46 protein-coding genes and 3 tRNA genes are annotated in these 57,671 nt (G+C 73.7%); 7 read left to right on the forward strand and 42 right to left on the reverse strand.

Annotated features, from left to right (window positions below):
- The 8 genes from ABTX81_RS33785 to ABTX81_RS33820 all read right to left on the reverse strand — a co-directional run.
- Positions 1–2,615 (reverse strand): ComEC/Rec2 family competence protein (locus ABTX81_RS33785; protein ID WP_350553654.1); only part of this gene is annotated, 2,615 nt, incomplete at its 3' end.
- Between the two features lie 245 nt (positions 2,616–2,860).
- The gene (locus tag ABTX81_RS33790; RefSeq protein ID WP_350553656.1) at positions 2,861–3,769 is read right to left on the reverse strand and encodes a ComEA family DNA-binding protein; all 909 of its coding nucleotides are present in this window, start codon (positions 3,767–3,769) and stop codon (positions 2,861–2,863) included.
- Between the two features lie 176 nt (positions 3,770–3,945).
- Complete coding sequence (locus ABTX81_RS33795; RefSeq protein ID WP_350553658.1) at positions 3,946–4,791, reverse strand: DegV family protein; 846 nt, start codon at positions 4,789–4,791, stop codon at positions 3,946–3,948.
- Between the two features lie 51 nt (positions 4,792–4,842).
- Positions 4,843–5,661, reverse strand: a complete 819-nt coding sequence (locus ABTX81_RS33800; RefSeq protein ID WP_350553660.1) for a hypothetical protein — start codon at positions 5,659–5,661, stop codon at positions 4,843–4,845.
- Positions 5,662–5,956: 295 nt separating this feature from the next.
- On the reverse strand, positions 5,957–8,851 hold the full coding sequence (leuS, locus tag ABTX81_RS33805) for a leucine--tRNA ligase (protein ID WP_350553662.1): 2,895 nt from the start codon (positions 8,849–8,851) through the stop codon (positions 5,957–5,959).
- Positions 8,852–9,097: 246 nt separating this feature from the next.
- Positions 9,098–10,408 carry an NsdA family TPR-like regulatory protein gene (locus ABTX81_RS33810; RefSeq protein ID WP_350553664.1) on the reverse strand — a complete coding sequence of 437 codons (1,311 nt, stop codon included), beginning with the start codon at positions 10,406–10,408 and terminating at the stop codon, positions 9,098–9,100.
- Between the two features lie 104 nt (positions 10,409–10,512).
- Positions 10,513–10,585, reverse strand: a tRNA-Ala gene (locus ABTX81_RS33815).
- A gap of 104 nt (positions 10,586–10,689) precedes the next feature.
- Positions 10,690–12,273, reverse strand: coding sequence for an MFS transporter (locus ABTX81_RS33820; RefSeq protein WP_350553666.1), 1,584 nt, complete (start codon positions 12,271–12,273; stop codon positions 10,690–10,692).
- A 102-nt stretch (positions 12,274–12,375) separates the two neighbouring features.
- Between ABTX81_RS33820 and ABTX81_RS33825 the strand changes: the two genes are divergently transcribed.
- A complete protein-coding gene (locus tag ABTX81_RS33825) occupies positions 12,376–13,329 on the forward strand; it encodes a helix-turn-helix transcriptional regulator (protein ID WP_350553668.1) in 954 nt (317 codons plus the stop codon).
- Positions 13,330–13,440: 111 nt separating this feature from the next.
- On the opposite strand, the gene ABTX81_RS33830 is transcribed toward ABTX81_RS33825, so the two are convergent.
- The 8 genes from ABTX81_RS33830 to ABTX81_RS33865 all read right to left on the reverse strand — a co-directional run bounded on the left by ABTX81_RS33830 (position 13,441) and on the right by ABTX81_RS33865 (position 18,127).
- Positions 13,441–13,513, reverse strand: a tRNA-Ala gene (locus tag ABTX81_RS33830).
- Positions 13,514–13,550: 37 nt separating this feature from the next.
- Positions 13,551–13,623 (reverse strand) — tRNA-Ala (locus ABTX81_RS33835).
- Between the two features lie 132 nt (positions 13,624–13,755).
- The gene (locus ABTX81_RS33840) at positions 13,756–14,403 is read right to left on the reverse strand and encodes a histidine phosphatase family protein (RefSeq protein ID WP_350553750.1); all 648 of its coding nucleotides are present in this window, start codon (positions 14,401–14,403) and stop codon (positions 13,756–13,758) included.
- Entirely contained in the window at positions 14,400–14,870 is a 471-nt protein-coding gene (gene rsfS, locus ABTX81_RS33845) for a ribosome silencing factor (protein ID WP_350553670.1), read from the reverse strand. Before rsfS ends, ABTX81_RS33840 begins: the two co-directional genes overlap by 4 nt.
- A 151-nt stretch (positions 14,871–15,021) precedes the next feature.
- Positions 15,022–16,905, reverse strand: a complete 1,884-nt coding sequence (locus ABTX81_RS33850; protein WP_350553672.1) for a LytR C-terminal domain-containing protein — start codon at positions 16,903–16,905, stop codon at positions 15,022–15,024.
- 22 nt (positions 16,906–16,927) lie between these two features.
- A complete protein-coding gene (gene nadD / locus ABTX81_RS33855) occupies positions 16,928–17,560 on the reverse strand; it encodes a nicotinate-nucleotide adenylyltransferase (RefSeq protein ID WP_350553674.1) in 633 nt (210 codons plus the stop codon).
- Positions 17,561–17,657: 97 nt separating this feature from the next.
- Positions 17,658–17,816 carry a hypothetical protein gene (locus ABTX81_RS33860; protein WP_344342390.1) on the reverse strand — a complete coding sequence of 53 codons (159 nt, stop codon included), beginning with the start codon at positions 17,814–17,816 and terminating at the stop codon, positions 17,658–17,660.
- A 164-nt stretch (positions 17,817–17,980) separates the two neighbouring features.
- Positions 17,981–18,127, reverse strand: coding sequence for a hypothetical protein (locus ABTX81_RS33865; protein WP_350553676.1), 147 nt, complete (start codon positions 18,125–18,127; stop codon positions 17,981–17,983).
- Between the two features lie 265 nt (positions 18,128–18,392).
- On the opposite strand from ABTX81_RS33865, the gene ABTX81_RS33870 reads away from it, so the two are divergent.
- Complete coding sequence (locus ABTX81_RS33870) at positions 18,393–19,484, forward strand: M48 family metallopeptidase (protein ID WP_350553678.1); 1,092 nt, start codon at positions 18,393–18,395, stop codon at positions 19,482–19,484.
- An 85-nt stretch (positions 19,485–19,569) separates the two neighbouring features.
- On the opposite strand, the gene ABTX81_RS33875 is transcribed toward ABTX81_RS33870, so the two are convergent.
- The 13 genes from ABTX81_RS33875 to ABTX81_RS33935 form a co-directional block, all read right to left on the reverse strand.
- Entirely contained in the window at positions 19,570–20,634 is a 1,065-nt protein-coding gene (locus tag ABTX81_RS33875; RefSeq protein ID WP_350553680.1) for an SCO2583 family membrane protein, read from the reverse strand.
- 137 nt (positions 20,635–20,771) lie between these two features.
- Positions 20,772–21,347 (reverse strand): SCO2584 family spore wall biosynthesis protein, encoded by a 576-nt coding sequence (locus ABTX81_RS33880; RefSeq protein ID WP_350553682.1) that lies wholly within the window; start codon positions 21,345–21,347, stop codon positions 20,772–20,774.
- A 100-nt stretch (positions 21,348–21,447) separates the two neighbouring features.
- Positions 21,448–22,770: a glutamate-5-semialdehyde dehydrogenase gene (locus ABTX81_RS33885; protein WP_350553684.1), complete on the reverse strand. Its 1,323-nt coding sequence runs from the start codon at positions 22,768–22,770 to the stop codon at positions 21,448–21,450.
- A 114-nt stretch (positions 22,771–22,884) separates the two neighbouring features.
- Positions 22,885–23,409 (reverse strand): DUF8830 family protein, encoded by a 525-nt coding sequence (locus tag ABTX81_RS33890; protein ID WP_350553686.1) that lies wholly within the window; start codon positions 23,407–23,409, stop codon positions 22,885–22,887.
- Between the two features lie 140 nt (positions 23,410–23,549).
- Positions 23,550–24,686, reverse strand: coding sequence for a glutamate 5-kinase (proB, locus tag ABTX81_RS33895; protein ID WP_350553688.1), 1,137 nt, complete (start codon positions 24,684–24,686; stop codon positions 23,550–23,552).
- 222 nt (positions 24,687–24,908) lie between these two features.
- Positions 24,909–26,387 carry a GTPase ObgE gene (gene obgE, locus ABTX81_RS33900; RefSeq protein ID WP_350553690.1) on the reverse strand — a complete coding sequence of 493 codons (1,479 nt, stop codon included), beginning with the start codon at positions 26,385–26,387 and terminating at the stop codon, positions 24,909–24,911.
- Between the two features lie 101 nt (positions 26,388–26,488).
- Positions 26,489–26,746, reverse strand: a complete 258-nt coding sequence (gene rpmA, locus ABTX81_RS33905; protein ID WP_344342406.1) for a 50S ribosomal protein L27 — start codon at positions 26,744–26,746, stop codon at positions 26,489–26,491.
- A 12-nt stretch (positions 26,747–26,758) separates the two neighbouring features.
- A complete protein-coding gene (gene rplU / locus ABTX81_RS33910; RefSeq protein WP_030309710.1) occupies positions 26,759–27,073 on the reverse strand; it encodes a 50S ribosomal protein L21 in 315 nt (104 codons plus the stop codon).
- Positions 27,074–27,292: 219 nt separating this feature from the next.
- Positions 27,293–30,847, reverse strand: a complete 3,555-nt coding sequence (locus ABTX81_RS33915) for an Rne/Rng family ribonuclease (RefSeq protein ID WP_350553692.1) — start codon at positions 30,845–30,847, stop codon at positions 27,293–27,295.
- Between the two features lie 396 nt (positions 30,848–31,243).
- Positions 31,244–32,044 carry a TIGR03936 family radical SAM-associated protein gene (locus ABTX81_RS33920; RefSeq protein WP_350553694.1) on the reverse strand — a complete coding sequence of 267 codons (801 nt, stop codon included), beginning with the start codon at positions 32,042–32,044 and terminating at the stop codon, positions 31,244–31,246.
- Between the two features lie 173 nt (positions 32,045–32,217).
- Positions 32,218–32,643 (reverse strand): PIN domain nuclease, encoded by a 426-nt coding sequence (locus tag ABTX81_RS33925; RefSeq protein ID WP_350553696.1) that lies wholly within the window; start codon positions 32,641–32,643, stop codon positions 32,218–32,220.
- On the reverse strand, positions 32,644–32,862 hold the full coding sequence (locus ABTX81_RS33930) for a type II toxin-antitoxin system VapB family antitoxin (protein ID WP_350553698.1): 219 nt from the start codon (positions 32,860–32,862) through the stop codon (positions 32,644–32,646).
- Between the two features lie 118 nt (positions 32,863–32,980).
- Positions 32,981–34,909: a TIGR03960 family B12-binding radical SAM protein gene (locus tag ABTX81_RS33935; protein WP_350553700.1), complete on the reverse strand. Its 1,929-nt coding sequence runs from the start codon at positions 34,907–34,909 to the stop codon at positions 32,981–32,983.
- 417 nt (positions 34,910–35,326) lie between these two features.
- Between ABTX81_RS33935 and ABTX81_RS33940 the strand changes: the two genes are divergently transcribed.
- On the forward strand, positions 35,327–36,619 hold the full coding sequence (locus tag ABTX81_RS33940) for a M14 family zinc carboxypeptidase (RefSeq protein WP_350553702.1): 1,293 nt from the start codon (positions 35,327–35,329) through the stop codon (positions 36,617–36,619).
- A 101-nt stretch (positions 36,620–36,720) separates the two neighbouring features.
- Here ABTX81_RS33940 and rodA read toward each other — a convergent pair whose 3' ends face one another.
- From rodA to folC, 8 genes are all read right to left on the reverse strand, one after another.
- A complete protein-coding gene (gene rodA, locus ABTX81_RS33945) occupies positions 36,721–37,920 on the reverse strand; it encodes a rod shape-determining protein RodA (protein WP_350553704.1) in 1,200 nt (399 codons plus the stop codon).
- Positions 37,917–40,187: a penicillin-binding protein 2 gene (gene mrdA, locus ABTX81_RS33950; RefSeq protein WP_350553706.1), complete on the reverse strand. Its 2,271-nt coding sequence runs from the start codon at positions 40,185–40,187 to the stop codon at positions 37,917–37,919. Before mrdA ends, rodA begins: the two co-directional genes overlap by 4 nt.
- 63 nt (positions 40,188–40,250) lie before the next feature.
- Positions 40,251–40,889, reverse strand: coding sequence for a rod shape-determining protein MreD (gene mreD, locus ABTX81_RS33955; protein ID WP_350553708.1), 639 nt, complete (start codon positions 40,887–40,889; stop codon positions 40,251–40,253).
- 3 nt (positions 40,890–40,892) lie between these two features.
- Positions 40,893–41,858 carry a rod shape-determining protein MreC gene (mreC, locus tag ABTX81_RS33960; protein ID WP_350553710.1) on the reverse strand — a complete coding sequence of 322 codons (966 nt, stop codon included), beginning with the start codon at positions 41,856–41,858 and terminating at the stop codon, positions 40,893–40,895.
- A 92-nt stretch (positions 41,859–41,950) separates the two neighbouring features.
- Entirely contained in the window at positions 41,951–42,976 is a 1,026-nt protein-coding gene (locus tag ABTX81_RS33965) for a rod shape-determining protein (protein WP_030309693.1), read from the reverse strand.
- A gap of 319 nt (positions 42,977–43,295) precedes the next feature.
- Complete coding sequence (gene ndk, locus ABTX81_RS33970) at positions 43,296–43,709, reverse strand: nucleoside-diphosphate kinase (protein WP_350553712.1); 414 nt, start codon at positions 43,707–43,709, stop codon at positions 43,296–43,298.
- Positions 43,710–43,842: 133 nt separating this feature from the next.
- Positions 43,843–44,181: a DUF4233 domain-containing protein gene (locus ABTX81_RS33975; RefSeq protein ID WP_350553714.1), complete on the reverse strand. Its 339-nt coding sequence runs from the start codon at positions 44,179–44,181 to the stop codon at positions 43,843–43,845.
- Between the two features lie 2 nt (positions 44,182–44,183).
- A complete protein-coding gene (folC, locus tag ABTX81_RS33980; protein ID WP_350553716.1) occupies positions 44,184–45,575 on the reverse strand; it encodes a bifunctional tetrahydrofolate synthase/dihydrofolate synthase in 1,392 nt (463 codons plus the stop codon).
- 264 nt (positions 45,576–45,839) lie between these two features.
- Between folC and ABTX81_RS33985 the strand changes: the two genes are divergently transcribed.
- The 3 genes from ABTX81_RS33985 to ABTX81_RS33995 all read left to right on the forward strand — a co-directional run bounded on the left by ABTX81_RS33985 (position 45,840) and on the right by ABTX81_RS33995 (position 50,136).
- Positions 45,840–47,183, forward strand: coding sequence for an XrtP-associated glycosyltransferase (locus tag ABTX81_RS33985; RefSeq protein ID WP_502892919.1), 1,344 nt, complete (start codon positions 45,840–45,842; stop codon positions 47,181–47,183).
- Between the two features lie 46 nt (positions 47,184–47,229).
- A complete protein-coding gene (gene wecB / locus ABTX81_RS33990) occupies positions 47,230–48,402 on the forward strand; it encodes a non-hydrolyzing UDP-N-acetylglucosamine 2-epimerase (RefSeq protein WP_350553720.1) in 1,173 nt (390 codons plus the stop codon).
- A 201-nt stretch (positions 48,403–48,603) separates the two neighbouring features.
- Positions 48,604–50,136 (forward strand): chitinase, encoded by a 1,533-nt coding sequence (locus ABTX81_RS33995; protein ID WP_350553722.1) that lies wholly within the window; start codon positions 48,604–48,606, stop codon positions 50,134–50,136.
- Positions 50,137–50,188: 52 nt separating this feature from the next.
- Here the strand turns inward: ABTX81_RS33995 and ABTX81_RS34000 are convergent, their stop codons facing one another.
- Complete coding sequence (locus tag ABTX81_RS34000; RefSeq protein ID WP_350553724.1) at positions 50,189–50,722, reverse strand: hypothetical protein; 534 nt, start codon at positions 50,720–50,722, stop codon at positions 50,189–50,191.
- Positions 50,723–50,977: 255 nt separating this feature from the next.
- Positions 50,978–53,617: a valine--tRNA ligase gene (locus ABTX81_RS34005; protein ID WP_350553725.1), complete on the reverse strand. Its 2,640-nt coding sequence runs from the start codon at positions 53,615–53,617 to the stop codon at positions 50,978–50,980.
- 185 nt (positions 53,618–53,802) lie between these two features.
- Here ABTX81_RS34005 and ABTX81_RS34010 point away from each other — a divergent pair, with 185 nt between their 5' ends.
- Positions 53,803–54,621: a hypothetical protein gene (locus ABTX81_RS34010; RefSeq protein ID WP_350553727.1), complete on the forward strand. Its 819-nt coding sequence runs from the start codon at positions 53,803–53,805 to the stop codon at positions 54,619–54,621.
- 103 nt (positions 54,622–54,724) lie between these two features.
- On the opposite strand, the gene clpX is transcribed toward ABTX81_RS34010, so the two are convergent.
- The 3 genes from clpX to ABTX81_RS34025 all read right to left on the reverse strand — a co-directional run bounded on the left by clpX (position 54,725) and on the right by ABTX81_RS34025 (position 57,632).
- Positions 54,725–56,014 carry an ATP-dependent Clp protease ATP-binding subunit ClpX gene (gene clpX / locus ABTX81_RS34015; protein WP_030309676.1) on the reverse strand — a complete coding sequence of 430 codons (1,290 nt, stop codon included), beginning with the start codon at positions 56,012–56,014 and terminating at the stop codon, positions 54,725–54,727.
- Positions 56,015–56,295: 281 nt separating this feature from the next.
- Positions 56,296–56,958: an ATP-dependent Clp protease proteolytic subunit gene (locus ABTX81_RS34020; protein ID WP_350553730.1), complete on the reverse strand. Its 663-nt coding sequence runs from the start codon at positions 56,956–56,958 to the stop codon at positions 56,296–56,298.
- A 56-nt stretch (positions 56,959–57,014) separates the two neighbouring features.
- Positions 57,015–57,632, reverse strand: coding sequence for an ATP-dependent Clp protease proteolytic subunit (locus tag ABTX81_RS34025; protein ID WP_502892920.1), 618 nt, complete (start codon positions 57,630–57,632; stop codon positions 57,015–57,017).
- Positions 57,633–57,671: the final 39 nt, after the last annotated feature.

The raw sequence follows: 57,671 nt of genomic DNA on the forward strand, positions 1-57,671 counted from the left end.
TTCGGCCCCCCGCCGACTGCCCCGCGGTTTTGGGTTGGGTGGGTGGGGGGCCTCGCGGGGGGGGGGGGGCGGGGGCCGCGGCGGGGCCCCACCGCGAGCCAGGCACTGGGCATCGGCTCCGAGGCCGCGGTGGCGCGCGGGACCTCATGGGTGGCCCGGGGCCTGTGGGGGCCGTGGCCGGGGCGCTCGCCGTGCGGGTGTACGGCAGCGCCTAGGCGGGCCGGGCTGCCGCCCGTCACCGCGATGTCGCCCATCCGGTCCGTGCGCAGCACCGTGGCGCCCAGTGCCCGCAGCCGGTCCACCGTGCGCGGTGACGGGTGGCCGTACGGGTTGTCCGCACCGCAGGAGATCAGCGCCAGCCGGGGGCTCAGCGCCGCCGTCAGCTCCCAGTCCTGGTAGGCCGAACCGTGGTGCGCCACCTTCAACACGTCCACCTTGCTCTCCTTCCCGGCCGTCCTCAGCCGGCTCAACAGGGCCTCCTGCGCCGGCGGCTCCAGATCACCCAGCAGGGCCATCCGCACACCGCCCGCCAGGGTCACCAGCAGCGCGACACTCGCGTTGTTCGCACCCGACACCGCCGTCGGCTCCTCTCCGTCCGGCCACAGCACCTCCCACGAGACGTCGGCCCCGGCCGACCGGCGCTCGCCGGGGCCGGCCCTGGTCAGCGCGACCCCGGCCCGCGCCGCCCATCCCGCGACCCGGGCGGCCTCGCCCGGCGGATCGTTCACCGCCGTCCCCTGCACCGCCGCGACCCGCCGGCCGCGCAGTACGCCCGGCAGCCCCTCGACGTGATCGGCGTGGAAGTGCGTCGCCAGGAAGAGCGGCACCCGGGTGATCCCCAGGTCGCGCAGACAGCGATCGGCCGCCTGCGGATCCGGGCCGGCGTCCACCACCACCGCGCTGTCGGGCGGCCCGCCGCCCTCCGACACCACCGGCATCACCAGCATGTCGCCCTGCCCCACATCGCACATGACCAGCCGCCAGTCCGGCGGCGGCCAGCCGGTCGCGATCCGGGCCAGCACCGGCGGCCGCAGCAGCACCGCGAGCAGGACCAGCAGCAGGACGCCCACCGCCACCAGGCGCAGCCGGCCCAGCGGCCGCCTCGCACCGGCCGGGCCGACGGCGCGCCGGGGCATCAGCGCGGGCACCGTGCAGCAGAGCGCGGCCGTGCCGACGGCGAGGCTCACCGTGCCGAACCACCCGCCCGGCCAGGACAGCCGGCCACCCGGAAGCTCCGCGCCGTGCCGGGCGACCGCGGCCAGCCAGCCGGCCGGTACCCCGGCGGGCTCGGCGAGCAGCCTGGCCAGCGCGGGCGAGAGCGGGTCGAGCGCCAGGACCGCGAAGCCCAGCAGGGTCGCCGGAGCCACCGCCAGTTCGGCCAGCAGGTTGCACGGGATCCCGAGGAGGCTGACGTGCCCGAACAGCACCACCGTCACCGGCGCGCAGAGTGCCTGGGCCGCCGCCGTCGCCCCGACGGCACCCGCCAGGTGGTGCGGCCAGCCCCGCGCCCGCAGGCCGTCCGCCCAGCGCGGGCCGAGGACCAGCAGGCCGACCGTGGCGAGCACCGACAGCAGGAAGCCGAAGGAGCGCGCCAGGTAGGGGTCGAGGAGGACCAGCAGCAGGGCTGTGCCCGCCAGCGCCGGCACCGCCTGGCGCGGACGCCCGGTGGCCAGCGCCAGCAGCCCGATCAGCCCCGTCCCCGCCGCTCGGAGCACGCTCGGCTCCGGGCGGCAGATCGTCACGAAGGCCAGCGTGACGGCGGCGCCGAGCAGCGCCGTGGTGCGCAGCGGGATCCCGAGCAGGGCGGCGAGTCCGCGCCGTTCGGCGGTGCCGGCCCGCCCCGGGGCGCCGAGCAGCACGCCCAGTACGATCGCGAGGTTGGCCCCGCTGACCGCGACCAGATGGGCCAGGTCGGTGTCCCGGAACGCCTCCCAGAGGTCGTCCGGCAGCCGCGAGGTGTCGCCCACGACGAGACCGGGCAGCAGCCCGCGCTCGTCCGCCGGCAGACCGTCGGTGGCCTCCCGCAGTCCGGCCCTGAGCCGCCCGGCGATCCGCTGCGGCAGGCTCGGCGGCGCGAGCTGTCGCGGTTCGCCGTGCGCGATCAGCAGTGCCGCCGACTCGCCCGTGCGCTCGTCCGCCGGGCGGACCGTCACCTCGGCGGCGAGCCGGGTCGAGGGCAGCAGCCGCTCCCACGCGCCGGTGTCCTCGCCGCGGACCAGGACGGTGACCGGTGTGCGGGTGCGGACGGTGCGCGGGCCCGGCTCGCCCGGGAGGATGCCGTCGGGAACGGTGACCCGGTCCACCAGCGCCTCCACGGTGAGCAGGTTCTGGCCGGCCCCGGAGCCTCCCCGGGAGACCCGCACGCGCGGGTCCGCGGTGAGGGTGAGGTCGACGCCGACCTCCGCCGCCGGGGTGGCGGCGCGGGCCAGTTCGGGCAGCGGTCCGCGGTGCAGGTCCGCGGTGTGCAGGAGGGTGGCCGTCGTGGCGGCGGCCGCGGTGAGCAGCACGGCCGCGAGGGTCACCGTGGCGGGCCGGCGGCGGACCGGTCCTGCGGCCGGACCCGCCCGGAAGGCGAGGAGGACCAGCCCGAGGAGCGCGGCCGTGCCCGCCGCCACCGCGAGGACGGCGGCGTGCCCGGGCCCCAGGCCGAGGACGGCGGCCGTGACCGCCCAGGCCGCGACGGCGGGCGGCAGCAGGCGGAGGTCGTTCGGGCCCGGCGCGGCGGGGGCGACGGCGCCGGTGGTGGGAGCGGCGGTGGCGATGGTGGCACCTCCTTTCGGGCAGGGCGCGGGGCGGCCGGTGGGCGATGGGTGGGTGATGGGTGGGTGGGTGGCGGGACGAGGATGGGGGTGGCGGGCCGTCAGAGGGTGAGCAGCGGCCGGAGTTCCGTGTAGGTGCGCTCGCCGATTCCGCTCACCTGCCGGAGTTGGTCGAGCGAGCGGAACGCGCCGCCGTGGGAGGCGCGGAAGGCGATGATGCGCTGGGCGAGGGTCGGCCCGACGCCGGGGAGGGTGTCGAGCTGTTCGAGGGTGGCGTGGTTGAGGCTGACCGGCTGTTTCGACGCCGCGGGCGGCGGCCCGATGCCCGCCCCGGCGGCCGGCTGGGGACCGGGCTCGCCGACGACGATCTGCTCGCCGTCGGCCAGGAAGCGGGCCAGGTTGAGGTTCCTGGTGTCCGTCCCGGGCAGCGGCCCGCCGGCCACCCGCAGGGCGTCCGCGACCCGGGAGCCGCCGGGCAGGGTGTGCACTCCCGGGGAGCCGACCCGGCCGCCGATGTCGACCACCACGACGGCGCCCGGCGCCGCGCCGCCGGTGTCGTTCCCCGTCGTGCCGCCCACCGCGCCCTCGGGCAGGCCCGGGCCCGGGGTGGCGGCCGACGGGACCGAGGCGACGGCGACGGCCGGGACCTCGACCGACTGCGGCCGGGCCAGCCAGAAGTGTTGGACGCCGTAGCCGACGGTGAGCAGGAGGAGGACGAGCAGGCCGACCACCGCCCGCCGGTCGAGCGCCAGCGCGTGGCCCGTCCACGGGTTCGGGACACGGTCGGGCCCGGCGCGGTCGGACACGACGCCATCGGGCCCGGCCCCGCCGGGCGCCCCGGCCCCGGGCGGCGGCACACCGCCACCGGCCGCCGGTGCCTCGTACACCGAGGGTTCGGTGTCCGGCGGTTCACCGGACTCGGGCAGCAGGGCCGCCATCCGCAGGCTCGCGGTCTCGTTGACCCGCTGGATCTCGTGGCGCTTGCGCGCGCCGATGCGCATGCTCGTCATGCGGAGCACGGTAGGAACCGCCCGAGCAGCGCGCGGAAATTACCGAACGCCTGTGGAAAACCCCGGGGTTGTGGATGAGAAAGGTCACCCGCAGGAGGGAGAGGAAGCGTCAGTTGTTGACGGCCCGCCGGCCGGACGGTCCCGTACCGCGCATCCCCGCCACTCCCGTCACCCCGTCACCGGGGCGAGACCACCACCGCGAGCAGCCCCGGCCCGACGTGCGCGCCGATCACCGCCCCCACCTCGCCCACGTAGAGGTCGCGCAGCCCCGGCACCCGCCCCCGCAGCCGTTCGGCGAGCGGCTCGGCCCGGTCCTCCGCCGCCAGGTGGTGGACGGCGATGTCGACCTCCCGCTCCCCCGCCCGCTCGACCGCGATCTCCTCCAGCCGGGCGATCGCCCGGGACGCCGTGCGCACCTTCTCCAGCGGCTCGATCCGCCCCCCGTCCAGGTGCAGCAGCGGCTTGACCGCGAGCGCCGAGCCGAGCAGCGCCCGCGCGGCGCCGATCCGGCCGCCCCGCCGCAGGTACTCCAGGGTGTCGACGTAGAAGAAACCGCTGGTCGCGGCGGTCCGCCGCGCGACGGCCGCCGCCGCCTCGTCGAGGTCCCGGCCGGCCGCGATCGCCTCGGCCGCCGCCAGCACCCCGTACCCGAGGGCCATCCCGACCAGCCGGCTGTCCACCACCCGCACCGGGACGGGAGACTCGGCGGCCGCCAGCCGGGCGGCCTCCGCCGTCCCGGACAGCTCGCCGGAGATGTGCACCGAGACGACGCCCCGCGCCCCGCCCTCGGCGGCCGCCCGGTAGGCGGCGGCGAAGGACTCCGGGCTGGGCCGGGAGGTGGTGACCCGGTGCTTGCCGCGCAGGGCCTCGGCGACGTCCTTCGGGGAGATCTCGACGCCCTCGGCCCGCACCTCGTCGCCGACCGCGACGCTCAGCGGGACCACGGTGATCCCGTGCCGGTCGACGGCTTGCTGGGGCAGGTAGGCCGTGGAATCGGTGACGAGTGCGAGGTCGGCGGGCATGAGGCGGAGGTTACTCCCCGCCCGGGCCGGACGGCAGCATCCGGACCGGGATCAACCGGCCGAGGGGCCGGTGGACGGCTTGCGCAGCCGCTGCGCCAGCTTGGCCACCGGGTCGGCGAGGCCGAGCAGCTCCTCGGCGCTGGGCCGGCCGCCGCGGCCGTCCGTGAGCCCGGGCCGGGCCCCGCCGGCCCCACCCGCCTCGCGCGCCGCACCCGACGCGCCCGCCGCCCGGGAAGCACCGGAAACACCGGAAACACCCGAAACACCGGAAGCACCAGCAGCCCCCGAAGCACCGGAACCACCCGCGCCCCCCGAAGCGACGTCCCAGTGCCGCAGCGCCCCCGCCTCGTCCTCGCACTCCCGGCTCAGCCGGCTCAGCTCCTCCTCCGCGAACCGGTGCATCCGGTCCTGCGCCGCCCAGCGCATGGCCTCCGCCGAGTGGGTGATCCGCTCGGCCCGCTCGCGCAGCTCCGGCAGCTTCGCCGCGACGCGCCCGGCGTCCGGCTCGCGCTCCAGCATCCGCAGCTCGCTGTCCAGCTCCGCCGCGTGCGCGTCCAGCCGGGCCAGCAGCGCGAGCGACTCGCCGAGCTGGCCGTCCTGGGCGACGCCGCCCTGCAGGACCTGCCGGGTCCCGTCGAGCGCGGTCCGCAGGCGCAGGCGGACGGCGGAGATCTGCCCCTGCGGGCCGGTCTGGGTGTAGGTCTTGGCCTTGAGCGTGACGTTCTCGACCGCCCGACGGGCCTTGGCCTCCTGGCGTTCCATCTTCTCGCCGACCGCCCGGGCGGCCTTGACCAGGCCGACGACGACGAGCACCGCCACGCCGAGCCCGAACAGCAGGGCGAGTACGAGCAACACCCCGAGGATCTCCATCACACGCCGCCTTCCGCCGCCGAACCGGCCCCACCGGGCCCAACGCGGGCCGGCCCACCGAGGGTTCCACGGTATCCCCGGTACCCGCCCGGCGGACCGCCGATCGGGGGCGCCGGGCCGGACTTCAGGGGCGGCTCAGGGACGACTCGGGGTGAACCCCGAGCCCGCCGAACCGTATCCCCCGGACCCCGAGCCCCACCGAACCCCCGGCCCCCGAACCCCCGGAAGGCGCCCCCGACGCACCGCGGGGCGGGCGCCCCCGAAGGAACACCCGCCCCGCCGTCCGGCAGCGGCCTCAGCCGGTGACGATGTTGACCAGCTTCGGCGCCCGCGCGATCACCTTGCGCACCTCGGCCCCGCCGATCGCCGCGACGACCGCCGGGTCGGCCAGCGCCAGCGCCTCCAGCTCGGCGTCCGAGATCGACGGCGCGACCTCCAGCCGGGCCTTGACCTTGCCCTTGACCTGCACCACGCAGGTCACCGTCTCGTCGACGACGTACGCCGGGTCGGCCACCGGATAGTCGGCGTACGCCAGCGTCTCGCCGTGGCCCAGCCGCCGCCACAGCTCCTCCGCGATGTGCGGCGCCAGCGGGGCGACCATCAGCACCACCTGCTCGGCCACCGACCGCGGCGTGGAACCGCGCTTGACCAGGTAGTTGTTCAGCTCGATCGCCTTGGCGACGGCCGTGTTGAAGCGCAGCCCGGCCATGTCGCCGCGGACGCCGTCGACGGCCTTGTGCAGGGCGCGCAGCGTCGCCTCGTCCGGCTCCTCGTCCGTCACGACCAGCTCGCCGGTCGCCTCGTCGACGATGTTGCGCCACAGCCGCTGCAGGAAGCGGTACGAGCCGACGACGGCGCGGGTGTCCCACGGGCGGGAGACGTCCAGCGGGCCCATCGACATCTCGTACAGGCGCAGCGTGTCGGCGCCGTACTCGTCGGCGATCTCGTCGGGGGCGACGGCGTTCTTCAGGGACTTGCCCATCTTGCCGGCCTCGCGCTTGACCGGCTCGCCCTGCCAGAAGTACTGGCCGCCGCGCTCCTCGACCTCGGCGGCGGGCACCGGGAAGCCGCGCTCGTCGCGGTAGACGTCGGCGGTGATCATGCCCTGGTTGAACAGCTTGTGGAACGGCTCGACGGACGAGACGTGGCCCAGGTCGTGCAGCACCTTGTGCCAGAAGCGGGCGTACAGCAGGTGCAGCACGGCGTGCTCGGCGCCGCCGACGTACAGGTCGGCGCCGCCGCCGGGCTTCTGCTCGGTGGGGCCCAGCCAGTACCGCTCGTTGGCCGGGTCGACGACCTGCTCGCGGTCGGACGGGTCGATGTAGCGCAGCTCGTACCAGCAGGAGCCGGCCCAGTTGGGCATGGTGTTGGTCTCGCGGCGGTACGTCTTCGGCCCGTCGCCCAGGTCCAGCTCGACGGTGACCCAGTCCTCGGCGCGCGACAGCGGGGTCTTCGGCGTGGAGGTGGAGTCGTAGGGGTCGTAGGTGTGCGGCGAGTAGTCGTCGACCTGCGGGACCTCGACGGGCAGCATCGACTCGGGCAGCGCGTGCATGACGCCGTCCTCGTCGTAGACGATCGGGAAGGGCTCGCCCCAGTACCGCTGGCGGCTGAACAGCCAGTCGCGCAGGCGGAAGTTGACGGTGCCTTCGCCGATGCCGCGCGCGGTCAGCCAGGCGGTGACGGCGGCCTTGGCGTCGACGACGCTCAGGCCGTTCAGCGCGATGCCGTTCTCGGTGCCCTCGTCGTGGGCCGAGTTGACGATGACGGAGTCGTAGGTGTCGAACGCGTCGTCCCAGGCGGCCGGGTCCTCGCCGCGCCCGTCGGTGGGCTCGACGACGCAGCGCATCGGCAGGTCGAAGGCGCGCGCGAAGGCGAAGTCGCGGTGGTCGTGGGCGGGGACGGCCATGATGGCGCCGGTGCCGTAGCCCATCAGCACGTAGTCGGCGATGAAGACCGGGACGGGCTCGCCGCTGACCGGGTTGACGGCGTGAGCGCCGGTGAAGACGCCGGTCTTGACCTTGGCCTCGACCTGCCGCTCGACGTCGGACTTGGCGGCCGCGGCGGCGCGGTAGGCGGCGACGGCCTCGGCGGGGGTGGCGGCGCCGCCGGTCCACGCCTCACGGGTGCCCTCGGGCCAGGCGGCGGGCACGATCGCGTCGACCAGGTCGTGCTCGGGGGCCAGCACCATGTAGGTCGCGCCGAACAGGGTGTCGGGGCGGGTGGTGAAGACGGTGATGTCGCGCTCGCCGACGGCGAAGTCGACGCGGGCGCCCTCGGAGCGGCCGATCCAGTTGCGCTGCTGCAGCTTGATGGCCTCGGGCCAGTCCAGCAGGTCCAGGTCCGCGATCAGCCGGTCGGAGTAGGCGGTGATCCGCATCATCCACTGGCGCAGGTTGGACTTGAAGACGGGGAAGTTGCCGCGCTCGGAGCGGCCGTCGGCGGTGACCTCCTCGTTGGACAGCACGGTGCCCAGACCGGGGCACCAGTTGACCGGCACCTCCTTGGCGTAGGCCAGCCGGTACTCGCCCAGCACCTCGTCGCGCTCGGTACCGCTCAGCCCGGACCAGGCGCGGCCGCCGGGGACCTCACGGGTGCCGTTCTCGAACTCGGCGACCAGCTCGGCGATCGGACGGGCCTTGGCGGCCTGCTCGTCGTACCAGGAGTTGAAGATCTGCAGGAAGATCCACTGCGTCCAGCGGTAGTACTCGGGGTCGATCGTGGCGATCGAGCGGCGCGGGTCGTGGCCCAGGCCCAGCCGGCGCAGCTGCTGGCGCATGTTGGCGATGTTGGCCTCGGTGGAGACCCGCGGGTGGGTGCCGGTCTGCACGGCGTACTGCTCGGCGGGCAGGCCGAAGGAGTCGTAGCCCAGGGTGTGCAGGACGTTGTAGCCGTTCATCCGCTGGTAGCGGGCGAAGACGTCGGTGGCGATGTAGCCCAGCGGGTGGCCGACGTGCAGGCCGGCGCCCGACGGGTACGGGAACATGTCCATGATGAAGCTGTGCGGCTTCGCGGCGACGTCCGCGGCGGCCGGGTCGGCCAGGTCGCCGGCCGGGTTGGGGGCGTGGAACGTCCCCTCCTTCTCCCAGATGTCCTGCCAGCGGGACTCGATCTCCGCCGCCAGGGCGGCGCTGTACCGGAACGGCGCGGTCGCGGTGTCGGCCGCACCGGACGCAGGGGTCGTCTCGCTCATGGTCCTTCAAGCTCCATCGATGTCAGTTGGCGAACCGGCGCTCCGGGCCGGCGGCGGGACGGGTGCCCGGGCCGGGGCCCGGACGGACGCCGGGCGGCGGGCCCGGGCGGAAAACAAAAAAGCCCCTCGCAGGAGGGGGTGCCACGCCGACTCCGGCTCCGCCCTCGGGCGTGGCCGGTCCTGGTCAGCGCGGCCGACTAAGGAGCAGGCGCGCGGTTCGCATGGGCTCAGGGTACCGCAAGGGGGTCAGCGGCCTCCCGGGGATACCGCCGCACGGAACGCCGCGTCGATCCCGCGCAGTGCCCGCGCCACCCGCTCCGACTGCATCCCCGCCGCCAGCGCCCGGGCCCGGTCCGCGGTGCGCGCGGCCTCGGCGTCGTCGCCCGCCAGCCGCTGCGAGTCGGCCAGCCGGACCATGAGCAGCGCCCGGGACCGGGCCCGGGCGGGCCCCAGGCCCGCCACCGCCTCGGTCAGCAGCGCCTGCGCCCGGTCGTGCTCGCCCAGGAACAGGTACCCCTCCCCCACCATGCCCGCGAGGTCCGCCCGCTCCTCCGCCGGGGCGCCGTCGCCGGTGGCGTCCAGCTCCGCGAACGCCCGCGCGGCCGTCCCGGCGAGGCCGGCCGCGTCGCCGCGCCGCCCGTGGGCGCGGGCGATCCGGCCGAGTTGCAGCGCCCGCTCGGCCGGGGCGAGCCCGTCCCCGGCGGCCGCGACCGCTTGCGCGAGCACGGTGACCACGTCCAGTCCGCGTCCGCCGGCGCTCCAGGTGGCCAGCACCACCAGGCCGCCGAGCACCGCCACCCCGTCCCGCCGTTCGCCGCCCAGGTGGGCGGCGCGCAGCGCGGCCGCGAACGCCCGCTGCGCGGTGGCGTCGTGGCCGAGGTCGAAGGCGGCCCAGGCGGCGAGCGCGGCGAGCCGGCCGGCGGCGCCGTAGAGGGCCCGGCCGAGCGGTTCGTCGTAGCGGCCGAGTTCCAGCAGTTTGGCGACCATGGCGAGCTCGGCGCGGACGGGGCCGAGGACGAGCCCGCCGCCGCAGGATCGTTCCAGCCGCTGTTTGCCGCGGTGGGCGGCGGCGAGTTCGCCGATGACCGCGGGGTCGACGCGCAGCGCGCCGTCGCCGCCGAGGGCGGGCGGCGGGGTGGCCAGCCGGCGGGCGGCCTCGGCGAGGTCGGCGCCCCGGAAGAGGTCGGTGAGGCGGACGGGGCCGGCGTCGGCGGCGGTCTCGCGCAGCGCGGTCTGCGCGGTGTCGGCGGTCCACGGGTCGGTCAGCAGGCGCGGGGAGAGGATCTTGGCGCCGCGGTGGCCGCCCATCGCGCCCCAGAGCTGTTCGTAGGTGACGGCGATGCCGAGGGTGCGGCTGAGCACCTCGCAGACGGCCTGGTCGTGCGGGCTGCGCGGGACCATGCCCCGGTCGCGCCACTTGTAGGGGGCGGTGGAGCTGATCGCGAGCCGGGCCGGGACGGTCTCGTTGACCTCGCGGGCGAGCCGCTCCGGGCTCCAGCCGAGCTGGTGGAGTATCCGGGCGAGTTCCTCGTTGCGTCTGCGCTCCAGATCCGCCATGGCTCCGACGGTAGCGGTCCGCCGGGGGCCGCCGCCGGGAGCCCGCGGAAATGCCGTGAACGCCGAAGGCCGCCTCCCGTTCGGGAGGCGGCCTTCGTTTCCTGTGGAGCTACGGGGAATTGAACCCCGGACCTCTTGCATGCCATGCAAGCGCTCTACCAACTGAGCTACAGCCCCTTGACCTGCGATGTCACCGGGGGTTCGTTCCGTTTCCCTCGGCGACATCGACTACTTTACACGGTCCTGGGGGTGCTCCACGAATCCGTTCCCCGGGCGGCCTCCTACCCGCCCGCCCGACGCCCCTCCGCGGACGCCTCCACCCGCTCCACCGCCGGCGCCCCCGGCCGTTCCACCGCGGGCGCCTCCGTCCGCTCCTCCGTCCGTCCGGACGTCGCCTCCGTCCGTCCGGACGCCACCGCCCGGGCGGCGAAGCCGGCGCCGAGCGCGACGGCCCCGCCGATGACCGCCGTGGTGAGCAGCAGCGCGTGCCCGGAGTCCCCGGCCGGCGCGGGCAGGTCGGCCGCGCCGAGGAACACCGAGCCGAGCAGCGCGATGCCGACGACCTGGCCGAGCTGGACCGCCGTCACCACGAACCCGCTGGCGTCCGCCGCGTCGGCGGGGGCCACCCGGGCGAGCGCCCGGCCGAACAGCGGCGCGTAGGCGCAGCCGGCCAGCAGCCCGAGGACCGCGGAGAGCAGCAGCGGCGCGGCACCGAGCCCGGAGCCGTCGCGCAGCAGCAGGCCGAGCAGCAGGTAGCCGACGGCGAGCAGCCCGGTGCCGAGCGGCGGCAGGAGGCCGTGCAGGCGCCGGGGCAGCCGCTGCCAGTACAGGCTGGCGACGCCGAAGCCGGCCGCGATCGGGGCGGAGCAGAGGCCGGCCCGCAGGGCGCTGTACCCGAGCCCGGACTGCTGGTGCAGGGCGAAGGAGAACATGAAGCCGGCGAAGGCCAGCAGGATCATGAAGACCGCGCCGACGGCGGGCAGCAGCCCGGCCGCGCCGAGGACCCGTCCGCTGATCAGCGGCTGTCCGCCGCGCCGCGCGAGCCGCCGTTCGACGACCGCGAACAGGGCGAACAGCAGGGCGCTCGCGCCGAGCATCGCCCAGCCCCAGCCGGGCCAGCCGAGTTCGTGGCCGAGCACCAGCGGGACGACGAGCAGCCCGAGGGCGGCGGCGAGCACCAGCAGGCCGGGCAGGTCGAAGCCGCGGTCGCGGTCCCCGGGCAGCCGGGGCAGCAGCCGGGCGCCGGCCGCCAGCAGCGCCACGCCGATCGGCAGGTTGACCAGGAACACCGGGCGCCAGCCCGAGCCGAACAGGTCGGCGCTGACCAGCACCCCGCCGAGCACCTGCCCGGCCGCGATGCCGCCGGCGAGGACGGCGGAGTACAGGCCCAGGGCGCGGACGCGGTCCCGGCCGGTGAAGGTCCGCTGGATGAGGCTCATCACCTGGGGCACCATCAGGGCCGCCCCGGCGCCCTGGAGCAGCCGGAAGGCGATCAGCCAGCCGGTGGCGGGGGCGAGCCCGCAGGCCAGCGAGGCGGCGGTGAAGGCGGCCAGACCGCTCTGGAAGACCCGGCTGTAGCCGTAGCGGGCGCCGAGCCGTGCTCCGGTGACGAGCAGCACGGCGTAGCTGATGGTGTAGCCGGCCACCACGAACTGGAGGGCGGCGCCGGAGGCGTGCAGGTCGGTGCGGACGGTCGGCACCGCGACGTTGACGATGGCGGTGTCGAGCACGGCCATGAACTGGCCGCTGAGGACGAGGGCGAGGAGCGGTCCGGGCCGGGCGACGGACGCCGCGCCGGGCCCGGCGGCGGGGGCGGCCGGCGAGGCGGCCCGGGCCGGACCGCGCCGGGTCTGGAGATCGGTCATGCGTCGAGCGTCGCGACGGCCCGGTACCAGTGGTTAGAGCCTGCCGATCCTGGTACCGGCAGCACCTGTCACGCCCCGCCGGGCTGCGGCACGATGGCGGGTATGACCGTCGCGGACACCCCCGGCACCGTCGGGCCCGCCCCCGCCCGGACCCCCTCGGACCGAGCCGGGGCCGGCCGGCGCGACCGGCGCCGCACCGAGCTGGCCGAGTACCTGCGCGCCCGCCGCGCCCGGGTCTCCCCCGAGGACGTCGGCCTGCCGCCCGGCCTGCGCCGCCGTACGCCCGGCCTGCGCCGCGAGGAGGTGGCGCAGCTCGCCGGGGTCGGGGTCACCTGGTACACGTGGCTCGAACAGGGGCGCCGGATCAACGCCAGCGAGCAGGTGCTGACCGCGGTGGCCCGGGTCCTGCTGCTGGACGCCGCCGAGCGCGAGCACCTGTTCCGGCTGGCCGAGGTGGCGGTGCGGCGCCCGGCGCACCCGGAGCCGGTGCTGGACCCGTCGACCCAGCTGATCCTGGACGCCCTGGTGCCGCTGCCGGCCGCCGTCTCCAACAGCCGGTACGACGTGCTGGCGTGGAACTCCAGCTACGAGGCGCTGTTCGCCGCGAGCCGGACGCGGACGGCCGACGGCTGGTTCAACAGTCTCTGGTGCACGGTGACCAGCCCGGACTGCTGCAATCCCTTCCTGAACCGGGACGAGCAGCTGCCGCAGATGGTCGCGGTGCTGCGCGGCGCGTACGGCCGGCACGTCGGCGAGCCGGCGTGGGAGGAGTACGTGCGCTCGCTGCTGGCGGCGAGCGCGGAGTTCCGGGAGCTGTGGGCCCGCCAGGAGGTGTCCTCGCGGGCGACGTCGCTGAAGGTGTTCCGGCACCCGCTGGTGGGCGTGATGCGGCTGAACGCGACGTACCTGACGATCCCCGGGGTGCCGGAGGCCTACGTCGCCGTCTACACCCCGGACTCGCCGCAGGACCGCGCGCGGGTGGAGCGGCTGGCCGCACTGGCTCCGGGCGGCTGGACCGCCCCGTGCGGCCACACCCGCACCGGGCCGACCGGCTGAGCGGGGAACATCCGGCGAGGGGAGAGGCAGGGGAAGGCAGAGGAAAGGCAACGGACAGCGCCCGGAACGCCGGAAGGCCGCCACCCACCGGGTGACGGCCTTCCTCGTCTGTGGAGCTACGGGGAATTGAACCCCGGACCTCTTGCATGCCATGCAAGCGCTCTACCAACTGAGCTACAGCCCCGCGACACACGTGATCCCTGCGGACCCCGGGTGCGGAGTGGAGCTACGGGGAATTGAACCCCGGACCTCTTGCATGCCATGCAAGCGCTCTACCAACTGAGCTACAGCCCCTCGCTGACCGGATCTCCCGCTTCCCTTCCGGGCCGCGTTCCCTCCGTGCGAACGAGGAAGACTCTAACCGCAAAGGCCCGGAACTGCGAAATCCGCCCCCCGGGGCCCCCTCCGCACCCCTGCCGGGGAACCTCAGGTGTCGTCGCCGATGACCGGCTGCGGCAGGGTGCCCGCGTTGTGCTCCAGCAGCCGCCAGCCCCGCGCGCCGCGGCCCAGTACGGACCAGCAGCAGTTCGACAGGCCGCCGAAGCACTCCCACAGCACCGGCTCCAGGCCGAGCATCCGCCCGAGCATGGTGCGGATGGTGCCGCCGTGGCTGACCACGACCAGGGTGCCGTTGTCGGGCAGCTTGCCGGCCGCGTCGAGCACCACCGGCACGGCCCGGTCGGCGACCTCGGTCGCGAGCTCACCGCCGCCGCGCCGCACCGGCTCGCCCCGGGTCCAGGCCTCGAACTCCTCGGGGTGGCGCTCGCGGATCTCCGCGTTGGTCAGCCCCTGCCAGGAGCCCGCGTAGGTCTCGCGCAGGCCCTCGTGGTGCTCGACGTCCAGGCCGGTGACCGTGGCCAGCTCCGCGGCGGTGCGCCGGGCCCGCTGGAGGTCGGAGGAGATCAGCAGGTCCGGGCGCAGGCCGGAGAGCAGCCGGGCGGCCCGCTGCGCCTGCAGCACGCCCTGCCCGGTCAGCTCGATGTCCGTGGTGCCCTGGAAGCGGGATTCGAGGTTCCAGGAGGTCTGGCCGTGCCGCCAGAAGACGATGCGCGGACCCCGCGCGTCCCGGCTCAGCTGTAGTCCTCGGCGCCGAAGTCGTCCGCCGGGGCCTTCTCGGCCGGGGCGACGGCGTTGCCGGCCGCGTCGGTGTGGGCGTCGGGGCGGTTGCGGGAGGCCAGCGCGTCCTCCGGCAGCGCCAGCTCGGGGCAGTCCTTCCAGAGGCGGTCCAGCGAGTAGAAGGAACGCTCCTCGGAGTGCTGGACGTGCACGACGATGTCGAGGTAGTCGAGCAGGATCCAGCGGCCCTCGCGCTCGCCCTCCCGGCGCACCGGCTTGATGTCCAGCTTCTCGCGCAGCTGGTCCTCGATCTCCTCGGCGATCGAGCGGACCTGGCGGTCGTTGCTCGCGGAGGCGATCAGGAAGGCGTCGGTGATCGACAGCACCTCGCTGACGTCGAACGCGACGATGTTGTGGGCCAGCTTGTCGGCCGCCGCCTGGGCGGCGACGTTGATGAGTTCCTGGCTGTGCTCAGTGGCGGTCACGGTGTTCTTCCGGCTCGGCGGCTTGGGGCGCCCCGTGCGCGGCGCGCCGGGGATCGCCTTCCAGGATCTCACGCCGCCCAGGCGGCCCCGGAACCGATTTCCGGGGCCGCCGGGCCGGGCACGGCCGAGCACGCGGCCGGACGTCGCCGGGCTACGGGGCCTTCGGCGGCGCGTAGTCCTTGCCGAGGACGACGACCAGGTCGGCGTTCTGCGCGTCGGTGACCTTCTTCACGGCCGTCTCCGGCAGGTTGAGGCTGGTCGCCAGCGACTTCGCGGCGGCCTGCCGGGCGTCGTCGGTGTAGCGGATCTCACTGGTCGCCTGCGGTGCGCTCCTGGCGCCGCCCGGGACGAAGGTGAGGCCCGCGTTGACCACCTGGACCTGGGCGGCGGCGGCCGCCAGGTCGTTGCCGCTGGCGTCCTGGACGGAGACCCGGGCCGGCGCGTCGCCGCTGGTCGCGGCCTTGACGGTGCCGCCCAGCACCTCCTTGACCTGCTTGCCGGCGGTGGCCTCGTCCAGCGAGCCGTCCGGCTTGACGGTCAGCGCGGTGGTGCCGAACTGCCCGTTCTTCGAGAGCTGCGCCAGCTGCGCGAGCACCCCGGCGAGCGCGTCCTCGGGCAGCGAGGGGTCGAGCACCGCGTTCATCCGGTGCACGTCGTCCTTGGCGTCCTTGAACTCGACCGGCATGGTGCGCACCACGGCGTCCATCACCTGGCCGAACCGGGCGAGCTGGGCGTCGCGGCTCTCGCCCTCGTTCTGCAGGGTGGCGTAGGCGACCGCGGCCTTCCCGCCGAGCAGGGTGTTCTTGCCCGCGGCGGCGAGCACCTTGCCGTCCGGCTTGCCCCCCTCGTGGACCTCGGCGTTGGTGTCCACCCGGACGCCGCCGAGCTGGGCGACCAGCAGTTCCAGGTACGGGGTGTCGAGCCGCCAGGTGCCGGCGACCGGGGCGCCGAGCACGGTGGTCAGGCCCTCGCGGGTGCCGGAGGCGCCGAGGGTGTCCATGGCCTGGCCGACGGTGGTGACCGGCGGGTCGCCGGGGCCGGGCAGCCGCAGCGTGTCCGGCAGCAGCAGGACGGTGCCCTTCTTGCCGGAGGCGTCATTGACCAGCAGCGCGCTGGAGACCTTGCCCTGCAGGTCGCGCAGGTGGACGACGTTGACCTGGCGCGGTCCGGCGGCGGCGGCCGCGTTCTCCTTGCCGCCGCCGGTGAACCAGAGGTAGCCGCCGGTGCCGGCCGCGGCGAGCGCGAGGATTACACCGGCGCCGACCAGCCGGTTGCGCAGCTTGCGGCGGCGCTCGGCGCGCACCTCGCTGCGGGACTCGGCGAACTTGAGCCAGTCGATGACGTCCTCGGACTTCTCCGGCTCGTCGTCGACGAAGGTGAACTCGCCCGTGGTGTAGTCGTCCCCGGCGTCCGCGGCGCCGGTCCTGGCCCGGGCCGGGCGGGAGCCGCCGACCTGCTCGGACGGCGGTCGGGGCCGGGCGGGGGCGGCCGGCTCGGCGGCGGCCGGGCGCGGCACCCCGGGCCGCGGCGGCGTCGGCGCGGCGGGCGCGGGCGCGGGCGCGGCGGGCTCCGCCACCGGCTCCGGCTCGACGACCACCGGCATCGGCGCGGTCGCGTACGAGGGCGGCGGCGACTGCTCGTACGCCTGCGGCTGCGGGTGCGCCGGTGACTGCTGGTACTGGTCCTGGTAGCCGTAGCCGCCCTGCTGCCGGTACCCCTGCGGCACCTGCTGCCCGTACTGGCCGGGCTGCTCGTACACCCCGGGCTGCTCGTACTGCGGCTCGTAGGAGGACTGGTACCCCTGCTGCTGGTACTGGTCCTGGTAGCCGTACTGCCCCTGCCCGTAGGGCGCGGACTGCACCGGCTGCCCGTACTGGTCGTACTGCTCGTACTGGCCGGGCTGTTCGTACTGGCCGGGCTGCTGCTCGTAGCCGCCCTGCTGCTGGTAGGGCGGGTACTGCTGCTGGTACTGCCCCGTCGGCCAGTCGTCCGGCTGCCCGGGCTGCTGCCCCTGAGGTCCCCTGCGCTCGCTCATCCGTCGGTCGGCCCCTCCGGGATCAGGTCCGGTGCGGCGCGTACAGCGCCCGCTTGTCGATGTAGCGGACCACGCCGTCCGGGACGAGGTACCAGACCGGTTCGCCCTTGGCGACCCGGTTGCGGCAGTCCGTGGAGGAGATGGCCAGCGCCGGGACCTCCACCAGGGAGACCCCGCCCACCGGAAGCCCGGCGTCCGACAGAGTGTGCCCCGGCCGGGTGCACCCGATGAAGTGGGCGAGCGAGAAGAGCTCGTCGGAGTCCCGCCAGGACAGGATCTGGGCGAGCGCGTCGGCGCCGGTGATGAAGAAGAGGTCGGCGTCCGGGTGCATCGCGTGCAGGTCGCGCAGGGTGTCGACGGTGTACGTCGGGCCCTCGCGGTCGATGTCGATGCGGCTGACCGAGAACTGCGGGTTCTCCGCGGTGGCGATGACCGTCATCAGGTAGCGGTCCTCGGCCGGGCTGACCTGCCGGTCGCTCTTCTGCCACGGCTGTCCGGTCGGGACGAAGATCACCTCGTCCAGGTGGAACGCGCTGGCGACCTCACTGGCGGCGACCAGGTGCCCGTGGTGGATCGGGTCGAAGGTGCCGCCCATCACGCCGAGACGGCGCCGCTCCGGCGCCGGTACGCCGGGATTCCCGGTCTGCTCTCCCATGGCGCCACACCTTACGCGACGCCCGTTGCGGTGCGGGAACGGCCGGGTGACGGGCGTCCCGGGGGCGGTGCCGCACCCCGGGCCACCGTCGGCCGGGTCAGCGGTCCCGGTTGAAGCGGGTGGTCACGAAGAGCAGCACCAGGAGGACGAACAGCGCGGCGCCACCCGTCAGGTACGGGTTGAGGCTGTCGTGGTTGCCCCCCTCGCCCTCGTTCGCGAGGAGGTTCAGGACGGGGAGTGCGGCGGCAGTGCTCATGGTCGGCGGGACCTTCTCGGCTCGGATGGCGGGCAGGGGGTGTCGTACGGGCCGGTGAGGGCCCACCCGTCATCGTACGGGGGGTTACACGGCAACCGCTCGGCGGCCCACCGCGTCTGAACCGCCGTGAGCCGGGGCCCCGGAAGGCGGGCCCGCGGGGCCGCTCAGTTGTTGCGGCCGGCCCGCAGCAGGATCCAGGCCAGCAGGCCCACACCGACGAACGACGCGACCACGATGATCCGCAGGAAGAGCCCGGGGCCGTTCTCCGCGGAGATCGGGGCGGCCAGGCTGGCAAGGGCGGCGGTGGACATCTGCGGGCTCCTCGGACTGCTCGGTGCCGCGGCCTGAGGTGGCCCGGCTCTCCCGGGCATTCAGGGTAAACCGCCCTCACACCGGCGCCGCCCACCGCCCCCGCGGGCGCCGTCCGCGCCGCCCCGAACGGCGCTCGCGCCACCCGGGACGCGCCGGCGGGGACGAGTGCGCAACCGCGGACGTTGTCCGGACAGTCGTTGCAGACGAGAACCACCGGGGGCCGGCCGGGGACCGGGGCCGCCGTCGACAGGGAGGCAGACACACATGACCGACACGACCGCGAAGAGCCCGAGCCGGCGCCGCCAGCGCTTCCCGGAGATCTCGACCCGCGCCTGGGAGCACCCGGCGGACCGCTCGGCGCTCGTCGCGCTGCGCAAGCTGACCGGCTTCGACGACGTGCTGAAGAAGCTCGCCGGTCTCGTCTCCGAGCGCTCGATCCGGCTGATGTTCCTGGCCACCGCCGTGAAGACCTCCGAGCGGCAGTTCCCCGAACTGCACGACATGGTCCGCGACGCCGCCTACGTGCTCGACCTCGAGAAGGTGCCGGACCTCTACGTCACCCAGGAACCGACGGTCAACGCCTACTGCATCGGCATCGACACGCCGGTGATCGTGGTGACCAGCGGCCTGGTGGAGCTGCTGGACGAGGAGGAACTCCGCTCGGTGATCGGCCACGAGGTCGGCCACGCGATGTCCGGGCACGCCGTCTACCGGACGATGCTGATGATCCTCACCAACATCGCCGCCCGGATAGCCTGGGTGCCGCTCGGCAACCTGGCGATCATGGCGATCGTCACCGCGCTCAAGGAGTGGTTCCGCAAGGCGGAGATCTCCAGCGACCGGGCCGGCCTGCTGGCCGGGCAGGACCTCCAGGCGTCGATGCGGGCGCTGATGAAGCTGGCCGGCGGCCACAACCTGGCCGAGATGAACGTGGACGCGTTCCTGGAGCAGGCCGAGGAGTACGAGAAGGCCGGCGACCTGCGCGACGGCGTGCTCAAGGTGCTGCAGGTGCTGCCGCAGAGCCACCCGTTCGCGGTGGTCCGGGTCGCCCAGCTGAAGAAGTGGGCCGAGAGCGAGGAGTACCGCTCCATCCTGGCCGGCGCCTACCCGCGCCGCACCGACGACCCGGACGCCTCGGTCGGCGAGCAGTGGCGGGCCGCCGCCGAGCACTACACGAGCTCGGTGAAGGAGAGCAAGGACCCGCTGATGGGCCTGATCCGCGATGTCGCGGGTGGCGCGGCCTCGGTCGGCGGCAAGCTCCGCGACACCTTCACCGGCGCCGGGCGCGGCAACGGCAGCGGCAACGGCAGCAGCGGCGGCAGCGGCAAGGACGGCGGCTCCGGCGACAACGGCTGAGGCACCGCGCGCAGGAACGTTTCGACGGCCCCCGGCCACCCCGCCGGGGGCCGTCCGCGCCCGGACGCCGCCGCGCCGGCGCCCGTCAGCTCCCCGCCAGCACCCCGCACACCTGCCAGGCCGGCCGCGCGTGGTTGCCCGGGTCCACCGCCGACGGCCCGGCCGGCGGCGCGGTGGCCTCCGCGCCCGCCAGCACCGGCTGCACCACCCCGGCCAGCGAGCCGTCGCACGGCGCCGGCCCGGCCTGCAGCACCGAGTCCACCAGGCGCAGTTGCGCCGCCGCGAGGTCGACCCGGTCGAACTCGAAGGTCAGCTGCCGCCGCACGGTCTCCAGGGTGACCGGCGCCCCGCTCGCCGCCCCGGCCGCCTTCAGCGCGTAGACGAAGGTGTGGTCGGTGGTGATCCGCAGCGTGCCGCCGTCCGCCTCGTCGATCCGCATGGCGCCGGCCACCTTCACGGTGTCCGCGGCCAGCGCGACCTGCTGCGGGTCGAAGCGCACCAGCCAGCCGGTCAGCGCGTGGTGCCGGTCGTCGACCGGCTGGACCACGCTCGCGTCGAACTGGGCCTGCTCACCGGGGGTGACGAAGGCACGCACCTCCGCGGTCGATCCCTGCACCAGTACGGCGGGCGACAGCGAGGACGCCACCAGGTAGCGCTGCACGGTGTCGAGCGCCTTGGTCACCTCGACCCGGGAGAAGTGCCCGGTGGGCGCCCCGGTCGGCGTGCCCAGCCCGACCGCGCCGTCGCTGTAGCCCGGCGGCAGGCCGGCGAACGGATTGGCCGGGTCGGCGACCGCGTGGACCGGCGAGGCCGGGCTCAGCGCCACCAGGCTGACGGTCAGCTGGCTGCCCTGGGGGCGGGCGGTGGGCCGGACCGGCGAGCTGACACCGAAGTACACGGCGGCGCCGAACGCCAGCAGGATCACCAGCAGCAGCGCGAGCGCCTGCCGGGGCACGGTGCCGAGCGGTCCCAGCCGGACCTTCGGCCGGGTGGGCCGACCGAACGCGCCGGACAGCCGCTCGCGGGCCGACAGCTCCTGGATCCGGGCAGCCCGGACGAACGATTCGTCGAAGACGACGGACCGGTACTCGTCATCGTTTCCGGAACCACCCTCGGGCGCACCCTCCGGAGGCTCGCGCGGGTCACCCATGACACCAGGGTAAGGCGCATCCTCGCCCCGGTACGAGGGTCCTGCCGCAGTTCACCGCAAACCCTCCGTGACCGGTCGCGGCCCGCCGGGGCGACACCGGCCGCCCGCCGTCCCGCCGCCCCGCCGTCGCCCGTCGCTCAGCCCGTCGGCGCGGTGACCACCAGCGACGGCTCGGCCGGCGGCGGCGCCGGGTCGACTCCGGCGCTGCTGCTGCCGGACTCGGGCCGCCGGGGCGTCTCGCCGGCCCCGCCCACGCCCTGGTAGACCGCCGCGACCGCCACCGCGACCAGGCTCACGCCCATGATCACGGCGAGCACCCAGGCCACCGGGCGGTGCCAGCGCTGCTGGGCGACGTAGCGGCCGCGCCCGGCGCCGATCGGGTCGAAGCCGCCCGGGCGCCAGCGCCGCGAGCGGCGGCCGGGGCCGGTCCACGGATCGGGGAAGCGGTGGTCGTCGTCGAACCGGCTCGGGTAGGGACGCAGTTCCAGCGGCAGTCCGTCGCCCGCCGGGGCGTCGTAGGACCAGGCGGGACCGGCCGTGTCCGGCTCGAAGCGGGCCTCGGCGGCGGCGAGCTGCCGCTCCTTGGCCGTCGGCTCGTGCACGGCGGCGGACCGCACGAAGGCCTCGTCGAAGACCACGGTGGCGAACTCGTCATCCGCACCACCGTGGTCGGCACCGTCGGGGTACGGCAAGCCCCCCACATCGTCAGCCACGGATTCAGCGTATTACCGGGCGGGCGATTTGTCTGGGGCTCGGGACAGTTGGTCCGTCAGTCGTGTGACGGCGGGCCGGCGGCGGCCGGCCCGGCCGGGCTCAGCCGGTGTGGCCGGCGCCGCCCACGGTCGGCGTCGCCTCGCCGCGGACGTGGCCGTCACCAGTGACGATGTACTTGGTGCTGGTCAGCTCCGGCAGGCCCATCGGGCCGCGGGCGTGCAGCTTCTGGGTGGAGATGCCGATCTCGGCGCCGAAGCCGAACTCACCGCCGTCGGTGAACCGGGTCGAGGCGTTGACGGCCACCGTGGTCGAGTCGACCAGCTGCGTGAAGCGGCGGGCGGCGGCCTGCGAGGTGGTGACGATGGCCTCGGTGTGGCCGGAGGTCCAGCGGCGGATGTGCGCGACGGCGGCGTCCAGCGAGGGGACGACGGCGGCCGCGATGTCGTACGACAGGTACTCGGCCTCCCAGTCCTCGTCGGTGGCGGGCAGCACGGTGGCGGCGGATCCCTCGGCGGCCTTCAGCACCGCCTCGTCGCCGTGCACGGTGACCCCGGCCTCGGCGAGCGCGGCGAGCGCGAGCGGCAGGAAGGCGTCGGCGACGTCCTGGTGGACGAGCAGGGTCTCGGCCGCGTTGCAGACGCTGACCCGCTGGGCCTTGGAGTTGAGCAGGATGCCGACGGCCATCGCGAGGTCCGCCTCGGCGTCCACGTAGACGTGGCAGTTGCCGGTGCCGGTCTCGATGACGGGGACGGTGGAGCCCTCGACGACGGCGCGGATCAGCGAGGCGCCGCCGCGCGGGATCAGCACGTCCACCAGGCCGCGGGCGCGCATCAGCTCCTGCACGGAGTCCCGGCTCTCGCCCGGGACCAGCTGCACCGCGTCGGCCGGCAGCCCGGCGGCGGCGACGGCGTCGCGGACCACGGCGACCAGCGCGGTGTTGGAGCGGTAGGCGGAGGCGGAGCCGCGCAGCAGCACCGCGTTGCCGGACTTCAGGCAGAGCGCGGCGGCGTCGACGGTGACGTTGGGGCGGGCCTCGTAGATGATGCCGACGACGCCGAGCGGGACGCGGACCTGCCGCACGTCCAGGCCGTTGGGCAGGGTGTAGCCGCGCACCACCTCGCCGACCGGGTCGGGCAATCCGGCCACGTCGCGGACGTCGGCGGCGATGGCGGCGATCCGCTCCTCGGTGAGGGTGAGCCGGTCGATCACCGACTCGGCGGTGCCGGCCGCGCGGGCCCGCTCGACGTCCTCGGCGTTGGCGGCGGTGACCTCGGCGGCGCGGGCGACCAGGGCGTCGGCGACCGCCCGCAGCGCGGCGTCCTTCGTGCCGCGCGGCAGCGGGGCGAGCGCGGCGGCGGCCTCCCGGGCTCGGCGCGCTACGGCGAGGACGGGGCTGTCGGCGGTGGCGAGGTCGCTGGTCATGCGCCCAGCGTAGTGGAGGGATTCAGCCCGCCTCCGCCCCATTTCGCCCGATGAGACGCCCCGCTTCGTGGCTCGCTCGCCCGTGCTCTCCCCCTCGTCCCCGCCCGCACCGCCTCAGTACGGGTAGACCCCGCCCAGCTGCGGGGGCGGACCGGCGAAGCCCTCGGCGACGCGCTTGTGGTAGGTGGCCCGGTCCACCACCTCCAGGCCGACGATCTCCCACGGCGGCAGCTTGGCCGTCGCCTTGTGCTCGCCCCACAGCCGCAGCGCGATCGCCGCCGCGTCGTGCAGGTCGCGGGCCTGCTCCCAGTAGCGGATCTCGGCGTGGTCGGCGGCGTAGCGGGCGGTCAGGAAGAACGAGTGGTCGTACGCCAGCCGTTCGAGGCCGGCCCGCAGCTCGGAGAGCGGGGTGACCGGCCCGGCCACGCTCAGCACCACGTGCCAGAGCCGGGCCTGTTCGGGCGAGACGGGCGGTTCGGCGGCGGGGCGCCGGTCCGCCCGGAGCCGGTGCACCGTGCCGGTCCCCTGGGGCGGCGGACCGGCCGGCCCGGCGGCGCCGTCGTCCCCGCCGCCGTCGATGCTGGTCAGCCGCCGGCCCGCGGTCCCTCCGGTCAGCGCTGCCTCGCGCCTGCGTTCCACCGGCGGCCTCCTGTTCGGCGATGTCGTTTCGTCGTACCCGCCGGCCCCGGCCGGCGCGCGTACGACCGCGCCCCTCCTCGCCCGTGGCCGGGCGTGCTCCCCGTGCGGAGCCGCCCGCGTTCCGGCGGTCCGACGGCGGGTCAGCCGCGCAGGACGACCAGGTCGTCGCGGTGGACGACCTCCCGCTCGTAGGCGGCGCCGAACTCCTGGGCCAGGTCCCGGGTGGACCGGCCGAGCAGGCGGGGCAACTCCCTCGCATCAAAGTTGACCAGTCCGCGCGCGACGATGTGGCCGTTTTCGGCAAGAAGGTCCACCGGATCACCCGCGGCGAACTCGCCGTCGACCTTGGTGACCCCGGCGGGCAGCAGCGAGGCGCCGCCGGAGACGACGGCCGTGACGGCGCCGGCGTCCAGGTGCAGGGCGCCGCGCGGGCTGCTGGCGTGGGCCAGCCAGAGCATCCGGTCGGAGGAGCGGCTGCCGGTGCGCAGGAACAGGGTGCCGGTGGGGCGGCCGGCCAGCGCGTCGGCGGCGTGGCTGGCGGCGGTGAGGACGACGGGGATGCCGGCGCCGGTGGCGATCCGGGCGGCCTCGACCTTGGTGACCATGCCGCCGGTGCCGACCCCGGCCTTGCCGGCGCTGCCGATCTCGATGCCGTCGAGGTCGTGCGGTCCGGCGATCTCGGCGATCCGGCTGGTGCCGGGGCGGGACGGGTCGCCGTCGTAGAGGCCGTCCACGTCGGAGAGCAGGACGAGCAGGTCGGCGCGGACGAGGTGGGCGACGAGGGCGGCCAGCCGGTCGTTGTCGCCGAACTTGATTTCGGCGGTGGCGACGGTGTCGTTCTCGTTGACGATCGGCATCGCGCCCATCGCCAGCAGCTGGTCGAGGGTGCGGTAGGCGTTGCGGTAGTGGGCGCGCCGGCTGGCGTCCTCGGCGGTGAGCAGGACCTGGCCGACGCGCAGGCCGTAGCGGGCGAAGGAGGCGGTGTAGCGGGCGATCAGCAGGCCCTGGCCGACGCTGGCGGCGGCCTGCTGGCGGGCGAGGTCCTGGGGCCGCTTCTCCAGGCCGAGCGGGGAGAGCCCGGCGGCGATGGCGCCGGAGGAGACGAGCACGATCTCGGGGGCGTCGGGGCGGGTGCGGACCTTGGCGAGGGCGTCGACGAGGGCGTCGACCCGGTCGGCGTCGATGCCGCCGGCGGCCGTGGTGAGTGAGGAGGAGCCGACCTTGACGACGATGCGCCGCGCGGTCAGCACCTCCGCCCGCAGTTCGTCCTCGCTCATCTCGGGTTTCGCCCTTCCGGTGTGGTGCGCTGGCGGCGGGTCGGGGCCCGGCCGTATCCCCCGCAATCTACGCGATCGGCGCGCCCGGGCCGCACCCCGTTCCAGCGGCCGGACGGCGTCCGGCACCGCCGCCGGGCGCCCGACGCGGCGTCAACGCACCGGCCCCCGCCGCCCGTTGGAACGGGTGGCGGGGGCCGGTCGGAGTCCTGGGGGCGCGGCGGCTCAGTAGTCCTCGTCGTCGCCCTCGATGGCGGCCTGACGGCCGCTGGAGAGCGCCTCGAAGGCGAGGAACTCGGCCTCGGCGGCGTCCCGGCCCTTCTGCTTGTCGCGGCGGCGGTCGACGGCCGGGCGCTGGGTCTCGAAGCGGTGGTCCTCACCGCGGCGGCCGAGCATCTCGGCGCCGGCGGCCATGGTCGGCTCCCAGTCGAAGACGACGGCGTTCTCGTCGGGGCCGATGATGACGGTGTCGCCCTCCTGGGCGCCGACCTTCCACAGCTCCTGCTCGACGCCGAGGCGGGCCAGCCGGTCGGCGAGGTAGCCGACGGCCTCGTCGTTCGAGAAGTCGGTCTGCCGCACCCAGCGCTCGGGCTTGCCGCCGCGGATGCGGTAGGCGCCGTCCTCCTCGGTGATGGTGAAGCCGGCGTCGTCCACGGCGGTGGGCCGCAGCACGATCCGGGTGGACTCCTCGACCGGCTTGGCGGCGCGGGCCTCGGCGACGATCTGCGCCAGGGCGAAGCTGAGTTCGCGCAGGCCCTTGCGGGAGGCGGCGGACACCTCGAAGACGCGGTAGCCGCGCTCCTCCAGGGAGGCCCGGGTGAGGTCGGCGATGTCCTGGCCGTCCGGCACGTCGACCTTGTTGAGGGCGACCAGCCGCGGGCGGTCGTCGAGGCCGCCGTACTCGGCCAGTTCGGCCTCGATGGTCTCCAGGTCGCTCAGCGGGTCGCGGCCGGGCTCCAGGGTGGCGCAGTCCAGGACGTGCACCAGGACGGAGCAGCGCTCGACGTGCCGCAGGAACTCCAGGCCGAGGCCGCGGCCCTGGCTGGCGCCGGGGATCAGGCCGGGGACGTCGGCGATGGTGTAGACGGTGTCGCCGGCGGTGACCACGCCGAGGTTGGGGATCAGGGTGGTGAACGGGTAGTCGGCGATCTTCGGCTTGGCGGCGGAGAGCACGGAGATCAGCGAGGACTTGCCGGCGCTCGGGTAGCCGACGAGGGCGACGTCGGCGACGGACTTGAGCTCCATGACGATGTCGCGGGCGTCGCCGGGCTCGCCGAGCAGCGCGAAGCCGGGGGCCTTGCGGCGGGCGGAGGCGAGCGCGGCGTTGCCGAGGCCGCCGCGGCCGCCCTGGGCGGCGACGAAGCTGGTGCCGTGGCCGACCAGGTCGGCGAGCACGTTGCCCTTCTTGTCGAGGACGACGGTGCCGTCCGGCACGGCGAGGACGAGGTCCTGGCCGTCGGCGCCGGTGCGGTGGCCGCCCGCGCCGGGCTTGCCGTTGGTGGCCTTGCGCTTGGGCGAGTGGTGGTACTCCAGCAGGGTGGTGACCTGCGCGTCGACGATGAGGATGACGCTGCCGCCCTCACCGCCGTTGCCGCCGTCCGGGCCGCCGAGCGGCTTGAACTTCTCGCGGTGCACGGAGGCGCAGCCGTGGCCCCCGCTGCCCGCGGCGACGTGGAGCTCGACGCGGTCCACGAAGGTGGTCATGGGTGTGCCTCCGATGTGAAAGAAGATGTTCTGCCTGCGGTAAAGCGCGAAGGGTGGACCGGAACATTCCGGCCCACCCTTCAGTGTGAGTCAGGTGTGACTCAGGCCTCGACGGCCACGACGTTGACGACCTTGCGGCCGCGGCGGGTGCCGAACTGCACGGCACCGGCGGTCAGCGCGAACAGGGTGTCGTCGCCACCGCGGCCGACACCGGCACCCGGGTGGAAGTGGGTGCCGCGCTGGCGGACGAGGATCTCGCCGGCGGAGACGACCTGGCCGCCGAAGCGCTTCACGCCGAGGCGCTGGGCGTTCGAGTCACGGCCGTTGCGGGTAGAGCTTGCGCCCTTCTTGTGTGCCATCTGGCTATCCCCTTACTTGACCGAGTCGATGCTGGTGATGCGCACCGCGGTGTGCTGCTGGCGGTGACCCTGGCGACGGCGGTAGCCCGTCTTGTTCTTGTAACGCAGGATGACGATCTTGTCACCCTTGGTCTGGTCGACGACCTCGGCGTGGGCCTTGACGCCGGCCAGCACCCACGGGTCGGAGGTGACGGCCTCGCCGTCGACCACCAGGATGGTGGAGAGCTCCACCGAGTCACCCGGCTTGGCCTCGATACGGTCGATCTCCAGCACGTCGCCGACGGCGACCTTGTGCTGGCGGCCGCCTGCGCGAACGATCGCGTACATGCGGTACCTACTTTCCCAACTCGGTCGGAGCTCCTGATGCCAGCCACCTGGGTACGGACACAGGGGACCTCTCCCGTGGGCCTCTCGCGAGGCCCGGGAGGTGATGTGCTCGGGAGCATGGCGTAGACACGCCAGTGGTCAAGAATACGGACCGGCCGCCGCTGGGGCAAACCGGCCCGTACGGGTCCGGGGCGGAGGGTGTCCGCCCCGGACCGGGCACTACTCGGCCGCCGTATCACCCTCGGCGGCCGCCGCCTTCTTGGCCGCCGCGCTCGTCCGCTTGGTGGCGGTCTTGCGGGCGGTGGTCTTCTTCGCCGCCGTCGTCGTCTTCTTGGCGGCGGTGGTCTTCTTGGCGGCGGTCTTGCGGGCCGCCCGCTTCTTCGGCGCCGGCGCCTCCTCGGCGGGCTCCTCGGTCGCGGCCGGCTCGGCGGCGGCCTCGGCGGCCGGCTCGGTGACGACCTCGGCCTCGACGGCGGCCGGCTCGGCCACCGCCTCGGCCACGACCGCCTCGGCCGGCTGCTCCTCGGCCGGCGCCTCGGCGGCCGCGAGGGCCGACTCCAGCGCCGCCTCGGCCTTGGCCTGCAGCACCACGATCTCCGCCTCGCCCGGCGCACCGGCCGGGGCCGTGGCCTTGCGCACCGCCCGGCGGCGGGGCCGCCCGGCGGCCGTGGTGGCGGGGGCCGGCGCGGCGGCCGGAGCCTCGACGACCGCGGCCTCGACCGCGACCGGCTCGGCGGCGGCCTCGGCCGGAGCCTCGACGCCCGGCACCTCGATCGCCAGCTGGCCCTCGATCTCCTCGCGGACCGGCGCCTCGGCGGCCTCGACGACCGCCTCCGGGGCGGCCGCGACGGCCTCCACCGGCTCGACGGCCTCGACGGCCTGCGGCTCCTCGTGCGCCGCGCCGCCCTTGCCCCGGCGACGGCGCTTGCCGCCGCCCGAGCCCGCCTCGACGGCGGCCGCGCCGCCACCGGCGTGCACGTGGGTGCTCGGCTGCTCCATGTGGACGATCACACCGCGGCCGTTGCAGTGCACGCAGGGCTCGGAGAAGGACTCCAGCAGCCCCTGGCCGACCCGCTTGCGGGTCATCTGCACCAGGCCCAGCGAGGTGACCTCGGCCACCTGGTGCTTGGTCCGGTCCCGGCCCAGGCACTCCAGCAGGCGGCGCAGCACCAGGTCGCGGTTGGACTCCAGGACCATGTCGATGAAGTCGATCACGATGATGCCGCCGAGGTCGCGCAGCCGCAGCTGGCGCACGATCTCCTCGGCCGCCTCGATGTTGTTCCGGGTGACCGTCTCCTCCAGGTTGCCGCCCTGGCCGACGAACTTCCCGGTGTTGACGTCGATGACGACCATCGCCTCGGTGCGGTCGATCACCAGCGAACCGCCGCTGGGCAGCCAGACCTTGCGGTCCAGCGCCTTCATCAGCTGCTCGTCGATCCGGTAGGTGGCGAAGACGTCCACCTCGGAGGTCCACCGCTGGAGCCGCCCGGCGAGGTCCGGGGCCACGTTGGAGACGTAGTCGTGGATGGTGTTCCACGCCTCGGTGCCGGAGACGATGACCTTGGTGAAGTCCTCGTTGAAGATGTCGCGGACGACCCGGACGGTCATGTCCGGCTCGCCGTACAGCAGCGCGGGGGCGTTGCCGGACGCGGCCTTCTTCTGGATGTCCTCCCACTGCTGCTGCAGTCGCTGGACGTCGCGGGTCAGCTCCTCCTCGGAGGCGCCCTCGGCGGCGGTGCGCACGATGACGCCCGCGTCGTCCGGGACGATCTTCTTGAGGATCTGCTTCAGGCGGGCGCGCTCGTTCTCCGGCAGCTTGCGGGAGATGCCGGTCATCGAGCCCTCGGGCACGTAGACCAGGTAGCGGCCGGGCAGCGAGATCTGGCTGGTCAGGCGGGCGCCCTTGTGGCCGATCGGGTCCTTGGAGACCTGCACCAGCACGGACTGGCCGGACTTCAGCACGGACTCGATCCGGCGCGGGCCGCCGTGGCCGCCGAGCGCGCCGAAGTTGACCTCGCCGGCGTACAGCACGGCGTTGCGGCCCTTGCCGATGTCGACGAAGGCGGCCTCCATCGACGGCAGCACGTTCTGGACCTTGCCCAGGTAGACGTTGCCGACGTACGAGGTGGCCTGCTCCTTGTTGACGTAGTGCTCGACGAGCACGCCGTCCTCGAGGACGCCGATCTGGGTCCGCTGGCCGTTCTGGCGCACCACCATGACGCGCTCGACCGACTCGCGGCGGGCCAGGAACTCGGCCTCGGTGATGATCGGCACCCGGCGGCGGCCCAGCTCACGGCCCTCGCGGCGGCGCTGCTTCTTGGCCTCCAGGCGGGTGGAGCCCTTGATGGACTGCACCTCGTCCGGGTCGAAGGACGGCTCGGTGGAGCGGCGGCGCGGCTCGCGCACCTTCACCACCGTGCGGACGCCGTCCTCGGTGGTCTCGGCGGTCTCGACGGCGCCGGCCTCACCGCTGCGGCGGCGACGGCGGCGACGGCGGCGGGACGAGGACAGGCCGGCGGCCAGGTCGTCGTCCTCGTCCTCGTCCTCCTCGGCGGCCGCGACCGGCTCCTCGGCGGCCGGCTGCTCGGTCTCGGGGCCCTCGGCCTCGATCTCCTCGGCCTCACCGCGACGGCGGCGGCGGCCACCGCGGCGGCGGCGGCGCGACGGGCGGCCGTCCTCCCACTCGTCCTCGGCCTCGGGGCCGGTGACGGGGGCCTCGACGGCGGCGGGCGCCTCGGCGGCCGGCTCCTCGGCGACCGGCTTGGCGGCGACCGGCTTGGCGGCCGCGGGCTTGGCGGCCGGGGTCTTCTCGGCGGCGGGCTTCTGGCGGGCCGGGGTCTGCACCCGCACGGAGGTGCGGACGCGGCGGCGGCGGCCGACGCCGCTGTACTCGAACTCGTCCTCCTCCGCGCGCTCGGCCGGCGCGGCGGGCGCCTCGGCGGGCACCTCGGCGGCGGCCGGCTGCGGGGCGGCCGCAGCGGCCGGCGCGACGTAGGGGGCGGGCTCCTGGAAGACCGGCGCCTGGAAGATCGCGGTGGACGGGCGGACCGCGCGGCGGCGCACCCGGTGCGGCGGCTCGGCCTCGGCGGCCGGCGCGGGCGCGGGCTGCTCGGCGGCGGGCGCCTCGACGACCGGCTCCTCGTCCGGGGCCTCCTCGGCCTCGGGCTCCTCGGCCACCGGCTCCTCGACCACGGGGGCGGCCTCGACCACCCGGCGGCGGCGGGTGCGGCGCGCCGGGGCGGCCGGCACCTCCTCGGCGGGCGCCTCGACGGCCGCCGGCTCCACGGCGGGCTCCGGCTCGGCGACGGCCTGCACCGGCTCCTCGACCGGCGCGGCCTCGGCCTTCTTGCGGGTCCGGCGGGCCCGCACGGGCTTCTCGGCCTTCTCGGCCTTCTCGGGCTTCTCCGCCTTCTCGGGCGCCTCGGCCACGGCCACCGGCTCGCCGGCGTCCGGCGTGGTGACCACGATGGCGGTGGCCTCGGGCGCACCGGCGGGCGCCTCGGCGCGCTTACGGGTGCGGCGGGCCCGCACCGGCTTCTCCGCGACCGGCTCGGCGGCGGCGGGTTCCGGTTCGGCGACGGCCTGCACCGGCTCCTCGGCCGCGATGACCGTCTCGGCGGTCTCGGCGGCCGCGCCCTGCGGCGCTCCGGCCGGGCGGGACACCGCGCGGCGGCGCCGGCGCGGCGGCGCGGCGGACGCGCCCTCGCCACCGGTCCCGGCAGTGTCGTTCTGTTCCGTTGCCGCAGACTGCTGCGGATCGGTGTTCTCGAGCATGCGGGTGGATCTCCCGTCAGGCCCCCGGGCTCCGCATCCGGGCACGGCGCGGCACCGGTGGCCGGCCGGCATCGCGACGATGCTCGGGCCGGACCCTTTCACGGTGCCGCCGTGCGGACGCGAGGCCGCACAGGGGCTCGTAGTCTCGCTCGGCGCCCCGCGCTCGGCGGGGTGTCGAAAGTCTTCTGGTCTGACCAGTCTTCTGAGGTTTTCCCAAGCTGCGCCGTCCCCCAACCCCGGGTGGCTCCCGGACGGGGTCCTCGGGCCCACCGACCGTCGGGGTCGGCAGGCCGCAAGAGGCCGGCCTGTGCTTCGACGACGCTCGCTCCCCTGGGGAGCCGCGGGGGCCTGGAGGACCAGCGGGCCCAGTGGGGAACTGGACCCGGCCTCCGCCCGCTAGGCGGACGCGGTTGCGCGCGGCTCGCCGGTGGCCACAGGGCCGGCCGGGGCCGCGGCGCGGTCGAGCGCCAGCGGGTCGGTCACCGTGCCGGTCCCCTCGTCGAGCGGCCCCTGCGCCAGCCTGGTCACCTCTGCGGGGACCGGCGGCGCCAGGTCGGCCGTCGCACGGAGACCGGACAACACGTCGTCGGGTCGTACGGCGGGTGTGGCGTGTCGTACTACCAGGCGCAGTATCGCACAGGGACGCCCGGTCCGAACATCGCAGGCCTCTTCGGCCTCCGTGTCCGCACCGCCGTCGACCTGCGGCGGGAGGAGTTCGAGAGCCGCCACCGCGCCGCGCGCGTCGAAGACCCGGACGCCGTTCTTGGTGAGGCGTTCGACCTCGACCCGCTCCTCGGCGAGGAACGCCGCGACGGCGCGGCCCGCCTCCTGCGGCTCGACCCCGTCGAGCCGCACCTGCCACTCGGAGGCCTCCAGGCGCTCCACGAAGTTGGACGTGCGCACCTCGACCGCGTCGATCACGTCGAGTCCCCTGGGCAGCGACTCGTCCAGCAGGACGCGCAGCCCCTCCGGGTCGCGGGGGGCGGCGAGCCCGATCTCCAGGTACTCCGCCTCGCTGGCCACACCGGTCGGCGCGGCGTTGGCGTAGGACACCTTGGGGTGGGGGGTGAAGCCGGCCGAGTAGGCCATCGGCACCGCGGAGCGGCGCAGGGCGCGCTCGAAGGCGCGCTGGAAGTCGCGGTGGCTGGTGAAGCGGAGCCGGCCGCGCTTGGTGTAGCGGAGACGGATCCGCTGCACCGTCGGCGCGGGCGGCGGACCGTCGGGCGTGCGGCGTGCCAGGTCGCTCAGTCCTTCGTCAGTTTTTCCCCGTCCGCAGCGGAGGCGTTTCCCCCCACTGTCCGGACGCTGTCACCTCAAAGGGTACGCGCCCCGGCCCACCCCTCGCCCCGCCCCTGCTCGCGGCCCCGTCCTCAGTCCAGCGCCCCGGGCTCCGCGAGCCACCGGGTCTTGAGCTCGGTGTGCTTGGCGATCGTCTCGAAGTCCCGGTCGTAGTGCAGCACGGTCAGCCCGTGGTGCATGGCGGTGACGGCGACCAGCAGGTCCGGGATCCCGGCCGAGCGGTGCTGGCCGGCCTCCACCAGCGACTGCTGCAGTGCCAGCAGTTGACGCCATGCGCCGTCCGGGACAGGACGCCACACATACATCTCGGCCAAGGCGTCCTTGAGGTCGGCGTAGTGCTTCGCGGAGCGCGCCGAGTACAACAGCTCCGCTTCCGTCGGCTCACAGAGGCCGATCCGCCCGTGATCGATGAGCTCGCCCCAGATCTCGTCCATCTCGGGCCGGACGATCCTGACGTGCGCGGACGTGTCGATGAGGAACTGCTCAGTACCGCCCATTCAGCGCCATACCTCTTCCTTGAACCCTGGCTCCAGCGCCTTGTCGAACACTCCGTCGGCCGCCAGGGCGCGCATCCGCCCACGAGCCTGCCGACGGCGCTCGCGCATACCGATCTCGACCAGGGCGGCGTTGACCGTGTCCTTCTTGGTCACGGTGCCGAGCACCTCGGCCGCCAGCGCCAAGGCGTCTTCATCGATGTCGATCATCGTCTTGGCCATCGTATGCACCTCCGTCAGTCAACATCAAATCGACAACTGCAACTGTAACATCGGCTATTAAGTATCCACACACATGTGCCCCCGGCGGATATATCCGCCGGGGGCACATGTATTGCTGCTACTTGTTCACCACGGTGAGCGGGAGGAGCTTCTTGCCGGTGGGGCCGATCTGGATGTGAGTGTCCATCTGGGGGCAGACGCCGCAGTCGAAGCACGGGGTCCAGCGGCAGTCGTCCACCTCGACCTCCTCCAGGGCGTCCTGCCAGTCCTCCCAGAGCCAGTCCTTGTCGAGGCCGCTGTCCAGGTGGTCCCAGGGCAGGACCTCCTCGTAGCCGCGCTCGCGGGTGGTGTACCAGTCGACGTCGACGCCGGTGCCGGCCAGGCCCTTCTCGGCGGCGGCCATCCAGCGGTCGTAGGAGAAGTGCTCGCGCCAGCCGTCGAAGCGGCCGCCGTCCTCGTAGACCGCGCGGATGATCGCGCCGACCCGGCGGTCGCCGCGGGAGAGCAGGCCCTCGACGATGCCGGGCTTGCCGTCGTGGTAGCGGTAGCCGATGTTCTTGCCGTACTTGCGGTCGCCGCGGATCGAGTCGCGCAGCTTGGCCAGGCGGGCGTCGGTGGCCTCGGCGGACAGCTGCGGGGCCCACTGGAACGGGGTGTGCGGCTTGGGCACGAACCCGCCGATGGAGACGGTGCAGCGGATGTCGTTCTGGCCGGTGACCTCGCGGCCCTTCTGGATGACGTTCTTCGCCATCTCGCCGATCTGGAGCACGTCCTCGTCGGTCTCGGTGGGCAGGCCGCACATGAAGTACAGCTTCACCTGGCGCCAGCCGTTGCCGTAGGCGGTGGCGACGGTGCGGATGAGGTCCTCCTCCGACACCATCTTGTTGATCACCTTGCGCATGCGCTCACTGCCGCCCTCGGGGGCGAAGGTGAGGCCCGAGCGGCGGCCGTTGCGGCTGAGCTCGTTGGCGAGGTCGATGTTGAAGGCGTCGACCCGGGTGGACGGCAGCGACAGGCCGATCTTGTCGTCGGCGTAGCGGTCGGCCAGGCCCTTGGCGACGTCACCGATCTCGGTGTGGTCCGCGGAGGACAGCGACAGCAGGCCGACCTCCTCGAAGCCGGTCGCCTTGAGCCCGCGCTCGACCATCTCGCCGATGCCGGTGATGCTTCGCTCCCGCACGGGGCGCGTGATCATGCCGGCCTGGCAGAAGCGGCAGCCGCGGGTGCAGCCGCGGAAGATCTCCACGGACATCCGCTCGTGCACGGTCTCGGCGAGCGGGACCAGCGGCTGCTTCGGGTAGGGCCACTCGTCGAGGTCCATCACGGTGTGCTTGGAGACCCGCCACGGCACGCCGGGGGCATTCGGCACCACGCGCCCGATCCGGCCGTCGGCCAGGTACTCGACGTCGTAGAACTTCGGCACGTAGACGCCGCCGGTGCGGGCCAGGCGCAGCAGCAGCTCGTCGCGGCCGCCGGGGCGCCCCTCGGCCTTCCACTCCCGGACGATCCGGGTGATGTCCAGCACGGCCTGCTCGCCGTCGCCGATCACCGCGCAGTCGATGAAGTCCGCGATCGGCTCGGGGTTGAACGCGGCGTGGCCGCCCGCCAGCACCACCGGGTCCTCGTCGGTCCGGTCGCGGGCGTCCAGCGGGATGCCGGCCAGTTCGAGCGCGGTCAGCATGTTGGTGTAGCCGAGCTCGGTGGAGAAGGAGAGCCCGAACACGTCGAAGGCGCGCACCGGCCGGTGGGCGTCCACGGTGAACTGGGGGACGCCGTGCTCGCGCATCAGCGCCTCGAGGTCCGGCCAGACGCTGTAGGTGCGCTCGGCGAGGACGCCCTCCTGCTCGTTGAGCACCTCGTAGAGGATCATGACGCCCTGGTTGGGCAGGCCGACCTCGTAGGCGTCGGGGTACATCAGCGCCCAGCGGACGTCGCAGGCGTCCCAGTCCTTGACGGTCGAGTTGAGCTCGCCGCCGACGTACTGGATCGGCTTCTGGACGTGCGGGAGGAGGGCCTCCAGGCGTGGGAAGACCGATTCGACAGTCATGTGTACTAGGAACCCTTACGACGTTCGGGACCGCCGCGCGCTTGGCGGTGGCGACGGCTGGGAGGGGTGACCCTCAAGGGTAGCCGAACCGCCGTGCGCCCCGGTGCGGCCGAGGGCCCGGATCCACCGCACCCGGACGGTCCCGGACCGGGATCCCGGCACGTGAACGCGGCCCCACCGGCGGCCCACCGCGAGCCGACCGCGGCCCCACCGCGGGTGCCCGACGACTGTTGACACGCTCCGAGGCCGCGTGCGGTACTGGCAAGGCTCCACCGGAAGGTCCTGTGCGCCCCCGGAACGAGGGAGTCGGCCGCGCGCTCACCGGCCGCGCCGGGAGGACCGGCGCGACCCCGCGCCGCGCTCCCCGCCGAGGCCCCCCGACCGCGCCGCCCCGACCGCCCCGAGGACAGGAGAGCCATGACCGACACGGGCCGGCGGACGCGCCGGATCGACGCCCCGCGGCAGGACACCGGGAGCTATCCGACGGTGGCGCGCGCGATCGCCGCCGCCCGCCGGCTGGCCCGCCGCCACCCCGGTCGGTGCCGGGTCCGCGAGGTGGGCCGCTCCCGGGCGGGACGCCCGCTGGTCCTGCTCTCGGTGGACGACGGCGAGCACGCGGTCCTGGCCGTCGGCGGGCCGCACCCCAACGAGCCGGTCGGCCTGGCCGCCGCCGTCCGGCTGGCCGAGCGGGTGCTGGAGCTGCCGCCCCGCCCCGGGGTCGGCTGGCACGTCCTGCTCTGCCTGGACCCGGACGGCGCCGCGCTCAACGAGGGCTGGCTGCACGGCCCGCTCACCGCGGCCCGGCACTACGAGCACTTCTTCCGGCCGGCCTTCCACGAGCAGCCGGAGCTGCTGCCGCACCCGGACGGCCCGCTGGCGCCGATGCCGGAGAGCCGGGTGCTCACCGGGCTGATCGACGAGCTGCGCCCGGTGCTCCAGTGCTCGCTGCACGGCGTGGACTTCGGCGGCGCGTTCGTGCAGCTGACCCGGCCGCTGCCGGGGCTGGCCGAGCGCTTCGCCCGCTCGGTGGCGCGCGGCGGCATCCCGCTGGACGTCGACTCCTACGACGCGGTCGGCTGGGACAGCCCGGCGCCGGGCAGCTATGTGATGCCGGCGCCGGGCCGGCGCCGCCAGCCGCTGCCGGACCGCCCGGAGCTGTCCACCTGGTCGTACGCGGGCCGGTACGGCGGCACCACGGCGGTGCTGGAGGTGCCGATGTGGGCGATCGACGCGGTCGGCGACGCCCGCCCGGCGCCGGACGTGCGCGCCGCCGTCGGGGCCTGCGCCGACCGGCTGGGCGGCCGGGTCGCGGAGCTGACCGCGCTGCTGCCGCAGGTGCCGCCGCACGCGGGGGTGGCGTACGGGCCGCTGCTGCGCGCCGTCGAGTTCAACCTGGCGGTCTGCCGGCCGGTGGTGGACGACTGGCTCGCCCACTGGTCGTCGGCGCCGCTGTCGGTGTCCCGGGTGACCGCGGCGCGGATCGCCGCCGAGCGGGTGCCGCTGCGGATCGCCTCGATGCTGCTGCGGCTGCTCGCGGACAGCGGCGGCCCGGCGGCGGACGCGGCCCGGGCGCGCGCCCGGGGGATCGCCGCGGCGAGCCTGGAGGGCCTGCACCGGCTGGGCGCCCGCTGGGTGCCGGTGGAGACCCAGGTCGCCCACCAGACCCGGGCGGTGTTCGCCGCCGCCGACCTCCTGCTGCCGCCCGTCTGAACCGAACCGCCCCGCCCTCACCGCCGCCCCCGCCCTCGTCCGGAGAACGGACGAGGGCCGGCCCGGGGTCGTGGAACCCCGGACCGGCCCTCCCGACGGGCTCAGGCCGCTATCGGCCGCTGGCTCTGCACCGCCTGCAACAGCCCGATCGCCACCCAGGTCGAGAACATCGACGAGCCTCCGTAGGAGACGAACGGCAGCGGGATGCCGGCCACCGGCATGATGCCCAGGCACATCCCTATGTTCTCGAAGCCCTGGAAGGCGAACCAGGCGACCACCCCGGCCGCCACGATGGTGCCGTACAGGTCGGTGGCGTGACGGGCGATCCGGCAGGCCCGCCAGAGCACCACGCCGAGCAGCACGATGATCGCCATCGCCCCGAGGAAGCCCAGCTCCTCGCCGGCCACCGTGAACACGAAGTCGGTCTGCTGCTCCGGCACGAACTGCCCGGTGGTCTGCGTCCCGTGGAACAGACCCTTGCCGGTCAGCCCGCCGGAGCCGATCGCGATCCGGGCCTGCGCGGTGTTGTAGCCGACGCCGGACGGGTCGAGCGCCGGGTTGGCGAAGGCCGCGAAGCGGTCGATCTGGTACTTGCTCAGCACCCCGAGCTTCCAGACCGCCACACAGCCGCCGACGCCGGCCAGGATCAGCCCGAACACCCAGCGGTTGGCCGCGCCGGAGGCCAGCAGGATGCCCAGCACGATGACGGCCATCACCATCACCGAGCCGGCGTCCGGCATCAGCATCACTATGGCCATCGGCAGCGTCGCCCAGACCAGGGCCCGGAACACCGACTTGTTCGCCGGGAACTCCCGCTCCCCCGCGTCCACCTGGTCGGAGAGCACGACCGCCATCGACAGCACGATCGCCACCTTGGCGAACTCGGCGGGCTGCACCGAGAAGCCGCCGCCCAGCTGGATCCAGGAGTGCTGGCCGTTGATGGTCGAGCCGAGCGGGCTCAGCGTGGCCAGAAGCAGCAGGATCACGCCGGCGTACAGGAACGGCACGACCGTCCGGAAGCGCCGGCTCCCTATCGCTATCACCACCGCGCACAGCACGGCGCCGATCAGGACGTTGGTCAGGTGCCGGAACAGGAAGTACTGCGGGTCGCCGTGGGTGAGCGTGTCACGGCCCCGGGTCGCCGACCAGACCAGCAGCGAGCTGCCCAGTGAGAGGACCACCGCGGCCAGCAGCAGTATCCAGTCGATCCGCCACAGCGGGGAGTCCTTGGCCAGCGCCTTGGGCACCCCGCCGCGCTGCGGCGCGAGCCGCAGCTGGCGGTACGAGCCGTAGGAGGTCATGCCCGGCCCCTTCCGGTGGAGCGGGTGGGTTCGACGGCGGCCGCGGCCGCCACGGGCACCGGAGCGGCGCTGCCGCCGGGCTGCGCCGGGTCCAGGAAGACCCGCGGCGAGCCGCCGCTCACGCCGGGGTCGCCGAGCGCCGCGCCGCCGGCCGCGAACGAGGCCGGCTTGATGATCGCGGTGCCGTCCGGGTTGAACTTCGGCAGCTCGGCCTGCGGCGTGGGCAGCAGTGCCTTGCCCTGGTCGACGTTGCCCTTGTCGTCGACGCCGTACAGCGACTGGTAGATCCGCCGGATCGCGTCGCCGGAGCCGCCGGAGCCGGTGCCGCCCTGGCTTATCGTCATCACGACCGCGTAGTCGCGGCTGTAGGTGGTCAGCCAGGAGGTGGTCTGCTTGCCCTCGACCTCGGCGGTGCCGGTCTTGGCGTGCAGCTCGATCTTGCCCTGCGGCCAGCCCGCGCCGGTGAACTTCCAGGCGGCGGTGCCGCCGGTGACGACGCCCGCGGTGGCCTGGTCGATGTAGCTGAGCAGCTTCTGGTCGCCGGGCACCCGGCCGTCCTCGTGCGGGGCGATCTCGCGGACGAGCTCCCCGCTCGGGCTTATCACGGCCTTGGCGATCGTCGGCCGGTAGAAGGTGCCGCCGTTGGCGAGCGCCGCGTAGATCCGGGCCATCTGGATCGGGGTGACCAGGGTGTCGCCCTGGCCGATCGCGAAGTTGACGGCGTCACCGGCGCGCATCTGGTAGCCGTCGACGCAGTTCTCCCGGGCGATCTGGTCGGAGAAGCTGTTGCCGCCCTTCTCCGCCTGCTTGCACCAGGCGTCCTTGTTGTTGTCGTAGAAGGACTGCTTCCACTGGCGGTCCGGCACCCGGCCGGTGACCTCGCTCGGCAGGTCGATGCCGGTCTTGGCGCCGAGGCCGAACTCGTGGGCGGTCTTGAAGAACCAGTCGCCCGGATCCTTCTTCGGCTTGATGCCGCCGTCCTTCATCCACTGGTCGTAGGCCAGGCCGTAGAAGACGGTGTCGCAGGAGACCTCCAGGGCGCGCTCCAGGGAGATCGCCCCGAAGCTCTCGCTCTCGAAGTTCTTGAACTCGCGCCCGCCGATGGTCATGCTCTTCGGGCAGTCGTAGCGGCCGTCGAGCGAGTAGCCGGCCTGGACGGCGGCGGTGGTGGAGATGACCTTGAACGTCGAACCGGGGGCCGACTGACCCTGTATGGCCCGGTTCAGCAGCGGGAAGTTGGACTCCTTGCTGGTCAGCGCCTGGTAGTCCTTGCCGCTGATGCCGCCCTGCCACAGGTTGGGGTCGTAGGTGGGGGCGCTGGCCATCGCGACGATCCGCCCGGTGTGCACGTCCATCACGACGGCGGCGCCGGAGTCGGCCTCGTAGTTGCGGTTGGTGACCTTGTCGAAGGTCTTGCGGGCGTCGGCCATCGCCTGCGCCAGGTTGTCCTCGACGACCTTCTGCACCCGGGCGTCGATGCTGGTCACCAGGTTGTTGCCGGTCTGCGGGGCGGCCTGGTCGGCGGTGCCGATGACCCGGCCGAGGTTGTCCACCTCCAGCTTGGTGATGCCGGCGGTGCCGCGCAGGTCGCGGTCGTAGACGGATTCCAGTCCGGCGCGGCCGATCTGGTCGGCCGGCAGGTAGCGCTCCAGGCCGGCCTTGTCGGCGGTCTTGGAGACCTCGTCGTCGGTGACCGGCGAGAGGTAGCCGAGCACCTGGGCGAGGTTGGCGCCCTCGACGCCGGTGTAGTGGCGCACCGCGGTGGGCTGGGCGGTGACCCCGGGGAAGTCCTCGCGGCGCTCCATTATCTGCATCGCCTGCTGGGTGGTCGCCTCCTTGGTGACCGGGATCGGCTGGTAGGGCGAGCCGTTCCAGCAGGGCTGCGGGGTCTTGGCGTCGCAGAGCCGGACCTTCTCCTGGACGTCCTTGGCGGGCATCCCGAGCACCTCGGCGAGCCGGGTCAGCACCTCCTTGCCGCCGTCCTTCTGCTGGAGCAGCGAGGTGCGGCTGACCGAGACGACCAGCTTGGTCTCGTTGCCGGCCAGGATGCGTCCGGAGGCGTCCAGGATCTCGCCGCGCACGGCGGGTTCGACGACCTCGCGGATGTGGTTGCCGGTCGCCTTGGCGGTGTAGACGCTGGCGTTGCGGATCTGGAGGTACCACAGCCGTCCGCCGAGGGTGGCGAGCAGCGAGAGCACCAGGATCTGCAGCACCACCAGACGGATCGTCACCCGCCGGGTACGGCCGGTCTCGGGGATGTTGCTCACGTCTCGTGCGCTCCAAAACAGAACAGGGCGGGCGGGCTGGTCGCTTTCGGCCGGGGCCGGGGGCTACGGGCGCTTGACCGCGCCGAGCAGGCGCTTCCTCTTGTAGGCGGAGCCGCTCCCGGTGTCGCGGGTGGTGCGGTAGCGGGACAGGGTGCCGAGGCCGGGGCCGCCCTCGTCGTCCTCGGCGACGGACAGCGGGTCCTTGCCGAAGCGGCGGGCGACCAGCATCACGACGGGCACCACGAAGGGGGCCAGCAGCAGGTCGTAGAGCAGGGCGGTGAACACCAGCTGGCCGAGCCCGACGTGCCGGGCGGCGGTGTCGCCGACCAGCGCGCCGACCATCGCGTACAGCAGGGTGGAGGCGATCGCGGCGCCGCCCACCACCAGCAGCGCGCTGGGGACCGAGCGCTGGCGGCCGTGCTCGGGGCGCAGCAGTCCGGCGGCGTAGCCCATCAGGCAGAGCACCAGCGCGTAGCGGCCGATGGCGTGGTCGGAGGGCGGGGCGAGGTCGGCGAGCAGGCCGGCCGCGAAGCCGACCAGGCAGCCGCCGGTGGGCCCGTAGACGAGGGCGAGGCCGACGACCACGAGCAGCAGTATGTCGGGGGTGGCCCCGGGCAGTTGCAGCCGGCCGAAGACGCTGACCTGCAGCAGCAGGCCGAGCAGGATCAGCACGGCGGAGACGGGGATGCGGGCGAGGCGCATGGCTCAGTTCCCCCCAGTGGGCTTGGCGGGCGGGACGGCGGCCGGGACGGCGGGGGCGGCCGGCGCGGCGGGTGCCGCCGGTGCGGCCTGGCCCTGGTCGCCCGGCGCGGGGGCGGGCGGCAGGACGGCGTCGCGCGGGTCGGTGCGCGGCGGGACGACGACCACGCCGACCAGGTCGAGCCGGGTGAACTGGACGAACGGCTCGACCAGGACCGTCTTGGTGAGCTGGCCGGGGTTGGCCTCGACCTGGACGACCTTGCCGACCGGGACGCCGGGGACGAACGGGCGGCCGCTCTGCGAGCCGAAGGTGACCAGCCGGTCGCCCTCCTTGACCTGGGCCTTGCCGTTGAGCAGCGAGACCTTCATGGCGCTGGTGCCGCCGCCGGCGGCGAAGCCGATCTCGCCGCTGCCCTCCAGCCGGGTGCCGGCGGTGAAGCCGGGGTCGGAGGCGAGCAGCACGGTGGCGGTGGTCGGGGCGACGGTGGTGATCCGCCCGACCAGGCCCTGGCCGTTGATGACGGTCATGTCGCGGGTGAGGCCGTCGTCGCTGCCGGCGTCGATGGTGATGGTCCAGGAGAAGCCCTGGGCCGGGCCGATCGCGATGGTCTGCGCGGCCTTGACGGTGTAGCCGCCGGCGCCGGCGGTACGCAGCAGGTCGTCGAGCTGCTTGGTGCGTCCGCCGGCCATGTCGGAGGAGGCGAGCTTCTGCCGCAGTTCGGTGTTCTCGCGGGCGAGCTGGTCGGTGCGCCCGCTGTTCGAGGCGGCGTCGCGGAAGGCGCGCACGGTGTCGGCGACCGGGTCGACGGCGGTGGCGGCGCCGCGTTCGACCGGGCCGAGGACGGCGGCGGCCGCGCGCCGGGCGCCGCCGAGCGGGGAGCTCTCACCGCCCTTGATGTCGACGGTGATCAAGGCGAAGGCGACGGCCACCAGCAGGATGAGCAGCAGCCGGCTCTCTCGTGTGTCCCTCACGGTGCTGGTACTGCCCCTTCGTACCCCTGGCCGCCGTCCCGGGCTGTGGACCCGGGCGGGGGCCCGTCAGTTCGGCTGGTGTGTCGGTTGTGCTAACGGCGCGGTGCGGCGTCGAGTACCTGCTGGAGCGCCTCGAACTCCTCGACGCACTTGCCGGAGCCGAGTGCGACGGAGTCCAGCGGGTTCTCCGCGATGTGGATCGGCATGCCGGTCTCCCGGCGCAGCCGCTCGTCCAGGCCGCGCAGCAGGGCGCCGCCGCCGGTGAGCACGATGCCCCGGTCCATGACGTCGCCGGCCAGCTCGGGCGGGCACTGGTCGAGGGTGGTCTTGACCGCGTCGATGATCGAGTTGACCGGCTCGTCGATGGCCTCGCGGACCTCGGCGGCGGAGATGACGACGGTCTTGGGCAGGCCGCTGACCAGGTCGCGGCCGCGGATCTCGGCGTGCTCGTCCTTCTCGCCCTCCAGGCCGAAGGCGGAGCCGATGCTCATCTTGATCTGTTCGGCGCTGCGCTCGCCGAGGAGCAGCGAGTACTCCTTCTTGATGTGCTGGACGATGGCGTTGTCCAGCTCGTCGCCGGCGACCCGGATGGACTGCGCGGTGACGATGCCGCCGAGCGAGATGACGGCGACCTCGGTGGTGCCGCCGCCGATGTCGACGACCATGTTGCCGGTGGGCTCGTGGACGGGCAGCCCGGCGCCGATGGCGGCGGCCATCGGCTCCTCGATGATGTGCACCTGGCGGCAGCCGGCCTGCAGGGAGGCCTCGATGACGGCGCGGCGCTCGACGCCGGTGATGCCGGAGGGGACGCAGACGACGACCCGGGGGCGGGCGAGGAAGCGGCGGCGGTGCACCTTGAGGATGAAGTAGCGCAGCATCCGCTCGGTGATCTCGAAGTCGGCGATCACGCCGTCCTTGAGCGGGCGGATGGCGACGATGTTGCCGGGGGTGCGGCCGATCATCTTCTTGGCCTCGGAGCCGACCGCGAGGATGCCCCCGGTGTTGGTGTTGACCGCCACCACGGACGGCTCGTTGAGGACGATCCCCTTGCCCCTGACGTACACCAGCGTGTTGGCAGTTCCGAGGTCGATCGCCAAGTCGCGGCCGATGAACGACAGGTTGCTCGCCATGGGGTGGGGTGCCTTTCCCGGGCTCGGAGTCTTGTGGGGTAACGGTGTGCGCGCCCACGCGTGGGCGGCGACCAGCTGAGCTGCCTTACCGGGCCCTTGAGTCGCGTCCATCGTAGTCACGCCGGTCGGCACGGACGTCGACGTGGGGCATGCCGTCCATTGTCCGGGGCGTGATCGCTTCTCCGGGCATTGGGACGCCGTGTCGGAGGGCCTGGTTCCCTATTTCCCGATAAGAATGCCCCGGCCGGGCCAATGGTCCCGGCCGGGGCCTTCCGAAGGTCCCTGGTGGTCGCCGCGCCCGGTCGGGTCAGGCGTGCGCGGGGAAGAAGATCTTGATCTCGCGCTCGGCGGACTCGACCGAGTCGGAGGCGTGGATGAGGTTCTCGCGGGTGATCGTCGCGTAGTCGCCGCGGATGGTGCCGGCCCCGGCCTCCAGCGGGTTGGTGGCGCCGGCCAGCATGCGGACGCCGGCGATGGCCTCCTCGCCCTCGACGATCAGGGCGATCGACGGGCCGGAGGTCATGAACTCCAGCAGCGGCTCGTAGAACGGGCGGCCGACGTGCTCCGCGTAGTGGTGCTCCAGCGTCGCCCGGTCGAAGGTGCGCAGCTCGACGGCGGCGAGCCGCCAGCCGGCCTTGCGCTCGATGCGGCTGATGATCTCGCCGGCCAGGCCGCGCTTCACGGCGTCGGGCTTGAGCAGGACGAGAGTGCGCTGGGACACGGGGCGTCTCCTGGGGAAATCGGGTTCGGCGCGCACGCGTTTCGGCGCGCACGCGCGGATCCGCGTGCGCCGTGCGACTACCGCAGAGGCTACCTTGCGTGAACGAACGCGCCGGACCCGGTCCTGGGCCGCCTCAGGCGGTCGCGGCGGCGGCCCGGGCGGCCTTGATCTCGTCGATCTTGCGGCCGTAGTGCACCGAGCACCACCACAGGCCGGCGAAGACCGCGCCGAGCCCGAACATGGTCGGCACGACGAAGCCGCTGGCGATCAGCGCGAGCTGCAGGGCCCAGCCGACGGCGACCGCGCCGGGGCGGGTGATCATGCCGCAGAGCAGCAGGCACAGCGCCATCGCGACCCCGCTGACGGTCCACAGCGCGCCGGTGGACACGTCGGAGAGCTGCATCGCGACCAGGGCCGCGAACAGCACCACGAGGGCCTCGCCGATCAGCGTCGAGGAGCAGAGCGTCCTCATCGTCACTTCCTCCCGAGCAGCAGGCGGGCCTCGCCCACCGTGATGACCGAACCGGTGACCAGCACCCCGGCGCCGCCGAGGTCGCCCTCCTCCTCGGCCAGGGTGACGGCGGCGGCGATGGCGTCGTCGAGCCGGGGCTCGACCTGGACGCGCTCCTCGCCGAAGACCTCGACCGCGAGCGCGGCCAGCTCGTCCACGTCCATCGCGCGGTGGGTGGAGTTGCGGGTGACGACGACCTCGGCGAGGACCGGCTCGAAGGCCTCCAGCAGGCCGGTCACGTCCTTGTCGCCGCTGGTGCCGATGACCCCGACGAGGCGGGTGAAGCCGAAGGACTCGGTGAGCGCGGCGACGGTGGCCCGGGCGCCGTGCGGGTTGTGGGCGGCGTCCAGGACGATGGTGGGGCTGCGCCGGACGACCTCCAGCCGGCCCGGGGAGCTGACGCCGGAGAACGCCTGGCGGACCTTGTCCGCGTCGAGCTGTCCGCCGCGGGCGCCGCCGACGCCGAAGAACGCCTCGACGGCGGCCAGCGCGAGGGCCGCGTTGTGCGCCTGGTACTCGCCGTGCAGCGGCAGGAAGACGTCCTCGTACTCCTCGCCGCCGAGCCCGCGCAGCGTCACCAGCTGGCCGCCGACGGCGAGTTCGCGGCGGATGACGCCGAACTCCATGCCCTCGCGGGCGACCGTGGCGTCGACCTCGACGGCGCGCCGCAGGATGGTCTGGGCGGCGTCGAGCTGCTGCTGGGCGACGACGGCGACGGCGCCGGACTTGATGATCCCGGACTTCTCGACGGCGATCTCGCCGGTGGTCTCCCCCAGCTTGTCGGTGTGGTCCAGGCCGATCGGGGTGATGACGGCGACGGCGGCGTCGATGACGTTGGTGGCGTCCCAGGAGCCGCCCATGCCGACCTCGACCACGGCGACGTCCACCGGGGCGTCGGCGAAGGCGGCGTAGGCCATGCCGGTGAGCACCTCGAAGAAGGACATCGCGACCGGCTCGCGCTCGTCGACCATCCGCACGTAGGGCTCGATGTCGCGGTAGACCTCGACGAACCGCTCGGGGGTGATCGGGGCGCCGTCCAGGGTGATCCGCTCGGTGACGCTCTCCACGTGCGGGCTGGTGTAGCGGCCGGTGCGCAGCTCGAAGACGGTGAGCAGCTGCTCGATCATCCGGGCGGTGGAGGTCTTGCCGTTGGTACCGGTGACGTGGATGGAGGGGAAGGAGCGCTGGGGCTGGCCCAGGATGTCCATCAGCGCCTCGATCCGGTCGAGCGAGGGCTCCAGCTTGTTCTCCGGCCAGCGCTCGGAGAGTTCCACCTCGACGTCGCGCAGGGCGTCGCCGGTGCCGCCGTCGGCGGGGCGGAGGGTGTACGGGTTCGGGTCGGCCTTGTCGCTCACGACCACAGTCTACGGAGCGGGGCGCGTCGCTCCTCACGGGGTGAGAACGACCACTTTGCCCGAGTTCGGCAGTTTCCCGTGTTTACTATCGATTTAGCGACATCAGACCGCAATGAAGCATTGATTCGCATCCCAGGGAGATAAATCACCTTCGATCATGAGGAGCACCGCGCCATGCCCGACGCCCTGCGCCACTTCGTCGAGACGCACCGCGAGGGCTTCCTCCAGCTCGGCGGACTGATCTCGCTGGCCCTGCTCTGCTACATGGTCCTGGTGTTCGGCCGCTTCCTGGTCTACTGGGCCGGCTCCCGGCACGCCTTCCGGCACAACGCCCCCGCGCGGCCCGGCGACCCCGCCGCCTTCCAGTGGCACCTGGTGATCCCCTGCCGGGACGAGGAGGCCGTGGTCACCCAGACACTGGCCGGCCTGCGGGCCGTCGCCCCCGCCGCCCACCTGTGGGTGATCGACGACGACAGCGAGGACGCCACCCGCGACCTGGTGCTCGCCGCCGCCGCCCGCGACGAGCGCGTCCACCTGGTCCAGCGCCGCCGCCCGCACGCCCGGATCGGCAAGGGCGCCGCCCTCAACGCCGCCTACCGGGAGATCTCCGCCTGGCTGCCGCCCGGCACCGACCGCTCCCGGGTGGTCCTCGGCGTGGTCGACGCCGACGGGCAGCTCGACCCCGGCACCCTCGAACAGGTCTGCAACGACCGCGCGATGGGCCGCCCCGACACCGGCGCCGTGCAGATCGGCGTGCGGATGCGCAACGCCGAGGACGAGCGGCCGCTGCCCGGCCGCGGCCGCGCCGCCAACGCGGCCGCCCGCGCCCTGGTGCGGATGCAGGACGTCGAGTTCCGGGCCAACAACGCCGGCATGCAGCTGCTGCGCCGGCGCACCGGCAGCGTCGGCCTCGGCGGCAACGGCCAGTTCGTGCGGCTCACCGCCCTGGACTCGCTCACCGCCGAGGAGGGCCGCGCCGGACGCCCCTGGCCCGAGCGCGCCCTGCTGGAGGACTACGAGTCCGGCCTCGACCTGCGGCTGGCCGGCTGGCGGCTCACCCATGTCACCGAGGCCGCCGTCTCCCAGGAGGCCCTGGTCTCCTGGCGGCGCTTCCTCACCCAGCGCACCCGCTGGGCGCAGGGCAACATGCAGTGCCTGCGCTACACCGGGAGGGTGCTGCGCTCGCGGCACTACCGGCCCGCCGGCAAGGCCGAGGTGCTCTACACCTTCCTCCAGCCGGTGGTCTGCGTGCTGCTGGTCGTCCTCACCCCGCTGTCGCTGGCGATCACCGGGGCGGGCCTCGTGCTCTTCCCCGCGGAGACCGCCGGCTTCCAGCTGCGCTACGGCCCGTGGATGGCGCTCGCCTTCGTGCTCGCCACCCTGCCGATGGTGTTCTGGGGCCCGGCCTACCGCCGGCTCGTCCACCCCGACCGCCGCCGGGCCGCCGGCCTGCTCTGGGGCGTCCTGGTCTGGCTCTACGCCTACCACCTGTTCGTGGTCGCCATCCGGGCCGCGGTGCGCCTGCTGCTCGGCCGCAACGGCTGGGCCAAGACCCGGCGCAACGCCGAGAAGGTCGCCCTAGGCGCCCCCACCGCGCTCGAGTCCTGATCCCCGCCCCCGACCTCCCCACTCCCGAGAACGGAGCCGTTCCGCCATGACCGCGTGCCCGTCCCCGACGCCCGCCGCCGACCGCCCGCTCGCCCCCGGCAGCGTCGCCGTCGTCCTCGGCACCCGCCCCGAACTGGTCAAGCTCGCCCCGCTGATCCACGAACTCGGCCCCGCCACCCGCCTGGTCCACACCGGCCAGCACTGGGACGAGGCGATGTCCGGCCGCTTCCTGCGCGACCTCGGCCTGCCCCGCCCCGAACTGCTCACCGGCGTCGGCGGCCGCCCCCGGGGCGGCCAGATCGCCCGGTCGCTCGGCCAGCTCGACGCCGCCTTCGCCGAGGACCGCCCGGCCGCCGTCGTCGTCCAGGGCGACACCAACGCCACCCTGGCCGGCGCGCTCGCCGCCAACGCCCGGGACATCCCGCTGGTGCACGTCGAGGCCGGGCTGCGCAGCTTCGACCGGGCGATGCCCGAGGAGCACAACCGGGTGATGGTCGACCACGTCGCCGACCTGCTGTGCGCCGCCACCCCCGACAACGCCGCCAACCTGCGCGCCGAGTCCCTCGCCGAGGAGCGGATCGCGCTCACCGGCAACACCGTCGTCGAGGTGGTCCGCCGCTCGCTGCCGGACACCGCCGCCCGGGCCGCCCTGCTCGCCGGGCACGGCCTGGCCGCCGACCGCTATGTGCTGGCCACCGTGCACCGGCCGGAGAACACCGACACCGCCGAGGCGCTCGGCGCCGTCCTCGCCGAACTCGACCGGATCGCCCGGGCCGGCACCCCGGTGCTGTTCCCGATGCACCCGCGCACCCGGGCCGCCGTCGAACGGTTCGCCCTGGACGGCCTGCTGGAGCGGCTCGCGGTGACCGGGCCGGTCGGCTACGCCGGCTTCCTGGGCCTGGCCCGGCACGCCGCGCTGCTGGTCTCCGACTCCGGCGGGGTGCAGGAGGAGTGCACGGTGCTCGGCCGCCCGCTGCTGGTGGTACGCCGCTCCACCGAGCGCCCGGAGGCCGTCGAGGCCGGCTTCGCCGCGCTGGTGGCGCCCGGCGCCGAACTCGGCGAGCACGCCCGGGCCTGGCTGGCCGACACCCCCGAGCGGCTCGCCCGGCTCGCGGCCGTCCCCAGCCCGTACGGCGACGGCCTGGCCTCCGCCCGGATCGCCCGGCTGACCGCCCGGCTGGCCGAGGAGCCCGCGGCGGCGGCGCCGATGGCCGCCTGAGCCGGCCCGGGGCGGGCACCCGGACCGGGCCCTCGGACAGGGCCCTCTTGACAGCCGAATTGGTCTACTCCATTTTGTGAGGGCAAGTCTCCTGCCCCGACAGGGACTTGATTTGTCGGTAGCTCCCGCACGCACATCCATCGACACCCGGACGGCTCTCCCCCACGGGAGCCGCCGGCCTCCCCCACAGGAGCTGGAGTCATGCCACCTGCCCGACAGCGGCGCCCGCGCGCCGTCCACTCGATGCTCGCCGGCGCCAGTGCCGTCGCGATCGGCCTGAGCGGCCTGGTCCTCGCCGGCGGCCCCGGCGCCCACGCCGCCCCGACCGACGTCGAGCTCATCACCAACGGCGGCTTCGAGGACGCCAACCGCCTCAACGGCTGGACCTGTACGGCCGGCGCACCGGAGACCGCCACGGTCCACTCCGGCACCGGCGCGCTGCGCTCCACCCCGGGCGGCGGCGGCACCGGCGAGTGCACCCAGACCGTCGCGGTCAAGCCGTCCTCGACCTACACCCTGAGCAGCTGGGTCCAGGGCTCCTACATCTACCTCGGCGCCCGCGGCACCGGCGGCACCGACCCGAGCACCTGGACGCCCGGCGGCAACGCCTGGTCCAAGCTCAGCACCACCTTCACCACCGGGGCGAACACCACCAGCGTCACCGTCTACCTGCACGGCTGGTACGGGCAGCCGGCCTTCCTGGCCGACGACGTCTCGCTGCTCGGCCCGGGCGACCCCAAGCCCAGCCCCACCGCGACCAGCCCCACCCCGACCGACCCCGGCAGCCCGTCGCCCACCGAGACCACCACGCCCTCCCCCACCGCCACCACGCCCCGGCCGCCGTCCAAGCACCTGCTGACCGGCTACTGGCAGAACTTCGACAACGGCGCCACCGTGCAGCGGATCAGCGACGTCCCGGCCGCGTACGACATCATCGCGGTCTCCTTCGCCGAGGCCACCGGCACGCCCGGGGGCCTGGGCTTCGCCCTGGACCCGACGCTCTCCTCCCGGCTCGGCGGCTACACCGAGGCCCAGTTCAAGGCCGACATCGCGGCCAAGAAGGCGGCCGGCAAGAAGGTGATCCTCTCGGTCGGCGGCGAGAAGGGCACCGTCTCCGTCAGCAGCGCCACCTCGGCCGCCAACTTCGCGAACACCGCCTGGTCCCTGATGCAGACCTACGGCTTCGACGGCGTGGACATCGACCTGGAGAACGGCATCAACTCCACCTACATGGGCCAGGCGCTGCACTCGCTGGCCGCCAAGGCCGGCCCCGGGTTCACGCTCACCATGGCGCCGCAGACCATCGACATGCAGTCCACCGGCATGGAGTACTTCAAGCTGGCGCTGAACGTGAAGGACATCCTCACCATCGTCAACACGCAGTACTACAACTCCGGCGCGATGCTCGGCTGCGACGGCCAGGTGTACTCCCAGGGCACCGTCAACTTCCTCACCGGGCTGGCCTGCATCCAGCTCAAGGGCGGGCTGCGGCCCGACCAGGTGGGCCTCGGCGTGCCGGCCTCCACCAGCGCGGCCGGCGGCGGCTACGTCAGCCCGAGCGTGGTCAACAACGCGCTGGACTGCCTGGCCTCCGGCACCAACTGCGGCAGCTTCAAGCCCGACACCAAGTGGCCCGGGATCGGCGGGGCGATGACCTGGTCGACCAACTGGGACGCCAAGGCGGGCGGCGGGATCGCCAACACCGTCGGCTCGCACCTGCACGCGATGCCGTAGGCGGGACACGCAGGACACGCGGGACAGGCGGGGCCGTGGGCCCGGGCCGGGGTCAGACCCCGGCCCGGGCCTCCGGCACGCTCGCGGCCGCTCCGCCGTGGCGGCGGCGCAGCTCGGCGGTGATCTCGGCCAGCTCGCCCTCCGGCAGCAGCGGCAGCATCATCGCCACGCCCTGGAGCAGGCCGCCGAGCAGGAAGGTGGTGTCGGGGGTGGTGGCGACCAGGCCGCGGACCTCGGCCACCTCGCCGGCCGCGACCGCCTCGATCAGCCGGGCCGCGTCCACGCCCTCCTCGTCGACGTGGACGGCGCCGGTGTCGTGCGGGGCGCGCCGGGCCATCGCCCGCAGCACCCGGTCGCCGACCTCGGGGGCGTAGGCCTTGCGGACCGCCTCGGCGGCGATCCAGGTGAGCAGGGTGGTCACCTCGCGCTCGACGTGCTCCTCGAACAGCCGGTCCAGCGCGTGGTCGAAGGCGAGCTGGTTCCCGTGCCGGAAGGCCAGCAGCAGGCTCGCCGCCCGGCCCTTGGCCTCCTCGACCGCCTCGGCAGGCAGTTCGCCGGCCAGCTCCTCGGTCACCATCACGTCCATGCCCTCCCGTCAACTCCTCGCCGTCCGGAACTCGAAGCACACCGTACACAGTCGACCTGGAAACTTCCGCGAGCGCGCGCGGGCAAGACCGGAATGAATTCGGGCGGAATAGGACCTCACCCGGTCCGGGATGAATATTCGCCGGAAGGGAGCAACGGATTGGGCTATTGGGCCGCACGATTTTCCGACCTCCGGAAAAACGGAGGAGCCGCACCCCGCGTCGGCGGGGTGCGGCTCCGGGGAACCGTCGGCGCGTCAGCCCTGCGGCAGCGCCGCGAGCTGGGCGGTGATCCGGGCGATGTCGGCCTCGGCGGCCTCCTGACGGCCCCGGATCTTGGCGACCACCTCGTCCGGTGCCTTGGCCAGGAAGGCCTCGTTGCCGAGCTTGGCGCCGCACTGGGCCTTCTCCTTCTCGGCGGCCGCGAGGTCCTTGGCGAGGCGCTTGCGCTCCGCCGCGACGTCGATCGTGCCGGACAGGTCCAGCGCCACGGTGGCGCCGGCGACCGGCAGCGAGGCGGTGGCCGCGAAGCCCTCCTCGGGCACGGTCAGCCGCAGCAGCGAACGGATCGCGTCCTCGTGGACGGCGAGCACGGTGCCCGCGAGCTCCAGGCGCGCCGGGACCTTCTGGGCCGGCTGCAGGCCCTGGTCCGAACGGAACCGGCGGACCTCGGTGACCACCTGCTGCAGCGTGGCGACCTCGGCCTCGGCCGCGGTGTCCCGGAAGCCGCTGTCCTTCGGCCAGTCGGCGACGACCACCGACTCGGCGCCGGTCAGCGTGGTCCACAGCGCCTCGGTGACGAACGGCACCACCGGGTGGAGCAGCCGCAGGGTGACGTCCAGGACCTCGCCCAGCACCCGGCGGGAGGCCTCGGCCTGCGCGCCGCCCTTGGCCAGGGTGGTCTTGGAGAGCTCGACATACCAGTCGAACACCTCGTCCCACGCGAAGTGGTAGAGCGCGTCCGAGGCCTTGGCGAACTCGTAGCCGTCGTACAGCGCGTCGACCTCGGTCACGGTCGCGTTCAGCCGCGACAGGATCCAGCGGTCCACCGCGGTCAGCTGCTCCGGGGCGGGCAGCGGGCCGTCCACGGTCGCGCCGTTCATCAGCGCGAACCGGGTCGCGTTCCAGATCTTGTTGCAGAAGTTGCGCGCGCCCTTGACCCAGTCCTCGCCGATCGGCACGTCGGCGCCCGGGTTGGCGCCGCGGGCCAGGGTGAAGCGCACCGCGTCCGAGCCGTAGGCGTCCATCCAGTCCAGCGGGTCGACGGCGGTCCCGGAGGACTTCGACATCTTCTTGCCGAACTCGTCACGGACCAGTCCGGTCAGCGCGACCGTCTTGAACGGCGCCTGGCCGTCCATCGCGTACAGGCCGAACATCATCATCCGGGCGACCCAGAAGAAGATGATGTCGTGGCCGGTGACCAGGACGTCGGTCGGGTAGAACTTCGCCAGGTCCGGGGTCTTCTCCGGCCAGCCCAGCGTGGAGAACGGCCACAGGCCCGAGGAGAACCAGGTGTCCAGGACGTCCGGGTCCTGGTGCCAGCCCTCGCCGCTCGGCGGCTGCTCGTCCGGTCCGACGCAGACGACCTCGCCGTCCGGGCCGTACCAGACCGGGATCCGGTGGCCCCACCACAGCTGGCGCGAGATGCACCAGTCGTACATGTTGTCGACCCAGTCGAAGTAGCGGCGCTCCAGCTCCTTCGGGTGGATCTCCACCTTGCCGTCGCGGACCGCGTCGCCGGCCGCCCTGGCCAGCGGCTCGACCTTGACCCACCACTGCAGCGACAGCCGCGGCTCGACCACCGTGTGGCAGCGCGAGCAGTGGCCGACGGCGTGCATGTACGGGCGCTTCTCGGCGACGATCCGGCCCTGCTCGCGCAGCGCGCCGACCACCGCCGAACGCGCCTCCAGCCGGTCCAGGCCGAGGAACGGGCCGTGCACGGTGATCGCGCCGCGCTCGTCCATCACGCTCAGGTTCGGCAGGTCGTGGCGCTGGCCGATGGCGAAGTCGTTGGGGTCGTGCGCCGGGGTCACCTTGACGGCGCCGGTGCCGAACTCCGGGTCCACGTGCTCGTCCGCGACGACCGGGATCTCGCGGTCGGTCAGCGGCAGCTTGATGGTCCGCCCGATCAGGTGCCGGTAGCGCTCGTCGTCCGGGTGGACGGCCACCGCGGTGTCGCCCAGCATCGTCTCGGCCCGGGTGGTGGCGACGACGATCGAGTCCTCGCCGTCCCCGTAGCGGATCGAGACCAGCTCGCCGGGGACCTCCTCGTGCTCCACCTCGATGTCGGACAGCGCGGTGAGGCAGCGCGGGCACCAGTTGATGATGCGCTCGGCCCGGTAGATCAGGCCGTCGTCGAAGAGCCGCTTGAAGATGGTCTGGACGGCCTGCGACAGGCCCTCGTCCATGGTGAAGCGCTCACGCGACCAATCGACGCCGTCGCCGAGGCGGCGCATCTGGCCGAGGATCCTGCCGCCGTAGTTCTCCTTCCACTCCCAGACCTTCTCGACGAAGGCCTCGCGGCCCAGGTCGTGGCGGGAGAGCCCGGACTCGGCGAGCTGCTGCTCGACCTTGTTCTGGGTGGCGATGCCGGCGTGGTCCATGCCCGGCAGCCAGAGCGCCTCGAAGCCCTGCATGCGCTTGCGGCGGGTCAGCGCGTCCATCAGCGTGTGCTGGAAGGCGTGGCCCAGGTGCAGGGCGCCGGTGACGTTCGGCGGCGGGATGACGATGGTGTACGGCGGCTTGTCGCTCGTGGCGTCGGCGGTGAAGTAACCGCGCTCTACCCAGCGCTCGTACAGCTCGCCCTCTACGTCCGCCGGGGCGAAGGTCGTCGGGAGGGTGGCTGCTTCGTCCCCGGCGTGGTTGCTCACGGGGCGCTGGTTCGTGGTGTCGGTCACGACGGACAGTTTACGTAACCCGGGAACCGGGTCACGAACGGCTTTCACCCCCCGGACACCGGGGCGGGCCGCGGACGGCCCGCGGGGGTATGACCCGACCGGGTGACGGACCGGTGCGATAACGTGCCGGACATTCGTCCGAGCCTTCGTACCAGCCCGGCACCACCGTCCCAGGAAGGGCCTCCGTGACCGAGCAGAACCCCTACGGCGCCCCGCCGCCGCCCGGCGGACAGCCCTACGGCGGGCAACCCCACGGCGGGCAGCCCTACCCCGGCCCGCCCGCGCCGCCGCAGACCCCGCCGCCCTACGGCGCCGTCCCGCCGCAGCCCGGCCCGCCCGGCGCGCCGGGCCAGCCGCTGCCACCCGGCTACGCCCCGTACGGCGCGTTCCCCGCGCCCCCGCCGCCGCGCCGCTCCCGGCGCACCCTCGGCATCCTCATCGGCGTCTTCGTGCTCGTGCTGGCCCTCATCGGCGGCGCGGTCGCGTACTTCGTCTTCGACGTCACCTCCAACGCCGGCACCCAGAAGGTCGTCCTGCCGGCCTCGTTCAACGGCCTCACCAGGGACGAGAACAACGAGGTCGCCCGGCAGATGGAGGAGGCCATCACCACCGAACTCGGCAAGGGCGACGGCTCCTGGCACCCGACCGGCGTCAGCGCCGTCTACCAGGACTCCGCCGAGGAACCCAAGCTCGTGGTGCTCGGCGCCTACGGCAAGGTGCTCGCCCCGAAGACCGAGCTCAACGCCATGTTCAAGGGCCTGCAGGCCGACGGCAGCACCAAGCTCAGCGACCGGCACGCCGTCGACCCGGGCCCCAAGGGCGGCAGCATGGACTGCGGCATCGCCTCCCAGGACGGCACCGACCTGGGCGTCTGCGCCTGGGCCGACTCCAGCAGCCTGGTCCTGACGATGGCCCCGCCGGCGACGGACGGCGGCCGCCCCGACCTCGACAAGCTCGCGGCGGACACCCGCGCGCTGCGCGCCGTCTCCGAGGTCCCGAAGTAACCGCGGGACGTAACCGCGGGACCCCCGAGCACCCGCACGGCCGAGGGCCCCGGCGCCGCCACAAGGCGGTACCGGGGCCCTCGTCATGCCCGGGCGGGGATCGTCAGGCGCTCTTCTCGCGCCGCTCCCGCTTGATCATGTCGCGCGGCACCAGGGTCGGGATGGCGTGCTTGGAGACGACGTCCCCGGTCACCACCACGCGGGCGACGTCCTGACGCGAGGGCACCTCGTACATCACGGACATCAGCACCTCCTCCATGATGGCCCGCAGACCGCGCGCGCCGGTGCCGCGCAGGATCGCCTGGTCGGCGATCGCCTCCAGCGCGTCCCGGGAGAACTCCAGCTCCACGCCGTCCAGTTCGAAGAGCTTGCGGTACTGCTTGACCAGCGCGTTCTTCGGCTCGGTGAGGATCTGCAGCAGCGCCTCGCGGTCCAGGTTGTGCACGCTGGTGATCACCGGGAGGCGGCCGATGAACTCCGGGATCATGCCGAACTTGACCAGGTCCTCCGGCATCACCTGACGGAAGTGGTCGCTGGCGTCCAGCTCACGCTTGGAGCGGATGTTCGCGCCGAAGCCGATGCCCTTGGCACCCGCCCGGCCCTCGATGATCCGCTCCAGACCCGCGAACGCGCCGCCCACGATGAACAGCACGTTGGTGGTGTCGATCTGGATGAACTCCTGGTGCGGGTGCTTGCGCCCGCCCTGCGGCGGCACCGAGGCGGTGGTGCCCTCCAGGATCTTCAGCAGCGCCTGCTGCACGCCCTCGCCGGAGACGTCCCGGGTGATCGACGGGTTCTCGCTCTTGCGCGCGACCTTGTCGATCTCGTCGATGTAGATGATCCCGGTCTCGGCCTTCTTGACGTCGTAGTCGGCCGCCTGGATCAGCTTGAGCAGGATGTTCTCGACGTCCTCGCCGACGTACCCGGCCTCGGTGAGCGCGGTCGCGTCGGCGATCGCGAACGGCACGTTCAGCATCCGGGCCAGGGTCTGCGCCAGCAGCGTCTTGCCGGAGCCGGTCGGGCCGAGCAGCAGGATGTTGGACTTCGCCAGCTCGATGGCGTCCTCGCGGCCGTTGCCGCCGCTGCGGCCGGCCTCACCGGCCTGGACCCGCTTGTAGTGGTTGTAGACGGCCACCGACAGGGCCTTCTTGGCGAGGTCCTGGCCGACCACGTACTGGTCCAGGAACTCGTAGATCTCGCGGGGCTTCGGGAGTTCCTCGAAGCGCACCTCGGAGGTCTCGGCGAGCTCCTCCTCGATGATCTCGTTGCACAGGTCGATGCACTCGTCGCAGATGTACACGCCTGGGCCGGCGATCAGCTTCTTCACCTGCTTCTGCGACTTGCCGCAGAACGAGCACTTGAGCAGGTCGCCACCGTCTCCGATGCGTGCCACGAGGTGCTTCCCCTTCGCCAGGGGCCCCGCGGAGTTCCGGGGCCTGGTGCTGTGGACCGTCGACGCCGACGGCGATCGGTCTCGCTATCCGACGGTACTCTGCCGAGCCGCCGATTCCGCCCTCTTCGCCGGGTCTGCCCTACGCCCTGGGCGAATTGATACCGAACAGATGCCGTCGGAGCAACCGCCGGTGCGCCGGGGGCGGGACGCGCGAGCCGGTCGCGCGCCCCGCCCCCGGCAGCCTCCCCGCCCGAGGACGGGCCGGGAGGGAGGTGCCGGCCTCAGGAGGTCAGCGAGGCCTTGCGGGTCGAGATGACCAGGTCGATCAGACCGTACTCGACGGCCTCCTCGGCCGTGAGGATCTTGTCGCGCTCGATGTCGTCGCGGACCTGCTCGACCGTGCGCTTGGAGTGCTTGGAGAGCATCTCCTCCAGCTGCTCGCGCATCCGGAAGATCTCCTTGGCCTGGATCTCCAGGTCGGAGACCTGGCCGCGGCCGGTCTCGGTGTAGGGCTGGTGGATCAGGATGCGGGCGTTCGGCAGCGCCATCCGCTTTCCAGGGGTGCCCGCCGCCAGCAGCACGGCCGCCGCCGAGGCCGCCTGGCCCATGCAGACGGTGGTGATGTCCGGCTTGACGTACTGCATGGTGTCGTAGATCGCCGTCAGCGCGGTGAACGAGCCGCCGGGCGAGTTGATGTACATCTGGATCTCACGGTCCGGGTCCATCGACTCCAGGCACAGCAGCTGCGCCATGATGTCGTTGGCCGAGACGTCGTCCACCTGCGAGCCGAGGAAGATGATGCGCTCCTCGAACAGCTTGGCGTACGGGTCGTACTCACGGATGCCCTGCGAGGTGCGCTCGACGAACCGCGGGACGATGTAGCGGCCCTCGGCACGCATGTCCTCGACGCGGGCCTTGGCGGCCGACAGGCTGGGGATGTTCATGGGTGTTCTGGTCCTCCGGAGCGTTGTGGCTGTGGTCTCGTGGGCCCGGGCCGGGCTCAGGCGCCGGTGCCGCCGCCGCCGGGGACGTCCGCGGCGCTGTGCATGATCGCGTCGATGAGGCCGTACTCCAGGGCCTCCTCCGGGCTGAACCAGCGGTCGCGGTCGGAGTCCTGGGTGATCCGCTCGAAGGACTGGCCGCTGTGGAAGGCGATCAGCTCGGACATCCGCTTCTTGGTGCGCAGCAGCTGCTCCGCCTGGATCCGGATGTCGGTGGCCGAGCCGCCGAGGCCGGCGGAGGGCTGGTGCATCAGGATGTTGGCGTTCGGCAGCGAGAAGCGCTTGCCCTTGGCGCCCGCGGTCAGCAGGAACTGGCCCATCGAGGCCGCCATGCCCATCGCGATGGTGACGACGTCGTTCTTGATGTACTGCATGGTGTCGTAGATCGCCATGCCGGCCGAGATCGAGCCGCCCGGGGAGTTGATGTAGAGGAAGATGTCCTTGTCCGGGTCGGCCGCCAGCAGCAGCAGCTGGGCGGTGATCCGGTTGGCGATGTCGTCGTCGACCTGCTGGCCGAGGAAGATGATCCGCTCGTTGAGCAGCCGGTTGTAGACCTGGTCGCCGAGGCCGCCCAGCACGTCACCAGCGGCGGCGTGCGGCGCCATCGGGCCGGGCATCTGCATCTGCGGGTACGTCACTTAGCCACCTGCTCAGTC

The sequence above is a fragment of the Kitasatospora sp. NPDC097605 genome, from assembly GCF_040302725.1.
Lineage (GTDB): Bacteria > Actinomycetota > Actinomycetes > Streptomycetales > Streptomycetaceae > Kitasatospora.

Bases quoted from the DNA above. Each gene is read 5' to 3' on its own strand.
- ABTX81_RS33790 (WP_350553656.1), bottom strand. From the start codon at position 3,769: ATGACGAGCATGCGCATCGGCGCGCGCAAGCGCCACGAGATCCAGCGG.
- ABTX81_RS33795 (WP_350553658.1), bottom strand. From the start codon at position 4,791: ATGCCCGCCGACCTCGCACTCGTCACCGATTCCACGGCCTACCTGCCC.
- ABTX81_RS33800 (WP_350553660.1), bottom strand. From the start codon at position 5,661: ATGGAGATCCTCGGGGTGTTGCTCGTACTCGCCCTGCTGTTCGGGCTC.
- leuS (WP_350553662.1), bottom strand. From the start codon at position 8,851: ATGAGCGAGACGACCCCTGCGTCCGGTGCGGCCGACACCGCGACCGCG.
- ABTX81_RS33810 (WP_350553664.1), bottom strand. From the start codon at position 10,408: ATGGCGGATCTGGAGCGCAGACGCAACGAGGAACTCGCCCGGATACTC.
- ABTX81_RS33820 (WP_350553666.1), bottom strand. From the start codon at position 12,273: ATGACCGATCTCCAGACCCGGCGCGGTCCGGCCCGGGCCGCCTCGCCG.
- ABTX81_RS33825 (WP_350553668.1), top strand. From the start codon at position 12,376: ATGACCGTCGCGGACACCCCCGGCACCGTCGGGCCCGCCCCCGCCCGG.
- ABTX81_RS33850 (WP_350553672.1), bottom strand. From the start codon at position 16,905: ATGAGCGAGCGCAGGGGACCTCAGGGGCAGCAGCCCGGGCAGCCGGAC.
- nadD (WP_350553674.1), bottom strand. From the start codon at position 17,560: ATGGGAGAGCAGACCGGGAATCCCGGCGTACCGGCGCCGGAGCGGCGC.
- ABTX81_RS33860 (WP_344342390.1), bottom strand. From the start codon at position 17,816: ATGAGCACTGCCGCCGCACTCCCCGTCCTGAACCTCCTCGCGAACGAG.
- ABTX81_RS33865 (WP_350553676.1), bottom strand. From the start codon at position 18,127: ATGTCCACCGCCGCCCTTGCCAGCCTGGCCGCCCCGATCTCCGCGGAG.
- ABTX81_RS33870 (WP_350553678.1), top strand. From the start codon at position 18,393: ATGACCGACACGACCGCGAAGAGCCCGAGCCGGCGCCGCCAGCGCTTC.
- ABTX81_RS33875 (WP_350553680.1), bottom strand. From the start codon at position 20,634: ATGGGTGACCCGCGCGAGCCTCCGGAGGGTGCGCCCGAGGGTGGTTCC.
- ABTX81_RS33885 (WP_350553684.1), bottom strand. From the start codon at position 22,770: ATGACCAGCGACCTCGCCACCGCCGACAGCCCCGTCCTCGCCGTAGCG.
- proB (WP_350553688.1), bottom strand. From the start codon at position 24,686: ATGAGCGAGGACGAACTGCGGGCGGAGGTGCTGACCGCGCGGCGCATC.
- obgE (WP_350553690.1), bottom strand. From the start codon at position 26,387: ATGACCACCTTCGTGGACCGCGTCGAGCTCCACGTCGCCGCGGGCAGC.
- rpmA (WP_344342406.1), bottom strand. From the start codon at position 26,746: ATGGCACACAAGAAGGGCGCAAGCTCTACCCGCAACGGCCGTGACTCG.
- rplU (WP_030309710.1), bottom strand. From the start codon at position 27,073: ATGTACGCGATCGTTCGCGCAGGCGGCCGCCAGCACAAGGTCGCCGTC.
- ABTX81_RS33915 (WP_350553692.1), bottom strand. From the start codon at position 30,847: ATGCTCGAGAACACCGATCCGCAGCAGTCTGCGGCAACGGAACAGAAC.
- ABTX81_RS33925 (WP_350553696.1), bottom strand. From the start codon at position 32,643: ATGGGCGGTACTGAGCAGTTCCTCATCGACACGTCCGCGCACGTCAGG.
- ABTX81_RS33930 (WP_350553698.1), bottom strand. From the start codon at position 32,862: ATGGCCAAGACGATGATCGACATCGATGAAGACGCCTTGGCGCTGGCG.
- ABTX81_RS33935 (WP_350553700.1), bottom strand. From the start codon at position 34,909: ATGACTGTCGAATCGGTCTTCCCACGCCTGGAGGCCCTCCTCCCGCAC.
- ABTX81_RS33940 (WP_350553702.1), top strand. From the start codon at position 35,327: ATGACCGACACGGGCCGGCGGACGCGCCGGATCGACGCCCCGCGGCAG.
- rodA (WP_350553704.1), bottom strand. From the start codon at position 37,920: ATGACCTCCTACGGCTCGTACCGCCAGCTGCGGCTCGCGCCGCAGCGC.
- mreD (WP_350553708.1), bottom strand. From the start codon at position 40,889: ATGCGCCTCGCCCGCATCCCCGTCTCCGCCGTGCTGATCCTGCTCGGC.
- ABTX81_RS33975 (WP_350553714.1), bottom strand. From the start codon at position 44,181: ATGAGGACGCTCTGCTCCTCGACGCTGATCGGCGAGGCCCTCGTGGTG.
- ABTX81_RS33985 (WP_502892919.1), top strand. From the start codon at position 45,840: ATGGTCCTGGTGTTCGGCCGCTTCCTGGTCTACTGGGCCGGCTCCCGG.
- wecB (WP_350553720.1), top strand. From the start codon at position 47,230: ATGACCGCGTGCCCGTCCCCGACGCCCGCCGCCGACCGCCCGCTCGCC.
- ABTX81_RS33995 (WP_350553722.1), top strand. From the start codon at position 48,604: ATGCCACCTGCCCGACAGCGGCGCCCGCGCGCCGTCCACTCGATGCTC.
- ABTX81_RS34000 (WP_350553724.1), bottom strand. From the start codon at position 50,722: ATGGACGTGATGGTGACCGAGGAGCTGGCCGGCGAACTGCCTGCCGAG.
- ABTX81_RS34020 (WP_350553730.1), bottom strand. From the start codon at position 56,958: ATGAACATCCCCAGCCTGTCGGCCGCCAAGGCCCGCGTCGAGGACATG.
- ABTX81_RS34025 (WP_502892920.1), bottom strand. From the start codon at position 57,632: ATGCCCGGCCCGATGGCGCCGCACGCCGCCGCTGGTGACGTGCTGGGC.